The organism is Kaistella palustris DSM 21579 (assembly GCF_000422265.1).
In the GTDB taxonomy this organism is placed as follows: Bacteria; Bacteroidota; Bacteroidia; order Flavobacteriales; family Weeksellaceae; genus Kaistella; species Kaistella palustris.
Genome location: NZ_AULL01000017.1, coordinates 57,672 through 115,342 on the forward strand (window position 1 = coordinate 57,672; position 57,671 = coordinate 115,342).

General features: G+C 42.6%; 51 protein-coding genes (2 of these 51 cut by a window edge). 20 read left to right on the forward strand and 31 right to left on the reverse strand.

The genetic code is table 11. The annotated features are described in order from the left end of the window. Window positions 1-773, forward strand: the 3' portion of a protein-coding gene (locus H562_RS0107130) for a tetratricopeptide repeat protein (protein WP_027376869.1). 598 nt of this gene lie to the left of the window's left edge; the window shows 773 of its 1,371 coding nt (coding positions 599-1,371); its start codon lies beyond the left edge, outside the window; the stop codon is at window positions 771-773. A gap of 122 nt (window positions 774-895) precedes the next feature. Here the strand turns inward: H562_RS0107130 and H562_RS0107135 are convergent, their stop codons facing one another. Beyond that, window positions 896-3,415 (reverse strand): ATP-dependent Clp protease ATP-binding subunit, encoded by a 2,520-nt coding sequence (locus H562_RS0107135; RefSeq protein ID WP_027376870.1) that lies wholly within the window; start codon window positions 3,413-3,415, stop codon window positions 896-898. A 161-nt stretch (window positions 3,416-3,576) separates the two neighbouring features. Here H562_RS0107135 and H562_RS0107140 point away from each other — a divergent pair, with 161 nt between their 5' ends. From H562_RS0107140 to H562_RS0107155, 4 genes are read left to right on the forward strand one after another with little or no spacing between them, the layout of a single operon-like run. Beyond that, complete coding sequence (locus tag H562_RS0107140; protein ID WP_027376871.1) at window positions 3,577-3,804, forward strand: hypothetical protein; 228 nt, start codon at window positions 3,577-3,579, stop codon at window positions 3,802-3,804. Between the two features lie 9 nt (window positions 3,805-3,813). Beyond that, window positions 3,814-4,911 carry a glycosyltransferase family 4 protein gene (locus tag H562_RS0107145; protein ID WP_027376872.1) on the forward strand — a complete coding sequence of 366 codons (1,098 nt, stop codon included), beginning with the start codon at window positions 3,814-3,816 and terminating at the stop codon, window positions 4,909-4,911. A 38-nt stretch (window positions 4,912-4,949) separates the two neighbouring features. Beyond that, complete coding sequence (locus H562_RS0107150; RefSeq protein WP_027376873.1) at window positions 4,950-5,369, forward strand: SufE family protein; 420 nt, start codon at window positions 4,950-4,952, stop codon at window positions 5,367-5,369. Continuing rightward, window positions 5,366-6,337, forward strand: coding sequence for a glycosyltransferase family 9 protein (locus tag H562_RS0107155; protein ID WP_027376874.1), 972 nt, complete (start codon window positions 5,366-5,368; stop codon window positions 6,335-6,337). Before H562_RS0107150 ends, H562_RS0107155 begins: the two co-directional genes overlap by 4 nt. Before the next feature lie 13 nt (window positions 6,338-6,350). Here the strand turns inward: H562_RS0107155 and H562_RS0107160 are convergent, their stop codons facing one another. The 9 genes from H562_RS0107160 to H562_RS15550 form a co-directional block, all read right to left on the reverse strand. Beyond that, a complete protein-coding gene (locus H562_RS0107160; RefSeq protein WP_027376875.1) occupies window positions 6,351-7,433 on the reverse strand; it encodes a mannose-1-phosphate guanylyltransferase in 1,083 nt (360 codons plus the stop codon). 2 nt (window positions 7,434-7,435) lie between these two features. Beyond that, the gene (locus H562_RS0107165; RefSeq protein WP_027376876.1) at window positions 7,436-8,026 is read right to left on the reverse strand and encodes a SprT-like domain-containing protein; all 591 of its coding nucleotides are present in this window, start codon (window positions 8,024-8,026) and stop codon (window positions 7,436-7,438) included. Between the two features lie 56 nt (window positions 8,027-8,082). Continuing rightward, window positions 8,083-9,423, reverse strand: a complete 1,341-nt coding sequence (locus H562_RS0107170; RefSeq protein ID WP_027376877.1) for a TolC family protein — start codon at window positions 9,421-9,423, stop codon at window positions 8,083-8,085. A gap of 68 nt (window positions 9,424-9,491) precedes the next feature. Then, window positions 9,492-11,282, reverse strand: coding sequence for a MutS-related protein (locus H562_RS0107175; RefSeq protein WP_027376878.1), 1,791 nt, complete (start codon window positions 11,280-11,282; stop codon window positions 9,492-9,494). A gap of 5 nt (window positions 11,283-11,287) precedes the next feature. Then, complete coding sequence (locus tag H562_RS0107180) at window positions 11,288-11,674, reverse strand: hypothetical protein (protein WP_027376879.1); 387 nt, start codon at window positions 11,672-11,674, stop codon at window positions 11,288-11,290. A 42-nt stretch (window positions 11,675-11,716) separates the two neighbouring features. Beyond that, window positions 11,717-12,079, reverse strand: a complete 363-nt coding sequence (locus tag H562_RS0107185) for a four helix bundle protein (RefSeq protein ID WP_027376880.1) — start codon at window positions 12,077-12,079, stop codon at window positions 11,717-11,719. A 63-nt stretch (window positions 12,080-12,142) separates the two neighbouring features. Beyond that, complete coding sequence (locus H562_RS0107190; protein WP_027376881.1) at window positions 12,143-13,546, reverse strand: nucleoside recognition domain-containing protein; 1,404 nt, start codon at window positions 13,544-13,546, stop codon at window positions 12,143-12,145. Between the two features lie 95 nt (window positions 13,547-13,641). Continuing rightward, on the reverse strand, window positions 13,642-14,685 hold the full coding sequence (locus H562_RS0107195; RefSeq protein ID WP_027376882.1) for a PA0069 family radical SAM protein: 1,044 nt from the start codon (window positions 14,683-14,685) through the stop codon (window positions 13,642-13,644). A gap of 85 nt (window positions 14,686-14,770) precedes the next feature. Then, on the reverse strand, window positions 14,771-14,965 hold the full coding sequence (locus tag H562_RS15550) for a hypothetical protein (protein ID WP_084466344.1): 195 nt from the start codon (window positions 14,963-14,965) through the stop codon (window positions 14,771-14,773). A 211-nt stretch (window positions 14,966-15,176) separates the two neighbouring features. Between H562_RS15550 and H562_RS0107205 the strand changes: the two genes are divergently transcribed. From H562_RS0107205 to H562_RS0107235, 7 genes are all read left to right on the forward strand, one after another. Continuing rightward, window positions 15,177-17,291 (forward strand): prolyl oligopeptidase family serine peptidase, encoded by a 2,115-nt coding sequence (locus H562_RS0107205; protein ID WP_027376884.1) that lies wholly within the window; start codon window positions 15,177-15,179, stop codon window positions 17,289-17,291. A gap of 78 nt (window positions 17,292-17,369) precedes the next feature. Next, window positions 17,370-18,089, forward strand: coding sequence for a class I SAM-dependent methyltransferase (locus H562_RS0107210; RefSeq protein WP_027376885.1), 720 nt, complete (start codon window positions 17,370-17,372; stop codon window positions 18,087-18,089). 71 nt (window positions 18,090-18,160) lie between these two features. Next, window positions 18,161-19,921 (forward strand): DNA mismatch repair endonuclease MutL, encoded by a 1,761-nt coding sequence (mutL, locus tag H562_RS0107215; RefSeq protein ID WP_027376886.1) that lies wholly within the window; start codon window positions 18,161-18,163, stop codon window positions 19,919-19,921. 3 nt (window positions 19,922-19,924) lie between these two features. Then, entirely contained in the window at window positions 19,925-20,572 is a 648-nt protein-coding gene (locus tag H562_RS0107220; RefSeq protein ID WP_027376887.1) for a rhomboid family intramembrane serine protease, read from the forward strand. Between the two features lie 9 nt (window positions 20,573-20,581). Further along, a complete protein-coding gene (locus tag H562_RS0107225; RefSeq protein ID WP_027376888.1) occupies window positions 20,582-21,559 on the forward strand; it encodes an endonuclease/exonuclease/phosphatase family protein in 978 nt (325 codons plus the stop codon). A 2-nt stretch (window positions 21,560-21,561) separates the two neighbouring features. Then, on the forward strand, window positions 21,562-21,945 hold the full coding sequence (locus H562_RS0107230; RefSeq protein ID WP_027376889.1) for a hypothetical protein: 384 nt from the start codon (window positions 21,562-21,564) through the stop codon (window positions 21,943-21,945). 35 nt (window positions 21,946-21,980) lie between these two features. Then, window positions 21,981-22,313, forward strand: coding sequence for a hypothetical protein (locus tag H562_RS0107235; protein WP_027376890.1), 333 nt, complete (start codon window positions 21,981-21,983; stop codon window positions 22,311-22,313). A gap of 5 nt (window positions 22,314-22,318) precedes the next feature. Here H562_RS0107235 and H562_RS0107240 read toward each other — a convergent pair whose 3' ends face one another. The 16 genes from H562_RS0107240 to mraZ form a co-directional block, all read right to left on the reverse strand. Beyond that, on the reverse strand, window positions 22,319-23,833 hold the full coding sequence (locus H562_RS0107240) for a GH3 auxin-responsive promoter family protein (RefSeq protein ID WP_027376891.1): 1,515 nt from the start codon (window positions 23,831-23,833) through the stop codon (window positions 22,319-22,321). A gap of 104 nt (window positions 23,834-23,937) precedes the next feature. Then, complete coding sequence (locus H562_RS0107245) at window positions 23,938-24,348, reverse strand: BrxA/BrxB family bacilliredoxin (RefSeq protein WP_027376892.1); 411 nt, start codon at window positions 24,346-24,348, stop codon at window positions 23,938-23,940. A gap of 235 nt (window positions 24,349-24,583) precedes the next feature. Continuing rightward, the gene (locus H562_RS0107250; protein ID WP_027376893.1) at window positions 24,584-25,030 is read right to left on the reverse strand and encodes a GatB/YqeY domain-containing protein; all 447 of its coding nucleotides are present in this window, start codon (window positions 25,028-25,030) and stop codon (window positions 24,584-24,586) included. A gap of 168 nt (window positions 25,031-25,198) precedes the next feature. After that, window positions 25,199-27,040: a cell division protein FtsZ gene (gene ftsZ / locus H562_RS0107255; protein WP_027376894.1), complete on the reverse strand. Its 1,842-nt coding sequence runs from the start codon at window positions 27,038-27,040 to the stop codon at window positions 25,199-25,201. Between the two features lie 85 nt (window positions 27,041-27,125). Beyond that, complete coding sequence (gene ftsA, locus H562_RS0107260) at window positions 27,126-28,493, reverse strand: cell division protein FtsA (RefSeq protein ID WP_027376895.1); 1,368 nt, start codon at window positions 28,491-28,493, stop codon at window positions 27,126-27,128. 64 nt (window positions 28,494-28,557) lie between these two features. Next, window positions 28,558-29,553, reverse strand: coding sequence for a cell division protein FtsQ/DivIB (locus tag H562_RS0107265; RefSeq protein ID WP_027376896.1), 996 nt, complete (start codon window positions 29,551-29,553; stop codon window positions 28,558-28,560). A 40-nt stretch (window positions 29,554-29,593) separates the two neighbouring features. Continuing rightward, window positions 29,594-30,946, reverse strand: coding sequence for a UDP-N-acetylmuramate--L-alanine ligase (murC, locus tag H562_RS0107270; protein WP_027376897.1), 1,353 nt, complete (start codon window positions 30,944-30,946; stop codon window positions 29,594-29,596). Between the two features lie 57 nt (window positions 30,947-31,003). Next, complete coding sequence (murG, locus tag H562_RS0107275; RefSeq protein ID WP_027376898.1) at window positions 31,004-32,113, reverse strand: undecaprenyldiphospho-muramoylpentapeptide beta-N-acetylglucosaminyltransferase; 1,110 nt, start codon at window positions 32,111-32,113, stop codon at window positions 31,004-31,006. A 70-nt stretch (window positions 32,114-32,183) separates the two neighbouring features. Further along, on the reverse strand, window positions 32,184-33,413 hold the full coding sequence (locus tag H562_RS0107280; RefSeq protein WP_027376899.1) for an FtsW/RodA/SpoVE family cell cycle protein: 1,230 nt from the start codon (window positions 33,411-33,413) through the stop codon (window positions 32,184-32,186). Further along, window positions 33,414-34,760 carry a UDP-N-acetylmuramoyl-L-alanine--D-glutamate ligase gene (gene murD / locus H562_RS0107285; protein WP_027376900.1) on the reverse strand — a complete coding sequence of 449 codons (1,347 nt, stop codon included), beginning with the start codon at window positions 34,758-34,760 and terminating at the stop codon, window positions 33,414-33,416. Window position 34,761: 1 nt separating this feature from the next. Next, window positions 34,762-36,003, reverse strand: coding sequence for a phospho-N-acetylmuramoyl-pentapeptide-transferase (mraY, locus tag H562_RS0107290; RefSeq protein ID WP_027376901.1), 1,242 nt, complete (start codon window positions 36,001-36,003; stop codon window positions 34,762-34,764). A 14-nt stretch (window positions 36,004-36,017) separates the two neighbouring features. Next, on the reverse strand, window positions 36,018-37,478 hold the full coding sequence (locus H562_RS0107295) for a UDP-N-acetylmuramoyl-L-alanyl-D-glutamate--2,6-diaminopimelate ligase (protein ID WP_027376902.1): 1,461 nt from the start codon (window positions 37,476-37,478) through the stop codon (window positions 36,018-36,020). Window positions 37,479-37,521: 43 nt separating this feature from the next. Continuing rightward, a complete protein-coding gene (locus H562_RS0107300; RefSeq protein WP_027376903.1) occupies window positions 37,522-39,513 on the reverse strand; it encodes a penicillin-binding transpeptidase domain-containing protein in 1,992 nt (663 codons plus the stop codon). Continuing rightward, on the reverse strand, window positions 39,497-39,862 hold the full coding sequence (locus H562_RS0107305) for an FtsL-like putative cell division protein (RefSeq protein ID WP_027376904.1): 366 nt from the start codon (window positions 39,860-39,862) through the stop codon (window positions 39,497-39,499). The genes H562_RS0107300 and H562_RS0107305 overlap by 17 nt, the downstream gene beginning before the upstream one ends. A gap of 17 nt (window positions 39,863-39,879) precedes the next feature. Beyond that, window positions 39,880-40,773 carry a 16S rRNA (cytosine(1402)-N(4))-methyltransferase RsmH gene (rsmH, locus tag H562_RS0107310; protein ID WP_027376905.1) on the reverse strand — a complete coding sequence of 298 codons (894 nt, stop codon included), beginning with the start codon at window positions 40,771-40,773 and terminating at the stop codon, window positions 39,880-39,882. Between the two features lie 55 nt (window positions 40,774-40,828). Further along, window positions 40,829-41,299, reverse strand: a complete 471-nt coding sequence (mraZ, locus tag H562_RS0107315; protein WP_027376906.1) for a division/cell wall cluster transcriptional repressor MraZ — start codon at window positions 41,297-41,299, stop codon at window positions 40,829-40,831. 253 nt (window positions 41,300-41,552) lie between these two features. On the opposite strand from mraZ, the gene H562_RS0107320 reads away from it, so the two are divergent. From H562_RS0107320 to H562_RS0107340, 5 genes are all read left to right on the forward strand, one after another. After that, complete coding sequence (locus H562_RS0107320; RefSeq protein ID WP_027376907.1) at window positions 41,553-42,332, forward strand: alpha/beta fold hydrolase; 780 nt, start codon at window positions 41,553-41,555, stop codon at window positions 42,330-42,332. 33 nt (window positions 42,333-42,365) lie between these two features. Further along, window positions 42,366-42,986, forward strand: coding sequence for a ribosome biogenesis GTP-binding protein YihA/YsxC (gene yihA, locus H562_RS0107325; protein WP_027376908.1), 621 nt, complete (start codon window positions 42,366-42,368; stop codon window positions 42,984-42,986). Beyond that, window positions 42,986-43,435, forward strand: coding sequence for a GNAT family N-acetyltransferase (locus H562_RS0107330; protein WP_027376909.1), 450 nt, complete (start codon window positions 42,986-42,988; stop codon window positions 43,433-43,435). Before yihA ends, H562_RS0107330 begins: the two co-directional genes overlap by 1 nt. 174 nt (window positions 43,436-43,609) lie before the next feature. After that, complete coding sequence (locus H562_RS0107335) at window positions 43,610-44,968, forward strand: T9SS type A sorting domain-containing protein (RefSeq protein ID WP_027376910.1); 1,359 nt, start codon at window positions 43,610-43,612, stop codon at window positions 44,966-44,968. Between the two features lie 109 nt (window positions 44,969-45,077). Further along, window positions 45,078-47,216 (forward strand): S46 family peptidase, encoded by a 2,139-nt coding sequence (locus H562_RS0107340; protein WP_027376911.1) that lies wholly within the window; start codon window positions 45,078-45,080, stop codon window positions 47,214-47,216. A 170-nt stretch (window positions 47,217-47,386) separates the two neighbouring features. On the opposite strand, the gene msrA is transcribed toward H562_RS0107340, so the two are convergent. The 5 genes from msrA to H562_RS0107370 form a co-directional block, all read right to left on the reverse strand. Then, window positions 47,387-47,950, reverse strand: coding sequence for a peptide-methionine (S)-S-oxide reductase MsrA (gene msrA / locus H562_RS0107345; protein ID WP_394330170.1), 564 nt, complete (start codon window positions 47,948-47,950; stop codon window positions 47,387-47,389). Between the two features lie 164 nt (window positions 47,951-48,114). After that, window positions 48,115-49,083 (reverse strand): ROK family protein, encoded by a 969-nt coding sequence (locus H562_RS0107350; RefSeq protein WP_027376913.1) that lies wholly within the window; start codon window positions 49,081-49,083, stop codon window positions 48,115-48,117. A 146-nt stretch (window positions 49,084-49,229) separates the two neighbouring features. After that, complete coding sequence (gene secA, locus H562_RS0107355) at window positions 49,230-52,301, reverse strand: preprotein translocase subunit SecA (RefSeq protein ID WP_027376914.1); 3,072 nt, start codon at window positions 52,299-52,301, stop codon at window positions 49,230-49,232. 111 nt (window positions 52,302-52,412) lie between these two features. Further along, window positions 52,413-52,634: a DUF2795 domain-containing protein gene (locus H562_RS0107360; RefSeq protein ID WP_015807225.1), complete on the reverse strand. Its 222-nt coding sequence runs from the start codon at window positions 52,632-52,634 to the stop codon at window positions 52,413-52,415. Between the two features lie 96 nt (window positions 52,635-52,730). Next, a complete protein-coding gene (locus H562_RS0107370; RefSeq protein WP_027376915.1) occupies window positions 52,731-53,759 on the reverse strand; it encodes a GDP-mannose 4,6-dehydratase in 1,029 nt (342 codons plus the stop codon). A gap of 74 nt (window positions 53,760-53,833) precedes the next feature. Here H562_RS0107370 and H562_RS0107375 point away from each other — a divergent pair, with 74 nt between their 5' ends. From H562_RS0107375 to H562_RS0107385, 3 genes are all read left to right on the forward strand, one after another. Then, the gene (locus H562_RS0107375) at window positions 53,834-54,100 is read left to right on the forward strand and encodes a hypothetical protein (protein ID WP_219729258.1); all 267 of its coding nucleotides are present in this window, start codon (window positions 53,834-53,836) and stop codon (window positions 54,098-54,100) included. Between the two features lie 69 nt (window positions 54,101-54,169). Beyond that, complete coding sequence (locus H562_RS0107380) at window positions 54,170-54,961, forward strand: DUF2797 domain-containing protein (RefSeq protein WP_027376917.1); 792 nt, start codon at window positions 54,170-54,172, stop codon at window positions 54,959-54,961. A 63-nt stretch (window positions 54,962-55,024) separates the two neighbouring features. Beyond that, window positions 55,025-57,671, forward strand: the 5' portion of a protein-coding gene (locus H562_RS0107385) for an AsmA family protein (protein ID WP_027376918.1). Its footprint extends 23 nt past the window's final position; 2,647 of the gene's 2,670 nt are visible here — the first part of the coding sequence; it begins with the start codon at window positions 55,025-55,027; the stop codon falls past the right edge of the window.

A 57,671-nucleotide genomic window follows, 5' to 3' on the forward strand; every position in this document is an offset into this window, starting at 1 on the left:
GGTATGAGTACGGTCAGTTTTATTTCAACCGAAAAAATTATGAGGAAGCAATCAGAGGTTTTGATTATCTGATCGCTATCAATCCGCAGTCTGTGGGTGTGTACGCCAACAAAGCCGCCTGTCTGGAGGCAATGGGCGAGTGGCAGAAAGCCATTGCGGTCTATGAGGAAATGCTGGAACTGGAGTATACCAAATCGTTTACGTATTACAAAATTGGTCTCTGTTATAAAGAAAACAAGCAGTGGGTTCACGCCCTGAACGCTTTTCAAAAATCGGTGCGCGATGATCCGCAGTTTTATCTGTCGATGATGGAACAGTCCTTCGTGTACGAAGAAATGGGCGGTATGAAAGAGGCGCTGCATTTCGCGCAGGAAGCGGTTTCGCTGAATGATAATAATCTGGATTACCAGAAAAGACTTGCCTTTCTTTATATAGATTCGGGCAGGTTTGAGGAAAGTTTAATCTGTCTGAAAACTTTGATCGATTACGAACCTACGCGGTTTTATAACTGGTACGCATACTCAGAAGTGCTGATGTTGCTTGGTGAATATGAGGATGCAGTAACTGTTTTAAATAAAGCTACCAAAATGCATAACCGTGCAGAGCTTTTTTACCAGCTCAGTAACTGCTATTTCCATATGAACAACCAGAAAGCCGGGCGTGCCGCTCTGGCCTCAGCGCTGGAACTCGATCCTAATCTGCTGGAAGATATGCAGCAAAAATATCCTTTCCTGAAAGACGAAGGCGATAAGGTAAAATCCAAAAAGAAATAAGTTTTAAGTAAGAAACGCTTCCGTCGGGAGGCGTTTCTTACTAATGATTTCAGACGTATTAAGATAAAACAAACAGAAAACCCTGCCAGCATTAGACAGGGTTTTCGGTTTATCCTAGGCGCTTATTTAGCGCTCTGTTTCTTTTTCAGTTTGTCACCTTCCAGGCCGTCCTTGGCTTCATTGAGTTTTAAAACTACAGTTTCACCTTCAGCAAGTTCCCTGTTTACGAGCATCTCTGCCAACAGGTCTTCAATATACTTCTGGATTGCGCGTTTAAGCGGTCTCGCACCAAAATCCTTGTCCCAGCCTTTTTCTGCGATGAAATCTTTGGCATCATCTGTAAGCTGAACGTTGTAGTTGAGTTTCTGCAGACGGGTATAAAGTTTGCCAAGTTCCAGGTCGATAATTTTGGTGATGTCATCTTTGCTTAGGTTATTGAAGATGACAATGTCATCAATCCTGTTGAGGAACTCCGGTGCAAAAGCTTTTTTCAACGCATTCTCAATTGTACTTCTTGCTCGGGAATCGCTTCCTGTTTTTTTCGCGGTGGTTCCGAATCCAACTCCATCACCAAAATCCTTGATGTCGCGGGTTCCGATATTGGAGGTCAGAATGATGATCGTGTTTCGGAAATCAATCTTTCGACCCAGAGAATCCGTTACAAAACCTTCGTCGAGGATCTGCAGCAATATGTTGAATACATCCGGGTGCGCTTTTTCAATCTCATCCAGAAGGATTACTGCATAAGGTTTTCTCCGTACAGCTTCAGTCAGTTGACCACCTTCTTCATAACCAACATATCCCGGAGGCGCTCCGACAAGACGGGAAATGGCGAATTTCTCCATGTATTCGCTCATGTCGATCCTGATCAAAGCTTCATCGGAATCGAAAAGTTCACGCGCCATCACTTTGGCGAGCTCGGTTTTCCCGACACCGGTGGTTCCAAGGAATATAAATGTACCGATCGGACGGTTCGGATCTTTCAGTCCGGCGCGGTTTCTCTGGATGGCTTTCACCACTTTTTTCACCGCATCCTCCTGTCCGATCACCTTGCCGTTCAGCTTATCATCCATGCTGGAGAGTTTGTCGAGTTCGTTCTTGCCGACTTTGGTCACGGGAATTCCGCTCATCATGGAAACTACTTCTGCCACACTTTCCTCGGTTACCACTTCTTTCTTTTCCTTCACATCCTTATCCCAGGCTTCCTGCGCGATGTTCAGTTCAATCTGAAGGCGTTCCTCTTCATCTTTAAGTTTACGAGCTTCCAGATAATCCTGCGCTTTAACAGCCTTCTGTTTCAGGTCGGTAATTTCCTCGATTTTCTTTTCGTGCTCAATGATTTCGGAAGGTACCTTCATGTTTTTGATATAAACCCGGGAACCCGCTTCATCCATCGCGTCAATGGCTTTATCCGGAAGAAAACGGTCGGTAATATATCTTGCGGTTAAGTTTACGCAAGCCAAAACAGCCTCGTCGGTGTAGGTTACATTATGGTGATCTTCGTATTTATCCTTGATCTGATTCAGTATCAGTACAGTTTCCTCAACAGTGGTAGGTTCCACCATTACTTTTTGAAACCTTCGCTCCAGAGCACCGTCTTTTTCGATATATTGTCGGTATTCATCGAGCGTAGTTGCACCAATGCATTGAATTTCACCACGTGCCAAAGCAGGTTTAAACATATTGGAGGCATCCAGGCTTCCGGTAGAACTTCCGGCCCCGACAATTGTGTGCAGCTCATCAATGAACAGAATGACATCTCTGTTTTTTTCGAGTTCCGTCATTATTGCCTTCATTCTTTCTTCGAACTGGCCACGGTATTTTGTACCTGCAACCAGACTGGCAAGATCCAAAGTAATTACACGCTTGCCATAAAGCACGCGGGAAACCTTTTTCTGCTGAATACGCAAAGCAAGTCCTTCCGCAATTGCAGATTTACCCACGCCGGGTTCACCAATTAACAGTGGATTGTTTTTCTTTCTGCGCGAAAGGATCTGCGAAACCCGTTCGATTTCTTTTTCACGCCCGATCACAGGATCCAGTTTGCCGTCCCTTGCGAGCGAAGTAAGATCGCGCCCAAAGTTATCAAGCGTAGGCGTTTTACTTTTTCCGGTACCCAGATTTCCTGTAGGTTTGCGCATCTGCCCGAAATCCTCCCGTTCTTCATCGTCGTCGTACGCGCTCATTTTAGGATTTTGTCCTGTATTTTTGAGCATGGTGCGGTATTCTTTGGTCACACTTTCGTAATCAATATCATAAGAACTTAAAATATTGGTTGTAGGATCTTCGGGTTTATATAAGATCGCAAGCAAAAGATGTACGGTATTAATTTCGGAACTTTGATACTGTCGGCACTCCAACTCCGACCTCTTAACGGCAAGATCTGCCATTTTTGTAAAGGAGATCTTCTCTGTTTCGGCGGAGAACGGGTTTAAACTCGCTACCGACATGGTTTCGATTTTTCTTTTGATCTGTGTAAGATCGGCACCAAGCGACTGCAGAATATCTTTGGCAGAATTGTCTGCCTTGATCATTCCCAGCAGGAAATGCTCTGTATTCAGAAACTCGCTGTGCAGGCGGCGTGCTTCGTTTTTACTGTTCTTGAACACCAGGTCCAAGCCATTTGAAAATTTATGATCCATATTTTTGTCTCAATCTATTTGTAAATAAAAGTACTGATTAATCAGTCTCCAATCAAAGTTACAAATACTTTACCAAAACAAAATAAGGACTTTATGGCATGAATAAATAAGTATATCTCGACTAAAAGCGGTAATTTTGTGTCCCTTAAAAATATACCTTTATGAATCCCGAAATCGCAAATTACATAGGTTACGCAGCCTCGCTTTTTATTGTTTTAAGTTTTGTTTTAAAAGACATTAAAAAGATCCGGTTTATCAATCTTCTCGGCTGTATCTGTTTTGTAGTTTTTGGATTTTTCAGTGTTCCCGACAGCTATATCTGGCCCATTATCATTCCTAATGCCATACTCTGTTTCATTCAGATCTATCATTTGGTAAAAAATAAGTAATTTTCTGCCATGAAAGTGATCGTCAGCGTTTTCAATAATTTATTTACAGACCAGCGCGTAGAAAAAGTCTGTAAAACATTAACTGAAAAAGGCGGTTACAACATAGAACTCATCGGTAACGACTGGGGTGGCTCGCCGGAAATGGACCGGCCGTATCCCTTTTGTAGACTTCATCTTCAAAGCAGAATTCTACGTTACGCTTATGTGGAATTTCAGTGGAAACTTTACCGGAAACTCCTGCAGGCCGCAGACAAAAATTCCATTCTTCTATCTAATGACCTCGACACGCTGCTGCCGAACTATATGGTATCCAGGAAACTTGATATTCCGTTGGTTTTCGACAGTCACGAAATCTTTACGGAAATGCCGTCACTGAACGGCCGCTTTACTCAAAAGATCTGGCGGTCCCTGGAATCCTTCACGGTTCCAAAACTTAAATATATGATGGCTGCCAGCGAAAGTTACGCCGACTGGTTCCAGCGCACTTACGATATTGCAAGGCCGGTAGTCGTGCAGAATTTTCCCGAATCAAGGCCAAGTCCACAGGATCACAATAATCCAAATTCTACCAAAGTAATTATGTATCAGGGTGTAATCAATCCGTTTCGCGGGTTGGATAAAATTATTCCCGCGATGGCCAATATTGAAGCGGAACTGTGGATCGCTGGGGACGGACCTAAGAAAAAAGAATATCTCGATCTGGTACAAGCCCTGAATCTGCAGGATAAAGTGCGCTTCCTGGGCAAACTCGTGCCGGATAAGCTTCGTGAAGTTACCCGACTGGCAGATGCAGGTTTAAGTATTGAAGAAAATCAGGGACTCAGTTATTTTTATTCAATGCCCAATAAGGTGTCGGATTATATCCAGGCCCGAATTCCGGTCATCGTTTCGGATTTCCCCGAAATGCGAAAAGTGGTTGATAACTTCGGAGTGGGCGAAAAGATTGGAAATTATGATGAACTGGCAGAAAAGATAAACCTCGTGCTGGCAAACGGCAAACCTTTTTACGAAGGTCCATTAAATAAAGCCGCAGCAGAATTTTGCTGGGAAATGGAGGAACCGCGCATTCTGGAACTCTTTGAAAAAGTGACTGCCGGGAATTTCTAAAATCGGTTTTCTTATCTTTGCAGCAAGAATTTAAAGAAATGACCCTCAAAGAAAAACAGCAGGAAATAGTAGAAGAATTCGCCTTTCTAGAGGATTGGGAACAGAAATACGAATATATTATCGATCTTGGAAAAGAACTGAAAGGTTTGCCCGAGGATAAAAAAACGGAAACCAATCTTATAAAAGGGTGTCAGTCCAAAGTTTGGATCGATGCCGAATTCAAAGATGGGAAGCTCTATTTTAATGCCGATTCCGATGGGATTTTGCCGAAAGGAATCATCTCGCTTCTGGTCTCTATTTACAACGGTCATACTACGCAGGAAATCCTGGACTCTGACTTCGAATTTATTTCACAGATCGGTCTGCAGGAATTTCTATCGCCTTCACGTGCCAACGGACTTATGGCAATGACCAAACAGATCAAATTCTACGCAGTAGCTTACCAACTGAAAAAGTGACGAGGATTTTAGCATACCGTTTTTCTGCTTTAGGCGATGTCGCAATGACCGTTCCGGTTTTCCGCGAGCTTCTGGAACAGAATACCGGGCTGGAGATCGTTCTGGTCTCCCGAAGTAATTTTGCAGACCTATTTGAAGGTATTCCGAATCTTTTATTCAAAGGCGTAAACATCGACGATTACAAAGGCGTTTTAGGAATCCGGAAACTTGCAAAGGAGCTGATCAAAGAATTTGATCCCCACATAATAGCCGACCTGCACGATGTGATACGTACAAAGATCCTGGACGGGATCTTCAGGAAAAGAGGCTACAAGGTTTCGGTAATAAACAAAGGCAAGGAAAGTAAGGAACATCTTACCGACATCTGGAATATCGAAAAAGAACCGCTGAAACACAATACCGAACGTTACGCGAATGTGTTTCGGTCGGCCGGATTTCCCGTAACACTTTCCCACGAATACCGAACCATTAAAACAGAGAAAGAAGGAATCGGTTTTGCGCCGTTTGCACAGCACAAAGGGAAAATGCTGCCGCTGGAAAAATCTTTTGAAGTGGCGAAGATCCTTTCGGAAAAACACAAACTTTTCCTGTTTGGAGGTGGCGAAACTGAAGTCGGAATTTTAGAGCAGTGGTCACACCAACTCCGTAATACGGTAAATGTGGCGGGTAAGTTCACTTTAAAGGAGGAACTTCAGAAAATTGCGGAGCTTGAACTGATGATTTCAATGGATTCGGCAAATATGCATCTCGCAAGCATCGTAGGTACGCGCTGTGTATCTGTGTGGGGTTCCACTCATCCGTACGCCGGCTTTTTGGGATACGGCCAAAATCCCAACGACGTAGTGCAGGTAAAAGATCTGACCTGCAGACCATGCTCGGTTTTTGGCGATGTTCCCTGTTACCGTGGCGATTGGGCGTGCCTGGAAGAACTTAGCGTTCAGCAGATTATCGCGAAAATTTCACTTTAAGTAATTTTGGTTTTTACAAAAACTTATCGCCTTTCTTTAAGGTTTTCAGATCCTGCACGTATTCTTTTATAAGCTGGTCATTATCTCTCGGGCAGATCAGCAATGCTTTCTCGGTATCAACCACGATATAGTTTTTCAGCCCATCGATGATGGCGGCTTTATTTTTATTTTTCAGGCGGATCATATTTCCTTTGGAATTATAGGTTAGTATATGCCGCGAATTCACCGCATCTTTATCCGTATTTTTGTGCGCATTTTCATATACCGAAGTCCATGTTCCCAGATCGCTCCAACCCAGATCTGCCGGGATTACGTAGACATTTGCGGCTTTTTCCAGTATTCCGTTGTCTATTGAGATTCGGGAAACTTTCGGGTAAATGCCTTCAATACAGCTTTCTTCGCCCGCACCGTTATATTCGCAACCATCAAACTGCTGCGACATATCTTCCAGATACAGATTAAAAGCACTCAGGATGGATTTTACATTCCAGATAAATATTCCGGCATTCCACAGGAAATCACCGCTTTCCAGGAAGGTCTGCGCAATTTCCAGATCCGGTTTTTCTGTAAAGGTTTTTACTTTAAAGTATTCTGCCTTGTTCTTATCCACAAACTGAATGTAGCCAAAACCAGTATCAGGACGTGTAGGCGTAATTCCCAAGGTGATTAAATAGTCATTTTTTTCCGCGATATCCAGGGCGAGTTCTACTTTGCGGTGAAAGATGTTTTCCTTTAGGATGAGATGATCTGCGGGCAGAACTATAATTGTGGCGTCAGGATTTATGTCGGCAATTTTTTTTGCCATATACAGATTGCAGACCGCGGTGTTTTTCATCATCGGTTCGCCCACGATATTTTCCGGATTCAGCTCCGGAAGTTGCTGCTCCGTAAGCGCCACATATTCTTTATTGGTAATTACATAAATATTTCCTGCGGGAATGATCTGCGAGATCCGGTCATAGGTTTGCTGAATCATCGTTCTGCCGGTTCCTAAAATATCCTGAAACTGTTTCGGGTATTTTTGCGTGCTCAGCGGCCAGAATCTGCTCCCGACACCACCTGCCATTATGACACAGTAATTATTTGATTTAGACATGTTTAGTTTATTTTTTCTACCCGGGCCAGTGGTTTGAAAATGTATTTTTTTCCGGTCCCGAGGTTCGTACAAAGATAGTTTTTTTTACGCTTTTCATCTATGACATATGTCTGTTTACGGTAGATAAAGCGGTCCTGCAAAGTCAAATCTTCAATATAACTACTCTCATCTTCGTAATTTTCGATGTGGAAATAGCGCACTAATTCCGGACTCGACATAAAATTGGCTTTTGGTGCTTTTGAAAACCTCAGGATAATCGGTTTGAGTTCATCTTCATAAGCCGGCAGGCTTTCCAGCAGCATATCGCGGAAAGTCACTTTCCATTCTGCTCCGTGTGGTGAAATTCTGTGCCCGAAATTTTCAAAAGCGAGTAAATGCGCCAGCTCATGTGTCAGCACAAAGAAAAAAAGATAAGGTTGCAGCGTTGAATTGATGGTGATCTGATGCGATCTGTCCGGCATTTTGCGGTAGTCACCCAGTTTTGAATTGCGGCCTCTTGTGATTTTAATGTGGATGGAATGAACACCAAACCACTTCTTCAGATAAAGCAAAGTGTTTTCCGGCAAATATTTTTGAAGCAGCTGAATCGACATTAGGAAATGATAACCATTAAATATATACAATTACCGATAGTGTGAATGTATGAAATTTATAGAGTTAAGGGAATTCCGGCGTAGAAATTAAGCAGCTTTAAACTAAACAGATAGTTGTATTTCGCCTGAGCTACAGAACCCTGGGCGTTTGCGTAGTTATTCCGTGCGCTGTTCAGATCATAAACTGTGGACCTGCCGGCAGCAAAACTTTTCTCGGCAAAATCCAGGGCGAGTTCGGCACTCCTGGCACTTTCCGCCGCTGCCACATAGTTTTCGTAATTGGCTTCAGCATCAAACTGTGCCTGCTGCACATTTTGCAGAACCTGCTGCTTCTGCTGGGCCAGAGCGTTTTTGGCAATATCTTCATTGATCTTCGCCTGCTCAACCTGGATCCTGGTAATTCCTTTGTTAAAGATGGGAATGTTGGCTGCGACACCAACCTGCTGCCCGAAATTATCTTTGTACTGCTTGAAAAAACCGCTTTGTCTGATTTTATTTCCATTGATGTCTGTGCCGGCATTAAACAAAGAAAAGTACGAACTTCCGACTCCGGCATTTGCTGAAACGGTAGGCCAGAAAGCGGTTTCCGTAATTTCGGTTTGTGCTTCGGCAGATTTTATCCTTGCTTCGGCGGCTTTTATCTGTGGCTGATTTTCATAAGCTTTGTCGATGATGTTCTCGGCCGAAAAAAGCGGTGCATTCACCATATTATCAAGCGGAACTTCCTGCACATCAAAATTCTTGTAATCCGGGAGTTGCAAAAGCATGGCCAAGGCAAACCGGCTGCGGTCTGTATTGATTTCTGCAGTTTTAACATTTTGTTTTTCGCGGGCGAGCGTTGCTTCGGCTTCGGCTAAAACGGTGCGCGCAGTGGTGCCGACTTCTGTGGTGATTTTCGCCCGCTGATAAAGCTTATCTGCATTCTGCAGGGTGCTTTCGGCAATTTTCCCGATTTCTTTGTTAAGAAGGATCGATAAATATTGCTGTGCGATCTGTAGCGAAATATCGTTTTTTATCCTTTCCAGATCCTGCTGCGTAGCTTCTACGTCGAATTCAGTTTTTCTGATGTTTTTTTCCAGCCGTCCGTGGTTGAATAGCAAAATGTCGGCGCCCACGCTTGCGCTGTTGCTGAAATTATCATTCCGGTTGGTGTTTCCGAAAACATCGCGCCCCTGGCCGAAAGATGCTGTGTTGTTTATACTTCCCGAAACCGAAGGCAGGAATTCCCGTTTTGCAATTTGAAGCGTATTGTTCTGAAGCTTAGTATTATACGTGTTTTGAATAACCTGTAGATTATTTTCCAGGGCATAGCTAACACATTCCTGCAATGTCCATTTTTTTTGGGAAAAGGCAAGGGCAGAAAGCAGTGTAAGGCCTAAAACAGTAAACTTCTTCATTTTTCGGTTTAGGGAATAAGACGAAAATTCCGGCGATTTGTTACAGATTGTGGGAATTGGCACTTCAATCAGGAATCAATAATGCCAAATTTCCTCATCAGGTAGATAGCGTTCATACTTTTGGTAACACCGTGCTGAAGTTTGTAATCGGTCTGAAGTTCACCGTTTATATTTTCGAGTTCGAAACAGTAGTTTTTGATTTTTGACTGAAATTTTTTTTCAATTTTTGTGAGTTCCAAATCGTGGGTGGCGATCAGGCAGGAAAAAAGCGTTTGGCTTTTCAGTAATTTTTCCAGAAATAGTTCAGATCCTGTGAGTTTGTCTTTGGAATTGGTCCCTTTTAATATTTCGTCTAAAATGATGAACTGCGGTTTCCCATTATCCAGGTTTTCTATTAAATTCCGTAGGCGGACGATCTCGGCATTGAAATAAGATGTTCCGTCGGATAAGGAATCGCTGGTACGCATCGAGGTAAATAAATGCATCGGTATAAATACAAATTTCCCTGCAGCCACGGGACAGCCGCACATGGCGAGGACCAGATTTATGCCGACCGTTCGCAGAAACGTGGATTTGCCCGTCATATTAGCGCCGGTGATGATTGAAATCTCTGTGCTTTGTGAGATCTCAAAATCATTTGAAACTACTTCGGTTTCAAATAAAAGTGGATGAATCAGGTTTTCTGCTTGCAGCTTTTCGCCTGATTCAGAAATTACCGGGAACTGGTATTCCGGATTTTTATACCGGAAGATGCCCAGTGAAACCAAAGCTTCAAATTCCGCAAAAGCTTCAAACCAGTGGGGCAGATCCTGCTCAATGTTTTTGATCTGATTTTCTATTTTAATGGCAAAGTTCAGTTTCCAGAGGAAGAAATTATTTAAAATGAGGCCAATATTGCTGTGGCCGCTCTCATAATTCCGCAGCAGGCGCGCCAGTTTTTCGATTTCTTTTCGTGAAGATCTGCTCGTGCCTGCAACCAGTTTTTTCTGCAGAATAAGATTCAGCTCTTCCCGGAATTCCTCTTTCTCAATATGGGAAAACACCGTCAGAAACTGCTCGTACTGCCCGGAATCAAAAGCTAAAGTTTGGGATATCGACTCAATATTTTTGGCGTAAACCATTAATAATAACCTGGAGAAAGCAAAAATTCCGGCGAAAATTAAAGTAAGGTATAAGGCGGGAACAGAAAAAAACGCCAGGGAAATTAAAACTGCAACCGTTAAAAGCGGGATCACGACTACCGCAGTTTTCGCTACAAATGCATTTTCAAAAACCGCGTCCTTCGGCGTCGGATGTTTGATTTTTCCGCTGATATTCATTGACTTAGCTATGGTCAGGAAATTCAGTAGCCAGTCAGTTTTATGCGAGAGTTCAGTGATGGATGTTTGCCTGCTGAGAATCTGGGCTTTGTCAACACTCGGATGCAGCAGAAAATATTTCAGTTTATTTCTGCCTAAAACTGTTTGACTATAATTAATGTAGCTGAAAAGGGAGTTTTTACCCAGAATATCCAGGTCTTTTGCAAAAGGATGCTGATCGGTTTCCTCCTCAAAATCTAAACCTGTTTCGAATTCTGTTTTATTGATGATTTCCTGGCCGATATGAAGATAATTTTTATAAAACTCCAGATCTTGCTTTACATGTAAAAGGAAGTAGCCCAGAACGAGAAATAATGCGACGCCCACCATCCCAAAATACAGGTGAATTCTCAAGCCGCTTTCAAAAATGAAAAATTGCAGCAAGAAATAAACAAGTGCAAGAAACAAAGCCACACGGAGCCATCCCAAAACCGACAGTTTTTTCTGTAACTTCTGTATAATTTTCTTTTTTTCTGAAAGCAGTAAATGTATTTCTTCCATTCGGTCTACGCCTTTTTCAGTTCACCGATGCGACTGACTATCGGCATGGAGAAAACTCCGCTCGTCCGCAGATAATGTTCATAAAAAGTTACCGCTTTGTCAGCAAAATCGGGAGTCGGGTTTTCTTTGTTCTTAAAGTAAAACAGGTTTCCCAACAATTCGAAATAGGGAATATGGTGACTTTTGTCCTTTGCGCTGATCATCCCGATGATCTCATCTGTCGGTGTCGAGGCCAGACTTTCGAAGTCCATTTTTAAGGTATCATTCATATTGGTATCAAAAATCCGCTGTAACTCTGCCGGATCGCCGCTGTTGCCTCCAATGATCATCTTTGAAAGGAATTCCGAAAACTGCTTTACAATTCTGATGATGTAATCTTTGTCGTGTATCATGTTATTTATTTTGGTGCAAGGTTCAAGTTGCAAGGTTCAAGGTTATGAGCGCCAATTATTTTTGACGTATTCTGTATAATTATGGAGTTTCCCTCCTAAGAGTTTATATTTTTCAAGTATCTCATTAAATTCTGTAATATCAGGATATAGACGAGTAATCTCTAATAAATGATTGGTTGTTTCATCACAACTGCTATGCGAAAAAACAAGAAATCTGAGGTAATCGGCTTTATACGATCGCCTGCCATAACCTTCGACAATATTAGAATTGACGGAATCAGATGAACGTCTTAACTGACTTCCAAGTTCATATAACTCATATTTTGGCAGTCTAAAAGAGAGTCGATGGGTTTCGATAAACAACTCAAAAGAGAGGTTGTAAATGTCAAGTTTATTGTAACTCATATATAAAGTTTTAAATATAATAACACCGTTCCCTGTACCTTGCATCCTGAATCTTGCAACCGTTTAAGCAAAGAAAATATAAGCCAAAATTACAGAAGTTATCACTCCAACCAAATCAGCCAAAAGCATCGCTGTCACTGTATATCTTGTATTTTTAATGCCGACTGCCCCGAAATATACAGCGATTACATAAAAAGTGGTATCGGAACTTCCCTGTAAAACGGCTGCCAGTCTTCCCTGGAAACTGTCGGCACCAAAAGTCTGCATCGTGTCAACCATCATTCCCCGGGCTCCGGAACCTGAAAGTGGTTTGATTAAAGCCGTTGGTAATCCATCGACGAATCTTGTATCAAAACCAGCGACCTGCGCAACCCATTTCATTCCATCGATCAAAACATCGAAAACGCCTGAAGTTCTTAATAAAGAAATTGCGATCAGCATTCCCACGAGATAAGGAATGATTTTTACGCAGGTCCAGAAGCCTTCTTTCGCACCGTCAATAAACGCATCGAAAACATTTATCTTCTTGTAAACGCCGCCAAGCACGATCGCAAAGAAAATAAACAAAATAATTCCGTTGCTCAGCAGTTTACTGAAACTATCGAGCTCTCCTTTGGAAAGGCTTACCAAATAAACCACCAACAGCGCAATGATGGCAGAGATTCCACCCACATATGCAATTACAGTCGGCTGGAGCAGGTTAATTTTCTGATAAAGTGACACTACGATCATAGCGGCAAGAGTTGCCGAAAACGTAGCGATCATACACGGCAGGAAAATATCAGTTGGCGTGTGAGAGCCCATGGACGCGCGGATGGCAATAATAGACACAGGAATCAAAGTAAGTCCACCTGCATGCAGGCACAGAAACATGATCTGTGAATTGCTCGCCCTTTCTTTGTCCGGATTCAAGGTCTGCAAACTTTCCATTGCTTTTAAGCCAAAGGGTGTGGCTGCATTGTCAAGACCCAGTAAGTTGGCTGAAAAGTTCAGCAGCATATGCCCGAATGAAGGATGGTTCTTTGGGATCTCGGGAAACAGTTTGGAAAAAAATGGCTGGATCATGCGCGAAAGCAGCCCAATGCCGCCGGCTTTTTCAGCAATGCTCATAAACCCCATAAACAGTGTCATAATGCCGATCAGTCCAAGGCTGATTTTTACGGCAGTTTCTGAGGTGCCGATAACGCCATCGCTTTCCTGAACGCGGTATACAGCGATATTTGCCTGTGCAGAATCAGTTTTATAATGGATCCGGTTGGCGGCAAAATCGGGTTTACCCACAAGGCTGTCCATAATCAGCGGTGAAAGTTCGGCTGTGGATTTGGTTGCAATCTGTACTGTGTCGCCGCTTTTACCTACAACCATATCGTTGTAGATCGCCTTGTAATTATCGGAGAAAATATATTTTATACTTGCCACCAAAATCGCCACTATAATAAAGGCGCTCCAGATTCTGCTTAAAACCATTTTATAAAATTTCGATAAAAATAACTAAAAACTTTCTGTATTAGTTTGAATGAGGAGTTTTATTAAAGCCGGAAATCCTTAAAAAAAAATTTTAATCAGAAAAGCCGAAGTTGCTGTGTGCGTGTGCCGGTAAAATTTTCGGTGGAGAGTTTTGGAGCTTCGCGCCCGGCAAAATACTTTCTTTTTCCCAGTGCGAAAGTGTTATGGATCATTTCTGCGATATTTCCTTCACCTTTGTAGCGCTCGTACATGCGCTTGTCGCCAAGATTCCCGCCGCGCATGGAGCGGATGAGGTTCAGAACTTTCTGCGCCCTGTCGGGGAAGGAGGCCATGAGCCAGTTTACAAAAACCGGTTCTACAGTGTCGTTTAGCCGCACCAATGCATAACTGGCTTTTAACGCGCCGGCTTCCGAAACTGTTTTTAAAATATTCAGACTCTCATCGCTAGTTAATCCTGGAATTACCGGCGCCACCATAACGCCTGTGGGAATTTTATGTTCCGTGAAAATCTCTATGGCTTTCAGTTTATTTTTTGTGGTAGACGTTCTGGGTTCCATTTTTCGGCGAATCTCTTCGCTGATGGTCGGTATGCTGAACGAGACTGATACCAGATTCTGTGCTGCAAGTTCCTGCAGAATATCCAGATCCCGAAGCACGAGTGCGTTTTTGGTTAAAATGGAAACCGGATGGCGGTAAGCCAGGCAGAGCTGCAGAATTTGCCGCGTAATTTCAAACTGTCTTTCGGCGGGTTGGTAGCAATCGGTGTTTCCGGAAAGTGTGAGTGTTTTCGGTATGTAATTTTTTTTCTGAAAAAACTTCTCCAGCAGTTCCGGTGCATTTTTCTTCACCATGATTTTTCTTTCGAAATCGGTTCCTGCGGAAAATCCCCAGAATTCATGCGTTGGCCGCGCGAAACAATAGGAGCAGCCGTGTTCACAACCCTGATAAGGATTTAGTGAATAATCCATGGCCAGGTCCGGACTTTTTACTGAATTAACGATCGTTTTCGGGAAGACTTCAGTGAACTGTGTTTTTTGAGCCTGAAAATTATCTTCATCAGGTTCAAAAGTGTACCTGTCGAAACGGTTGATCTCATTTCGCTGTGCGCCCTGACCTTTTTTAAAATTGTCGTCCGACATGTTGCCCGTATTTAATACAGAAGATAATTTACGAAAAAATCCTGAATTCATTGAAAACAGGATGGTGGTTTTTTTGTGTGAAATGTTACTGCATGGCCAAAAATTCTACATCGTGATTGCCATCTTCTTTATATCTTTTCTCAAAGTGCCGGTGAAAATCTGCGTAGTAATCGTGGTAATCGCGTCTTTTCTTTCTAAGATATTTCTGTATACCGAAAATGCCGAGCCCGACCAGAATGCCCAAACTCCCCGCTATTATAATGCCTGTCTCCTTTTTCATATTTTAAAAATTGTTCTGAGATCGTGTGCAAAAAACATTCCTTTTGCTGTGACCGGTTTTGTAAAGTTTGTTAAAGTTAGCGAAATACTTTTCGCGGAACTCTTAAAATACAAATACTTTTCTGCGTTTGATTTTTGGGTTAAAGGCTTTTGAAATGTTTTCCACTTTTTATTTCACTTAAAAAATCCTATTTTTGAGCAAATGCTATTTTATGAACATTAAAACTATGGCAGTCGGTGCTGCGGGCTTTTTGCTGGCGTCGTGCATGACTCAGAAAATGACAAACGCGTTGAAATACCCTGAAACAAAGAAAACAGATTTCTCTGAGGAATATTTTGGGACCAAAGTTAATGATCCCTACCGTTGGCTGGAAGATGACCGTGCAGAAGATACCAAAGACTGGGTGCAGCGCGAAGTTTCATTTACCAGTGATTATCTGGCCAAAATCCCTTTCCGGGAAGAGATCCGCACACAACTGAAAGATATCTGGAATTATGAAAAAATCGGTGCTCCGTTTAAAGAAGGAGGTTACACTTACTTTTATAAAAATGATGGCCTGCAGGCACAGGCTGTTCTTTACCGGACCGATAAATCGGGGAAGACCGAAGTCTTTTTGGATCCCAATAAGTTTTCAGAAAAAGGCACCACATCTCTGGCGGGAGTGTCATTCAATAAAAAAGGAAATCTTGTAGCATACTCCATTTCGGAAGGCGGCAGCGACTGGAATAAAATTATTATCCTGAATGCTTTAACAAAGGAAAAAATCGATGAAACCATTATCGATGTGAAGTTTTCGGGTCCATCCTGGCTTGGTGATCAGGGATTTTTCTATTCCAGTTACGACAAACCGAAGGGCAGTGAACTTTCTGCAAAAACAGACACCCATAAAGTGTATTTCCATAAACTGGGAACCAAACAGGCTGAAGATAAACTGGTGATCGGCGGCGATAATTTTAAAAGAAGATATATGGGAATGGGCGTTTCCGATGATGAGCGCTATCAGATCCTCAGTGCTTCCGAAGCCACAAACGGAAATGAACTTTATATAAAAGACCTTAAAAATGCAACCGATTTTATTTCGGTTCAGAAGGGTTATGATTACAATACCAGTTTTGTAGATTCCAAAGGCGATATTATTTATGCTTTAACAGATAAAGATGCGCCGAATATGCGACTTATCAAATTTAATATTAATGAGCCGCAGGTCTGGACCGATGTAATCCCTGAAACTGAAAATGTACTGAATGTGTCTACCGGCGGCGGTTATATTTTTGCAAAATACATGCAGGATGCGGTAACCAATGTAAAACAGATGGATTACGCCGGTAAGCTTATCCGCAATATTGATCTTCCGGGAATTGGCACAGCAGGCGGCTTCAGCGGAAAAGAAAAAGAAAACGATCTTTACTATTCCTTCACCAATTATATTACGCCCGGCACAATTTATAAGTTCAATGCTGATACGGGGAAATCAGAAATTTATCAGAAACCAAAAGTAAAATTCAATCCCGAAAATTACGTGTCGGAACAGGTTTTCTACACTTCGAAAGACGGAACGCGCATCCCGATGATGATCAATTATAAGAAGGGCCTGAAACTCGACGGGAAAAATCCGACCATACTTTACTCGTATGGCGGTTTCAATATCAGCCTGCAACCTTCATTTTCTACCGTTAATGCAATCTGGATGGAAAATGGCGGAATCTATGCCGTGCCAAATATCCGCGGTGGCGGTGAATACGGCAAAAAATGGCACGACGCCGGAACCAAGATGCAAAAGAAAAATGTTTTCGAAGACTTTATCGCGGCCGGCGAATATTTGCAGAAAAACGGTTATACCTCCAGTGAATATATGGCGCTTTCGGGCAGATCCAACGGTGGACTTCTTGTAGGTGCTACCATGACCATGCGGCCCGATCTTGCCAAAGTCGCTTTCCCGGGAGTAGGTGTTTTAGATATGCTGCGGTATAATAAATTTACGGCCGGCGCAGGTTGGAGTTACGATTACGGAACTGCCGAAGACAGCAAAGAAATGTTTGACTATCTGAAATCTTATTCACCGGTGCACAATGTGAGAAATGGCGTGTGCTATCCATCGACGATGATCATTACAAGCGATCACGACGACCGGGTTGTTCCCGCGCACTCGTTTAAATTTGGTGCCGAGCTCCAGGAAAAACAGGCCTGCAGCAATCCGGTTCTGGTAAGGATTGAAACCAATGCCGGTCACGGCGCAGGCCGAAGCACAGACCAGGTTATCGGTGAGAATGCTGATATCCTCAGTTTTGCCCTTTACGAAATGGGTTTCAAAACATTGAAAAAATAAGAATTCCATCCATAGATAAAAAACTTCCTGAGTTGTTCGGGAAGTTTTTTGTGAATTTAAAAACAGTAATTTTACCTGATGAAACAAGAGGAAATTTCCGGATTTTATGACGAATTTGTGCAGCGCCAATTGAAAATCGGTGCCAATGAACGCCTAATTTCACTGTATAAAAGACTGCTGGCTTTGGGGCTGAAGGAAGAATCCAGCGTTTTGGAACTTGGCTGTGGCGTGGGAATATTCACCAGACTTTTAAGTAAAAAAATTTCAAAAGGATTCATTGAAGCCGTAGATCTTAGCGGAAAAAGCGTTGCTGTGGCAAAAAGCGAACTTCAGGCGAAAAAAAACATTCATTTTGATGTAGCTGATGTGGTGGTGTATAAGCCCAAACACCCCAGCTTTGATTTTATTACTTTGATGGATGTAATTGAGCATATTCCCCTGGAACATCATGCTGCATTATTTGCGAATTTAGCCGGGATCGCTGGTGATAAAACGCGTATTGCCATCAACATTCCCAATCCACAATATATCGCTTATGCCCGAGCCCATCACCCGGAAAGCTTGCAGGTGATCGATCAGGAAGTTGAACTTTTCCCACTGATGAAACACTGGGAAGATCACGGTCTGGAACTGGTCTTTTTCGAGAAGTACGGTATTTGGGAAGCCGAAGATTATCATTTTATGGTTCTCAGAAAAAAACAGAAATTTCAGCTCAAACATCTGGCCGATGAACGCAGCCTGGCTGAAAAAGCAGTGCATAAATTCACCGGAAAAATCGACGGACTCAAATACAGATAAGAAAAAGCATTTCCCGAAAAAATTCCTGAAAAGCCCATCGGAATACTTAATTTTGCCGAGATTATTACTTTATGTCAGACATCATCAAACTTTTACCCGATCATGTTGCTAACCAGATCGCCGCGGGCGAAGTGGTGCAAAGGCCTGCTTCGATAGTGAAAGAACTCATGGAAAACGCGATCGACGCGCATGCCACAAAAATTGAACTCATCATCCGTGAGGCCGGTAAAAACTTAATCCAGGTTGTTGATAATGGCAGCGGTATGAGCGATACCGATGCACGGCTCGCTTTTGAAAGGCATGCCACCTCCAAAATCAATTCCACCGAAGATATTTTCCGTATTGCCACCAAAGGCTTTCGGGGCGAAGCGCTGGCTTCCATCGCAGCAGTTGCGCAGGTAGAACTGAAAACCAAAACCAAAGACGCCAAAACAGGCACCAATATCTATATTGAAGGTGGCGGTTTCCAGTTTCAGGAACCCATACAAACCGCAGAAGGCAGTAATTTTCTGGTCAAAAACCTTTTTTATAATGTGCCTGCCCGCCGGAAATTTCTTAAAAATAACAATGTAGAATTCCGGCATATTATTGATGATTTTCAGCGCGTTGCCCTGGCTCATGAGAATATAGATTTTGAGCTTTTTCATAACGATGATATTATTTTCCGTTTACGGAAAGCAAGCACACTGCAACGGATCGTGGATATTTTTGGGCGCAAGCTGCAGCCGCTTTTGGTTCCCATAAAAGAAGATCTGGGCTGGGTGAAGCTCAATGGTTTCGTAGCCAAACCCGAAGGTGCGAAAAAAGTCCGGGGCGAGCAGTTCCTTTTTGTGAATGGCCGGTTCTTTCGCAGCGCTTATTTTAACAAAGCTGTTCAGGATGCTTTCGAAGGATTGCTGCTCCCTGGTTACATTGCCACATTTTTTCTTTTCCTGGAACTGGATCCCGAGAAAGTAGATGTAAACATTCATCCCCAAAAAACCGAAGTAAAGTTTGAAGATGAGAATCTGATATTTGCGCTGATACGGTCCACCATTAAAAAATCCCTTGGGATATATAATGTGGCGCCAAGTCTGGATTTTGAGCGCGATACCGCAATCGATGCCTTTGTGCATAAACCCAATTTCGGTGGTGCGTATAGAACGCCTGAAATTACTGTCGACCGCAATTACAATCCTTTTCTGGAAGAGAAGGTTTCCGCGGGCGAGAAGATTGCCATGACCGATATTTACCAGCAGAGCATCCCGGCAGAACCCTCGAAAATTAATCTTTTTGAAGATGAAGACTTCGATGAAGATATCATGCGTTTACCCAACGGTTACTGGCTCTTTAATAAAAACGGCAAAACGCTGATGCTGGATCTTGGCAGAATGCACCGGTTGGTGGTCAGTCAGCGGAATGGCGGCCGCAAACGCAGCCAGGAAAAACAAACGCTGCTTTTCTCGCTGGAATATCATATGAATGAGATCGAGAAACATAAATTCCGTTCCATTAAGAAATATTTGCCTGAGCTCGGCTTCGATATGATCATTGCGAATGATAATGTTCTGCGTATAGATGCCGTACCCGAAGGTTTAAAGGAAACGCAGGTCATGAAATTTATGGAGCAGCTTTTCGAAATCCTGGAGTATACCAATGAGGAAGATTTTCTGGCATTTTATGATCAGCAGTGGCTGAAACTGCACAGCAAATCCCGTTTCGATTTCCTTTATAAATCCGAGGCTGAGCAGGTGATCAAGGATTTTACCGAACTTGGCTTTCCCGACTTTTTGCCGAGCGGAAAAAGATGTTTTATAGAGGTCCCGCTCGACGAATTAAAAAATAAATTTTAAACTATGTTCCCCCGATTAACGCCTGTTACCAAAACCATACTCATACTCAATGTGCTGATGTACCTGGTTTCGAATTTCTATATGTTCCCGAAACTTTATGAACTGTTCTCAGTTTTTTATATCGCTTCACCTTATTTCGAACCGTGGCAGATCATCACACACATGTTTATGCACGCACCTATGCAGGGTCCGGGCATCGGGTTAACGCATATTCTCTTTAACATGCTTACACTGCTGAGTTTTGGGCCTGTGCTGGAGCAGTTTTTGGGCGACAGGAAATATCTGATCCTGTATTTTGCAAGCGGTATCGGCGCCTACTTTCTGAACTGTGGCTGGAATTATTTTGAGATCGTGCAGCTTGGTATCAGCGAAGAAACCATTAACAATATACCGATGATGGGAGCTTCCGGTGCAATATTCGGTGTGGTGGCCGCATTCTCTACGCTTTTTCCTGATGCCAAGATGATCTTCATGTTCATTCCGTTCCCCATTAAAGCCAAATATCTTTTACCCGGGATCATCGTCATATCGCTTTATCTTGGTTTCAGTGGAAGCATGGGCGGTATTGCACATTTTGCCCATATCGGTGGTGCAATTGTGGGATTTGTGCTCGCCAAATACTGGAAGGATAACCGCTACCGAATCAATTAAAACCTTGCTGTGAACATTTTCCGTGGTATTCTTACTTTAGGTCATCTTGTGATCCTGGCCTTACTGGCAGGAACTTATCTGAACGCGTATATCGCACCGCAGACTTTGGTATGGGTGAATCTGCTGTCACTGCTTTTTCCCGTTTTGGTAATTCTGCATTTCCTGCTGTGTTTCGTTTGGATTGTACTTCGCCAAAAAAAAGCAGTTTTTTTCCTGTTATGCTCCATTCTTTTTTATAATCCGATAAAAAGGTGGATCAACTTCACCGAAGAAAGCGCGGAAAAGCCCAATCTGAAAATCGTGACGATGAACATCAAAGGTGGTTCAATGGGTCGTGAAGCCATCAATGAATATCTGGCAAATACGCAGGCAGACATCATCTTTGGACAGGAATGCGGCAGTGAATTTCAAATTCCGGGCTATTCTTATAAAACTACAGATTATCCTATTGTAGCCTTAAATTCCAAAACCGAAATTATAAATCAGGGCAAGATCACCATGACCGGCAACGGCAACTCCTTTTTTGCGGATGTTAAATTTAATGGCAAGATCATTCGCGTGATCAATCTTTATTTAAATCCGTTCTCCTTTGAAAAGCAAAAAGTAAAACCTGCTGAAGATCTCGAAAAAAACCAGACAAAGATCAAATATGTGCTTCACCGTTTACTGCCTGTTTTTAAAATTCACCAGCAGGAAATTGCGGAGATCCGGCGGGCGGTAGAAAGTTCTCCGTATCCTGTGATCCTCGCCGGTGATTTTAATGCAGTGCCCAATTCTTACGAGTATTATACCTTGGGCAAAGGACTTACGGATGCTTTTATGAAAGCAGGGAAAGGCAGTGGCACGAGTTTCCATGATTATAAATTCCCGCTGAGGATCGATTATATATTTACATCCCCCGAAATAAAAGCCGTGAGTTATAAAGTAGACAGAAGCGTACATTTGTCGGATCATTTTCCGGTATTAGCAGAATTTAACATTAAATAGAAATGAAGAATATAACCATTGTTTTAAGTTTCCTTTTTTTATTTTCCTGCGGCAAGAAACCTGTGCCGGCACCGGTAATTGCTGAGCTCAGCAGTTCCTCAGCACCATATGATACCACGGCGGTAGATTCTTTTTCCGCAGGTGCAACAACTGTAAATATTGCGAGACAGATACGAATCTCATCTTTAAAATACCAGGATTCGCTACAGCAGAGCCGAAAGAAATCTGAAGCTGAAAAGCAGTTAAAAGCCGAAACTGCGGAAAAAGATAAAGCTGCAAAAAAGCCCGGCGAGGAAAAGAAAAAAGCAGAGGCCTTAAAAATTAATATTGATAAAACGAAACCAGCAGAAGAAGTTACTGCGGTAAATCCTGTCGGCAAGCCCTAAAATTTTTTATTTTTGAAAGGAAAATACATTTTATTATGAAAAAACATGTTATCGTAAGCTGTGCTGCTTTTTTCTCTTTAATGGCCTGCAGCCAGTCTGAGACAAAAACTGAAACCTCCGAAAATCCCGACGGAACTGTGACGAGAACAACTGTAGAAACCACAAAAACTACTGCACTCGATTCTGCGACCGTACAGTCAACTGTAGACAAAGCCAAAGAAAAGCTGAATGTGGCCGCCGAAAAAATTGATTCTGCTGCCGATAAAGCCGGTCATCAGTTAAAGAAAGTGGGCGAAAATGTGAAAGACGCCGCAGACAGAGGCGCTGTAAAAGTGGAAAAGAAAACCGAAGAGATCCGCAAAAAATAGGCGCTCTATTTGTTCATCTCCAGTAAGGGTTCTATATATTCCCGGTCATTGCTCAGCCGCGGCACTTTATTCTGACCACCCAATTTTCCCCGTCCCGACATCCAGCGGTAAAAGAGCTGGGGTTTGGCCATGTGAACAACCGGTTGTTTCAGCGTGATATTATTGTACCGTTTCGCCTCGTAATCGGAATTGATCGATTTCAGGTGACCATCGAATATTTCTGTGAAATGCGCCAGATTTTGCGGTGCTGTTACAAATTCAAAGATCCATTCGTGGGCCCCGCTCTCGCCGTCTTTCATAAAAACAGGTGCGCCCGTAAAATCTGAGACTGTAGAATTTGTAATCTCACAGGCTTTGGCCAGGGCAGTTTCCACATTGTCGATCATCAGTTCCTCGCCGAAAGCATTGATATAATGTTTGGTGCGGCCGGAAATCTTGATCCTGAAAGGTTTCAGAGAAGTAAACCGCACCGTATCGCCGATGAGGTAACGCCAGAGTCCGCTGTTTGTAGTGATGACCATGGCGTAATTTTTTCCGATCTCTACTTTCTCCAGCGGCACTGCACGCAGGTTTTTTGGATCAAATGAGTCCATCGGAACGAACTCGTAAAAGATTCCGTAGTCCAGCATCAAAAGCATCTCGTCGCTGCCGTGCTGATCCTGAATACCGAAAAAACCTTCGGAGGCGTTATAAATTTCGTAATAGTTAATGTCTTTGCCCAGCATTTTGCGGTACTGATCTCTGTACGGTTTAAAGCTGATTCCTCCGTGAAAGAAAACCTCCAGATTCGGCCACAATTCTGCTATCGTACCTTTGCCTGTGTCGGCCAGAACTCTTTGAAGCAAAACCATCATCCAGCTCGGCACGCCTGTCATACTTCCTACATCTTCATTTCGCACTTCGGACACGATCGCAGCGAGTTTACTTTCCCACTCAGACATGAGCGAGATTTTTTTACTGGGCGTGGTGGTGATCTCCACCCAAAAAGGCAGGTTTTCGATCATAATTGCAGAGAGGTCTCCAAACTTGGTGTTGTAATTTTCGTACAGTTCGGAACTTCCGCCAAGCCGCAGGTTTTTATTTAAAAACAGACAGTTTTCGGGATGATTGTTGGCGTAAATTGACAGCAGGTCTTTGCCGGCTTTAAAATGGCAGTCTTCCAGACTTTCTTCGGAGATCGGTATAAATTTACTTTTCGCATTGGTTGTGCCGGAGGATTTTGCGAATTTCCGGATATATCCCGGCCAGATGACGTCGGGATTTCCCTGACGGGCTTTCTCGATAAAAGGTTCGAAATCCTCGTAAGTTACAATGGGCACATTTCTCTGAAAATCCTCGTATGACGATATGGAACTGAAACCATTGATCTTGCCGTAATCTGTATTTTCGGCATGGTAAAGTTGAGAAAAAAGGACACCGTTCTGCGTTTCCGCCGGATGATTCATAAAGTTCTGAATCTGATCGATGCGCTGGCGTATAAACCAGTTGACCACCGTATTGAAAAGAGCTTTCGTTGCCATATTTACAAATATAATATTTTTTGCGCAAAAAGCTTGTGAGTTATTTTGGCACAAAAAATTCCGCCCAGATGGAGCGGAATCAATTTTTAACTAAGGTTTTAGTTTTAGCAGTACTGATCGTAAGCGGCCTGTAAATTTGCAGCGATAGCACCCGCAGGATTTCCTTCGATGTGGTGTCTTTCGAGCATGTGTACAAGCTCACCATCTTTGAACAGTGCTACGCACGGTGAAGTTGGCGGGAAAGGTGCAAGATGTTTTCTGGCTTCTGCTACTGCATCTACGTCATAACCTGCAAAAACAGTGGTAATCTGGTCAGGTTTCTTTTCGCCTGTTAGTGAAAAAATCACTCCCGGTCTGGCAGCACCAGCGGCACAACCACAAACTGAATTAATCATCAGCAGGGTAGTTCCTTCTTTCTTAAGTGCTTCATTCACTTCCTCGGGCGTGGTTAAGTCCTGGAAACCTTTATCGGTAAGTTCTGCTTTCATTGGCAGTACTAATTCTTCTGGATACATATCTATATTATTTAGGGTTTGTTTTGATTTCGAAGTGCAAATTTAAAAATTTTAAATGACTAAAATCTTTTAGATTAATGATCAATATCATTCCAAAGGTATCAAAAGGACTTTTTGGCAGAAAAAACCCGGAACAACAAAGGCTCCGGGTTTCAATCAAATCGATATGCAAAAGTTGAATATCAGGAATAATACATGAAGGATCGATTGAAGTTGCTCAATGACCGCTCATTTTTTAGGAGAGTAATTTCTTTGCCATGGCCGAAATGCTTTTGCCATCGCTTTTGCCGGCAAGTTTTTTACTGGCCGTACCCATTACTTTCCCAAGGTCTTTGGCACTTTCTGCACCAGTTTCATTTATGATCTGCTTCATTTCTTTTTCAAGCTCTTCTTCGGAAAGCTGCTGCGGCAGATATTTTTCGATTACCGCAGTCTGCGCGCTTTCTACTTCAGCAAGATCAGTTCTGTTCTGCGCGATAAACTGATCGTAAGAATCTTTCCGCTGTTTCACCATACGCTGCAGAATGGCAATTTCCTGCTCTGCAGAAATGTCTGCGCCTTTGGCCTCCGTTTTAAGCAAAAGAATCTGCGATTTTACCGCGCGTAAAGCATCCAGAGCGACTTTGTCTTTGGCGCGCATGGCATCTTTGATCGCCTCGCTGATGGTATTTTCTAAACTCATAATTTTTATTTTAATAATGAAACAATGTAACAGTGTAACAGTGTAATAATGTAGCGATACCTGTTTAAATATGGTTAGGTTTATCAGTAATGTAAAAAAAATTTAAAATTGTTACATTGATAAATTTCCACATTGCTACACTGCTATTGTCCAGATTGTTACAATGATTTAATCCACGTCCTTATTAAGAAAACGGTTTTCGCGCACCTGCATTTTACCGTCGCTTTCTGCAAGATAACTGCTGATCACCTGATCAGAAGCTTTAGTTCCGTCGATGGAAATATTCTTTCGGCGGAAGGCGGGGACCGTGTCGAAATCACTTTCCGAATCGAAAACCTGGTAGCGGGAATTAAACTCTTTCAGTTTATTTCTGCGCTCCATAATTTTATCAGTTGAAGTGGGCTTGGTGATGAATGTAAAATCATCTTCAACTTCCACTTTCGGCATTTGAATAACTTTTTCTGCTGCTTTATCTTCCACCTTTGTTTCGGGTTGCTGAACCGGTTCCGGTTTGATTATTGCCTTTGGTTGCGGTGTTTCAACTGCAGGTTCATCAATCGGTTCGTTTACGAAAAAACTGAACTCGATCGGCTTTTCCTCTTCAAAGTTTGGTGTTGAAGGTTTTGGTTTTTCAACAGCTCTGTCTTCCACCTCAAATTTCAAGGATTCTGCTTCCAGGTAATCGGAAGGATCATCCTGAAAAGAGAAGAGATCCAGCTCCTGCTCCTCATCAATGATTTTAAAAGTTTGATCCGGTTCTTCAGCTTCATCCAGATCGAAATGCGTTATTCTTGACGGCATTTCTCTTTCCTGACGCATTTTTTTCTCAGGAGATTTTACTTTGAACTCAGGTGTATTCAGATCTTCTTCATCATCTAAAATAAAAAGACTCCGGCGTGCGAAATTATCTCTGGTGAAATCTTCTTTATCTGTCTTGCTTCTGAAAGGTGAAGTTTTGGTTTCCGCAGGATCGACACTGTCTGCTAATGTGAACTTAATTTTTTCGGTCGTACCCGAATGTTTCTGATGGTCTTTTGCAAAACCTGTGGCGATCACGAGTACACTTACTGCATCACCCAGTTCCTCGTCGGTGCCCACACCAAAAATAATATCAGCGGTGTTGCCGGCTTCTTTTTGAATATGATCCATGATCACACCGATTTCGTCCATGGTAACTTCTTCAGAACCGCTTCGGATCAGGAGTAAAACGTTTTTAGCACCTGTAATTTTATTGTCATTTAAAAGTGGAGAATCCAGGGCTTTTTTCACTGCTTCTTCGGCTTTGTTTTCGCCAGACGCCACACCGTTCGACATTAATGCCGTACCGGAATTTGCAAGTACAGATTTCGCATCACGGAAGTCTATATTTACATCAAAATAACCTGTAATCACCTCTGCCATTCCTTTTGCAGCGTTGGTCAACACTTCATCCGCTTTGGAGAAACCGGATTTGAAACCTAAATTACCAAACTGCTGACGAAGCTTATCGTTATTAATGACGATCAGAGAATCTACATTATTTCTTAATTTATCAAGACCAAGGTCCGCCTGCTCAAGTCTGCGTTTGCCTTCAAAACTAAAAGGTACGGTGACGATTCCCACGGTAAGGATTCCCATATCTTTGGCAACTTTGGCAATAACAGGCGCTGCACCCGTTCCGGTTCCGCCACCCATTCCTGCGGTGATGAAGACCATTTTGGTGTTCTGTCCCATCGCAGCTTTAATTTCCTCGATGCTTTCGATGGCCGCTTTTTCGCCCACTTCAGGATCCGCCCCAGCGCCTAGACCTTCAGTCATCGACATGCCCAACTGAACTTTGTTGGAAACAGGATTGTTGTCCAGCGTTTGCGCATCTGTATTGCAGATCACGAAATCTACACCGTGAATGCCACGTTCGTACATGTGTTTCAAGGCATTGTTACCACCGCCTCCTACACCGATCACTTTTATAATTGAGGAATTTCCCTTTGGCAAGTCAAATGAGAATCCCTGTGTGTTCATATTTTCCATAATTTTTATGTTTAATAATTGATATTGAAATTTTTAGTCTGATAGTTGATAAAGCCATTTATCAAGCATCACTCATCATTTATATTTATTCTACTTCTTCGAAGAATTTTTTTACACTTTCCATGATTTTCTGTCCGATGGTCAGTTTGTGACGGCGTCTTTCGGCAGTGTGCAGAACTTCCTGCTCCTCTGTACGGAATTCGGGATGTTCCGGCGCTTCGACAGTTTGCTTTTCTACGGGTTCAGCTTTTTCGCTGACTTCTTCTACAGGTTCGATGCCGTTTTTCTTGTCGCGGATTTTTAAACTTTCCATTAAAAGTCCAATCGAAGTGGCATATTCGGGACCTTTTAACTGTTGGCTTTTGTCGTTTGCGACATATTCATTGGCAAAACCGATGCGGCTGTCGAAACCTGTAGTATAATTGGCCAGTTGACGCAGATGACGGAGGTTTGAGCCACCACCGGTTAAAACGATTCCTGCGATGAGCTTCTTTTTCTGTTCGAAGGCGCCGTATGCTTTAAGCTCGGTATTTACCATTTCCAGAATTTCTTCCACCCGCGCATTCACGACCTGCGCTAAGGTTTTTAAGGAAATTTCTTTATCAGGACGGCCGTGAAGCCCCGGAATCGTGACGAAAGTGCTGTCTTTTTCAAGCTCAGGAACTGCAGAACCGAATTTTACCTTCAGCTGTTCCGCATGTTTTTCAATGATCGAGCAACCTTCCTTAATATCATCGGTGATGATTCCGCCACCATAAGGAATGACGCAGGTATGGCGAATGATGTTGTCTTTAAAAATAGCAATATCGGTAGTTCCGCCGCCGATATCAACGATTGCAACACCGGCTTCTTTTTCTTCTTTGGTTAATACAGATTCGGACGAGGCCAGGGGTTCCAGAGTCAAGGCTTCCATTTCCAGTCCGGCTTCGCGCACGCAACGTGCAATATTTCGTATGCTGCCCATTTGTCCGACCACAACATGGAAATTTGCTTCCAGGCGTTTGCCGTGCATGCCGATCGGCTCCTGGATTTCGCCTTCGGAATCCACTTTATAATCCTGAGGTAAAACGTGAATGATTTCTTCGCCGGGGAGCATCACCAGTTTTTTTACCTGCTCTTTTAGTTTTTCGATATCATCTTCGGTGATATATTTATCCGGGTTTTCGCGCATGATATAGTCTGAATGCTGCAGCGAACGGATATGTTTGCCTGCGATGCCAACCGTAACTTTGTTAATGGCAACGCCGGAACTGGACTGGGCTTCTGCTACTGCGGCCTTGATGGACTGAATGGTCTGGGAAATATTGTTCACAATACCCTTGTGAACGCCCAGACTTTTTGCTTTTCCAACGCCGAGGATTTCAATTTTACCGTGTTCGTTTCTTCTACCGACAATCGTCACAATCTTTGTGGTTCCGATGTCGAGGCCTACTGAATACTCGTGATTTTCCATTTGTATGTCGATTTGATTTTATATTTTTAAACGGGTTTCAACCCGTGTCTTACTTACTGTTTCTTTATTCTATGCGCACCTTTCCCTTAGGTTTTTCTGCAGTCTTCTTCGGTGTAGCGGCAGTTTTCGGCAGTTCTTTTGTCGCCTGCTTCTTTACTGCAGTTTTAGGTTCCGCAGGTTTTTGTTTTGTAACTGTTTTAGGTTTTTCGGGAGTTTTCTTAACTGAAGGCACTGCATCTGATTTTATTTTTTTAGCAGCTTCGGCTTTTCGCTCAGCAAGAACCGGAAGTTTTGCAAGTTCTTTACGGCCTACATTTAAAATGCTGTCGTTCTCTGCAAAGTTTGGATTCAGCGTAGTCACGATTTGATTATCATATTTCACCGAAATCTTGCTGTATTTTTCAGGCTGTTGATAGATCAGATATTTTTCCACAAAAGTTTTAAAGCCTTTCACTTTAAGGTGAATGCGGTCCAGATCGCCAATCTCAACTTTATAGTTTCCTTCGCTGGTCAGCAGGGTATAGCCGCCTTTTTCTTTAGAAATGCCAATAAAATATTTTTTGCTGAATTCATCGTGGTCGATCTTACTGATGAGTTCGGCAAGTTTGCGGTAATCTTCCTGTGGAACATCGCCGGTTACAAGCATACACGCATAAGAGTAATGCGGTGAAGTGGGGAATTCAGTACCTTTTTCGTCTACATAAAAATCTTTACCATCTTTATTAAGTCTGAAAACAGGGACACGCTGTTTAATATCGAGATTCAGATTGCCGTTTAAATTCAAATACACGTTTGCACTGTCTACAGCTGCAAGGTTATTAAGTTTTTTCTCAAGTTCCGGAATGTTGAGGTCGCCGATCCTGCGCGTTGGATTCATTTTGTCTACAATGGCGGTGACTTCTTTTTCGTCAATAAAATAAACGGCATTTTTAGTTTGGGCGAGATTCACGGAAACTTTTTCCAAAGATTTATTGTTGAACCTTTTCAATGAAAAACTCAGCAGAAACCCAAAGAGGATCACTGTAATTAATATTTTTAATATTCTGAATTTGTTTTTCATTTTTTTTCCTGATGATTTTTTCTAAAAGTTTACTGTCTCTTTAATTTAACCACTCCACGAGCCCGTCGTACAGTGTGTCGATGTTTCCCGCGCCCACGGTAAGCAGAACATCAAAATCTTTTTCTTTTATTTTATTAAAGGCTTCTTCCAACGTTGAAACCTCCTTTTTTTGAAGTGTGATTTTTTCTGCCAGCCAGTCGGAAGTAATGCCTTCGAAGTTTTCCTGTAATTCGCGCGCAGGATAAATGTCGAGAAGCAGCAGTTCATCAGCTTCGTCTAAACTTTGCGCAAAATTATCCGCAAAATCGTGGGTCCGGCTGTAGAGGTGCGGCTGAAAAACAACCAGCAGTTTTTTGTCGGGGTAGAAGGTTTTGATGGAACCAATAACCGCATTGAGTTCCGTGGGATGATGCGCGTAATCATCAATATAAATTTTTCCGTTTCCGAAGGTATTTTTGGTGTATCTTCTCTTAATACCTTTGAAACTCGCTATCCCACGTTTAAGCATTTGAAAATCAACGCCTAAATTCGAAACTACAGCGAGCGCTGCCGTGGCATTCTCTACATTGTGAATGCCGGGAATTTCCCAGGTGAAATCTGAGATTGTTTCCGTCGGTGTATGAAAATTGAAGGAAGTTTTGTCGCCTATTTCCTGTATGTTGTCGGAATAATAATCTGCCGTCTCATTGACCGCGTACGATTGGGAGCCGCGACCGATGTCGATGCCTTTTTTTACAAACAGCTGCCCGTCATCTGGAACCAGCGCGGCAAATTCCCGAAAACCTTGTTCAATGGTTTCCTTATCACCATAAATATCCAGGTGATCGGCATCAATAGAAGTAACTACTGCCCAGTCCGGAGAAAGTTGCAGAAAACTGCGGTCATACTCATCGGCTTCAACTACTGAAATTTCATCTCCATTAAAAAGGAAATTCGACTTGAAGTTTTCAGCAATTCCTCCCAGTAAACAGGAGAAAGGTAAATCTGCTTCCTTACAGAGATGTGCAACGAGGGAAGAGGTTGTGGTTTTGCCATGCGTGCCTGCCACGGCAATACAGTTTGTATTTTGCGTAACCATGCCCAGCACTTCGGCTCTCTTTAGAATCCGGAAGCCTTCCTCTTTAAAATAATTTAAAATGTCCAGTTTTTTTATGGCAGGCGTATAGATGACGAGTGTATTTTCTTTGCGTAGAGATTTGAGGGTATCGGTGATCTCATCTTCAAAAGTCAAATCAATTCCTTCTGAAACCAGCGCCGAAGTTAGTTTGGTCACGGTTTTATCGTAACCCAGAACTTTGTTTCCCGAGGCGTGGAAATAGCGCGCCAAGGCACTCATTCCGATGCCGCCGGCGCCGATGAAATAAAAGTTTTGATATGTGGTGATGGGTTGCATTGTTTTTTATCTTTTCAAAGCCCTATACTTTATTGCTGCTGTTGCTTTCAGGAGTTTCTATAAATTTAAAGTTTTAATGATTTCATTTACAATATCTTCGGTGGCATGGGGTTTTGCAAAATATTCCAGGTTTTCAGACATTTCTTTTCGCAGGTTCTGATCATCACAAATCCCGAGCAAAGTGGGCAGAAATTTTTCTTTCATTTCGGTGTCTTTTACCATTTTTGCTGCGTTTTTTTCTACTAATGTCAGTGCGTTGCTTGTTTGGTGATCTTCGGCAGCAAAAGGGAAAGGAACCAGCAGCACAGGTTTTTTAGCAATTGCCAGTTCTGAGATCGCGATCGCACCCGCGCGGGACAAAATCACATCTGCCGCGGAGTAAGCGAGAGCCATATCTGAAATAAACTCTTTTAGGAAGATCTGAGATTTAAGATCCGAGATGTGAGACTCTTCACTTAGTGTCTTATATTCTGTTTTTCCGGTCTGCCAGATCAGCTGGAAACCTTTTTCCGCAATGGTCTTGATATTTTCCTTCCAGGCATCATTTAGCGTTTTTGAACCCTGAGAGCCACCTACAGAAAGAATAGTGAGTTTCTCCGGCGAAATACCGAGTTTTTCCTTTGCCGTTGCGGAGCCGATCAGATCTGTGATAATGTTTTTCCGCACCGGATTTCCCAGGAAAAAAGTTTGGGTGCCTTTAAAGAACCGCTCCATATTCGGATAAGCGGTAAATACTGCTTTTGCTTTTTTCGAGAGGAAAATATTTGTTTTCCCCGGCAGTGAATTCTGTTCCTGTACAAAAACAGGTACGCCGAGTGTTGTGGCGGTGAACAAAGCCGGCGCGCTGGCAAAACCTCCTGTGCCGACGGCAAAATCAGGTTTAAAGTTTTTAATAATTCTCCGTGCCTTTGCCAAACTTGCCACCACTTTGAACGGAAGGCCAACATTTTTCAGCAGATTGCCACGGTCGAAGCCTGCGATGTTCAATCCAACAATTTTATAACCGGCTTGCGGAACTTTCTCCATCTCCATCTTACCGTCTGCACCGATGAACAAAAATTCTGCCTCCGGAAATCTTTTCTGGATTTCATCGGCAATGGCGATAGCGGGGAAGATGTGTCCACCTGTTCCGCCGCCGCTCATGAGAATTTTTAGTGTTTTGTTCATTTTATATTATTGTTGATAATCGGTTGATAGTGATTTTAGTACAAGTTCGTCATCAGTAATCATTTACATTTCAGGCGATATCATTTATTTCTTCAATATTTTGTTTTTTGCCCATTCCTTCTTCGTCGTACACCTGGATTCTGGAGCTTACATTTAAAATAATTCCGAGCTGAATATAAGTCACCAGCATGGAGGTTCCACCATAACTGATCAGTGGTAAAGGCTGGCCTGTAACCGGAATCAGGTTTACTGCCACGGCAATATTCACCGCGAGCTGTACAAAAATCATGATCCCGAGACTCAGCACGAGCAAGCTGCCAAAGAACGCAGGCATTTTACTGGCTATCATGATGATCCTGATGATCATAATGAGATACAGGGTGATGAGAAATACGGCGCCAAAAAAACCATACTCCTCCACGATAATAGCAAAAATGAAATCGGAAGCGGATTGAGGCAGCATCTGTTTCAGCGCACTTTTGCCCGGACCCATTCCCGTAATTCCACCGTGAACAATGGCTGCTTTTGCCTGCATCACCTGGTAGTTTTTTGCTTTTAATGTTTCGTCATCTACGTCGGTTGTTTTTTTGGTATTGGTAAAGGTTTCGATCCGGCTCAGCCAGGTGTGAACGCGGTTACTGCCGATGAGGTCGGTCTTTAACGCAAGCAGCATAAACAAACCGATCGCCACACTTGAAAGGCCTACAAAGCCAAAAATGTATTTCTTATTCAGCTGACCGATCACCATTACCGCAAGTGAAACCATTAAAATCATTAAAGCCGTAGAGCCGTTATCTTTTGCTACCAGACCAAAAACGATAAGTACCGGCCCAAAAATGTACAGTATATTTTCGATCGGTAAGCGGTCTCTCTTTATTTTTTTTGTGAGATATCTGCACAGATAGATAACCAGCAGCAAATAGGCGAACGACGAGGGTTGAAAAGAGATCGGTGTGCCGGGGATTTTCAGCCACCGTGAGGCCGAAGCACCATCGATCTGCGTGCCTGTAAACATGGTGAGACACAGCAGCAGAACCATAAATCCGAGAAGTATACTGCTGAGTTTGCCGATATGTTCGTATTTGAAAAAACCAACGCCGCGCATGATGGCCAAGCCCAATACCACAAAAAACATGTGTTTGATGAGGTGCGTGGTGGTGGTTCCGTTATTTACAATATACTCCAAATTGGAACTGGCCGAGTAAACAGGAAAGACCGACGAGAACGAGATCAGTAAGATCACGCTCCAGAGGACTTTGTCGCCTTTTAACAGTTCTAATTTTTGGTCTGAATCCTGCATTTATTTTCCGTCGTTTTCTGTTTTATTTAGTACTTCTTTTTTAAACTGCCGGCCGCGGTCCTCATAATTCTGGAAAAGATCAAAACTTGAACAGCACGGTGAAAGCAGAATGGTATCACCTTTTTGGGCAACCGATTTTGAAACACGTACCGCTTCTTCCATACTGGTGGTGCTGTAGATCAGTTCTTTAGTTCCCTGAAAAAAATCGATGATCTTGGCATTATCTAAACCCAGACACACAATTGCCTTTACTTTTTTCTTTACGAGGTCTTCAATTTCTGTGTAATCATTTCCTTTATCAATGCCGCCTACGATCCAGACTGTGGGCTGTTTCATACTTTCCAGCGCGTAATATGCAGCATTTACGTTGGTCGCTTTACTGTCGTTGATGAATTTTACGCCACCGATCTCGGCGACTTCTTCCAGGCGGTGTTCAACTGCCTGAAAAGTCATCAGCGCGCTGCGGATGCGCTCATTGTTGATCTGCAGAATTTTACCCGCAATCGAAGCGGCAAGGCTGTTGGCGATATTGTGATTACCAACCAGTGAAAGTTCATCAACCTTCATCGAGAACTCATCCTGAAGTTTTACAATGAGTTTATTTTCCTGAATGAAACCGCCTTCCTTCAATTTCTCCTGCGTGGAGAAAGGGATCATTTTTGCTTTGATCTCCAGTTTTTCAAGAAGACTGAGGCTCATCACATCATCCTTATTATAAATGAAGAAATTATCGTTTTCCTGGTTTTCGGCGATCCGGAACTTGGCCAGCGCATATTCTTCGTAATTGTAATTATACTGATCCAGGTGATCCTGACTTAAGTTCAGCAATAAAGAAATATACGGTCTGAAGTTCTGAATATCATCTAACTGAAATGAGCTGACCTCCAGCACATAATAGTCGAAATTCTCATCTGCGACCTGTTTTGCGAAACTCTTACCGATGTTTCCGCCCAAACCTACCTTTAAACCGTCGTTCTTTAAAATATGATAGATCAAAGACGTGGTTGTTGTTTTACCGTTGCTGCCGGTGATCGCAATGATCTTGGCATCTGTAAATTCAGAGGCGAATTCAATTTCAGAAGAAAGTCGGATTCCTTTTTGATTTATTTTAAAAATAATATCAGCCTTTTTCGGAATGCCCGGCGATTTGATGATCCAGTCTGCAGCCAGAATTTTTTCTTCGGAATGCTGACCTTCTTCAAAGTCGATATCGGCATCAGTCAGAAGCTTTTTATAAGACTCAGAAATGGAGCCTTTATCCGACAGAAAAACTTCCATCCCTTTTTTCTTCGCTAAATAAGCTGCGCCGAAGCCGCTTTCTCCTCCTCCCAGGACTGCTACTTTCATATTATCTTACTTTCAGCGTGATTAAACAAATAATGGCAAATAAAACACCCATGATGATCATGCGGTTTACGATCTTACTTTCATGATATCCTTCTTTCTGGTAATGATGGTGAAGTGGTGACATCTTGAAGAGTCTGTTATTCTGCGCATATTCCAGCCCAAATTTTCTTTTTCTGTATTTAAAGACGCCTACCTGAAGCATCACCGAAATATTTTCAATTAAGAAAATTCCGCAGAGTACGGGAATCAACAGTTCTTTTCTTAAGATAATTGCCAGAACCGCAATAACGCCGCCCAGCATCAAACTTCCCGTATCGCCCATGAAAACCTGCGCCGGATACGTATTATACCAGAAGAATCCGATCACCGCACCGACCAGTGCGAGTGCAAAAATCGTGGTCTCACCCATATTGGGCAGGAACATAATGTTGAGATAATCTGCAAAAATGATGTTTCCCGAAACGTAGGCAAAAAAGGATAGGGTGAGCAGGATGACGACACTTGTTCCCGCCGCCAGACCATCGATCCCGTCGGCAATGTTGGCGCCATTGGATACGGCTGTAACAATAAATATCACGATAGGAATGAAAACGATCCATGCCCATTCGTGGGCTTTTTCTGGCGTCATCCAAAATAAAATTCCGCTGTAGTCGAATTCATTATTTTTAATGAAAGGCACGGTGGAAACGGTGGCTTTTTCGGTTGGCATAAAGTTTCGCTCCACATTATTCCGGTTAACTTCTTTAGCATCGGCATACTTTCTTTTTACCGTAATATCCGGATGAAAATACATAGTCACTCCGATGATCAGGCCCAGACCGACTTGTCCGATAATTTTGAATTTGCCGCTGAGGCCGTCTTTGTTTTTTTTGATCTTCTTCAGATAATCATCAATAAAACCGATAGCGCCCATCCAGACTACTGATATAATGAGCAGAACGATGTAAATGTTCAGAACCCTGGTAAAAAGCAGAACGGGAATCAGCGTGGCGATGATGATGATCAGCCCGCCCATGGTCGGCGTACCTTCCTTCTGTTTTTGCCCTTCAAGACCAAGATCGCGGACCATTTCGCCCATCTGCCGCCGACGCAGATAGTTGATGATCTTTTTCCCGAACAGCAATGCAATCACGAGTGACAGCAAGACAGCCATACCTGCACGGAACGATATAAACCGGAACATGCCGAGGCCCGGAATGTGAATTCCGTGACTGTTAAAATATTCGTACAGATAGTATAACATGATCGTTTATTTTGTTATTTCGACATTAATTTTGCCAGTTCTACAATGGTTTCCTTGTCATCGAAATGGTGTTTCACGCCGTTGATTTCCTGGTAATTCTCGTGGCCTTTGCCGGCAACGAGAATAATATCTTTCGGTTCCGCAAATTTGATCGCCATTTTAATCGCTTCTTTCCGGTCAGGGATCGAAGTGTATTTGCTGAAATTTTGCGGTTCTACACCTGCTTCGATTTCTTTTATAATGCTGGTTGGATCTTCGCTGCGGGGATTGTCGGAAGTGATTATCGCCAGTGTTGATTTTCGCGTCGCGATCTTTCCCATTTCCGGTCGTTTTGCATGGTCGCGGTCACCGCCACACCCGAAAACTGTGATCAGCCTTTCATTCTTGGTGCGTATCTGATTGATGGAATCAAGAATATTTTCCAACGCATCCGGCGTGTGCGCATAATCGACGACGAAGAAAATGCCACCGTCTGAGCGTAAAGTTTCAAAACGGCCTTTCACTCTTTTCAGTTTTGACATGGCCTGCAGCACATCGTTTTCATCGAAACCGCATTCTGCAGTTACTGCAAATGCCAGAAGTAAATTGTATACATTGAAATTCCCGGTGAGTGTGGTCCAGAATTCCTTTCCGTTAAAGTTCAGCAACATCCCATTGAAATCACCTTCCACGATTTTACCGTGGTAGTCTGCCATCTTTTTCAAGGCGTAGGATTTCTTCCGGGCTTTTGTGTTCTGAAGCATTACAGGCCCGTTCTTATCATCAGTATTTGTAATGGCCACGGCATCTGCTGAAAGTTCATCAAAAAATCTTTTCTTAACCTTTAAATATTCGGCAAAGGTTTTATGATAATCCAGATGATCATGCGTAATATTCGTGAATCCGGCAATTTTGAATTTAAGTCCTTCCGTCCTGTTTTGATGTATGCCATGTGAGGAAACCTCCATCACCGCGTATTCGCAGCCGGTTTCTACAGCTTGTGCCAACATCTGATTTAGACGTACAATATCAGGAGTAGTATGTGTTGACGGTATTATTTCGCCCGCAATTTTATATTCCACGGTAGAAATAAGAGCAGCTTTAAAACCTAAATTTTTGAAAATATCGTAAAGAAGAGTTGCCGTAGAAGTTTTGCCGTTAGTCCCGGTAATGCCGATCAATGTTAATTTTTCCGAAGGATTTCCATAAAAATTCGAAGCGAGCTGACCGAGGGTTTTCGAACTGTCTGCAACTTTTAAGTATACAATTCCGTCTTGTAATTCATCGGGAAAATGTTCGCATACAACTGCTTTAGCACCGTTGCCGATTGCAGAGCCAACAAAAGCATGACCGTCTGAAACCGTTCCTTTCACAGCGACATAAAGTGAACCTTCCACAGCTTTGCGGCTGTCGAAAACAATTCCCGAAACTTCAGCGTCTTTGCTGCCTTTTGTTTCCAGGACGGTAATTCGGTTCAGTAATTCTGCTAACTTCATTTTTTAATTCACACCTGCTTTTCAGCAAGGCTGACTTTTAATATTAATTCTGCAACTGCAGATAGATTCGCTGGTTTTTTTTAATGAGCGTTCCTTCCAGCGGAAACTGCTCCTTTATACGTCCGACACCTTTGTAATCCACGCGGTAGCCTTGATTCTCGAGCTGGGGAATAATGTTTTTTCCGATCAGACCTACCACTTTCGGCATCTGATTGCCATTTACAGCAATTTTTACCGCAGGGTCAATCATTTTGCTGAGGTCTACTTTCCGGTCGACCAATAATTCCGGTTCTATATTTTGTGGCGTTTTCAGGAAAGTCTTACCGGCGATTTCCTTAAAAACCGGCGCCGAAACGGTGGCACCGTAAAATCCTTTGGAATTGTCGGGCTGGTTGATCATCACAATGCAGGTGTACTTCGGATTGTCTGCCGGGTAAAATCCTGCAAAGCTCGCCTGATACTTTGCGGGACCGTGTTTCCAGTATTCAAAACGTGCAGTCCCTGTTTTCCCGGCCATTTTGAGGTTGGGTGTAAAAATGCTTTTTCCTGTACCTTTTTCAACGGCTTTTGTCAGCGCGCTGGTCATCATTTCCAAAGCCTTGTCCGAAGCCATTTTTTTGACCATGATCTGAGGTTTCGCTTCATATAAAATCTGGCCGTCTTTCATGATCTTATCGATGAAAAGGGGCTTCAGCATTTTTCCTTTGTTCGCTAAACCATTATAAAAAGTAGTGAGCTGCAGCAGGTTAAATCTGGAGGAATAGCCATACGCCAGAGATGCGAGCGTTGCTGCATTCCATCGTTTATCCTGAGGAGTTACGATGAAGGGTTTGGTTACGCCGGGAAGTTCAATATCCATTTTATCGAACATTTTCCAGCGACGAAGATGATCCAGAAAAACCTGGGGTTTATCTGCATAAAATTTGGTGATGAGTTTGGCAGAACCTACGTTGCTGGATTTTGCAAGGACATCTGAGATCTCATAAGTGCCGCCGCCATGTCCGTCGGAAATTCGCTGTTTTGCATAAGTCCACACGCCGTTTCCCACATTTACAGTGGTATTTTCATCAATAAAACCATCATCCATCGCTGCTAAAAGCGAGACCGTTTTGAAGGTAGAACCGGGTTCTGTAGCATCTTTGAGTGCGTAGTTATAGGCGTCTACGTAAACTCCAGGTTCCGTGCGGCGCAGGTTGACCATGGCTTTCACTTTTCCTGTAGCCACTTCCATGAGCAAAACGCAGCCGTGTTCAGCATCAAATTTTATAAGCTGTTTTTCCAGAGCCGAATGCGCAATATCCTGAATTCGCAGGTCGATCGTGGTGTACACATCTTCGCCGTCAACCGGTTCATTCACCTTCCAGTAATCAATCGGTTTCCACTGGCTGGAGTTTACGCGCTGCTCCAAACGTGTGCCGTCTGTTCCGGTGAGATATTTTGAAAAAGCACCTTCAAGACCGGATTTTGCAATGCCGTTATCCATACCGATCGTTCCTGCGCCGATCTGCGTGGTCGCCAGCTCCCGTTTGAAATTCCTGTCCACGATGAAGCCACCGCGGTTTTTGCCTTTTTTAAATATGGGGAAGTTTCGGATGCGGTCGTAATCATCGAAATCGAGACCTTTGACCAGCGAATAGTATTGGTTCTTTGCTTTTTTCTGCTGATCCAGCCGGTCGCGGAAATAACTTCGTGGCTTACCGAACATGGCAGATAATGAATCGGAAAGCGCGGCGATATTGTTGGCGTACACGCTGTCCTTCACAGTTTTGAAATCCAGATACACATCATAGCGCATCACCGTGGTGGCGAGAATGGATCCATCTGAAGCATAAAGATTTCCGCGTGCGGCTTTTAAAGTGGCCTCCCGATAGTTTTTGTTGATGTAATCGTCTTTAATCTCCTGAACATTAGTGTTTTGTAATATGAGAATACGTGCCAGAAAAACTATAAACAAGATAAAGGCAAACCCCGCAAAGAAGTAGCCCCATCTCAAAGTTTTTGAGCGCTTATTTTCAAATTCATTTCGCACCGCCATCTGTACTGTCTAGTTTTACCAATAATTTATGTGGATGATTTTCTAAGGATAACAGTGAATCCTGCACCATTTCTTTGCCGAGTTCCGATTCCAGCTTTACTTTTATCAAGCGGCTTTGTGCATATGCATTCCGTGATTTAAATTCTTCGGTCTGCTCTTTCAGTTCGTTGACCATTTCAATCTTTTGGCTCACCAGGTGGTTACTGTAGATCATTACCATTAATAATACAAAAACGAGCAAAAAATATTTGTAATGAATCTTCACCTCATCACGGTTCAGGAAATTACCTTTTACCAGATCGATAAAAGTGAGTTTCTTCTGAGTGCGGTATGTAGGTTTCTTAGCCATTCTGTAGTTATAAAAATCTAAATCTTAATTCCCACGCGCATTTTGGCGCTCCGTGCACGCGAGTTTTCTTTAACTTCGGCCTCATCGGGGACAAAAGCTTTGGTCTGCAGCAGGTCAAATGCTTTGGAGTAATTACCGTAAATATCTCTTTCGGGTTCGCCTTCGAACATGCCGTTTTTCAAAAATCTTTTCACCAGTCTGTCTTCCAGTGAGTGATAGGATATCACTACAAGTCTTCCTTTGGGTTTCAGCATTTTATAGGACTGGAGCAACAGTTCCTTTAAAACATCGAGTTCCTGGTTTACTTCGATCCGCACGGCCTGAAAAACCTGTGCGAAGAATTTATTCTGTTTGAATTGCGGAATGTAGCTGAATACTTTCTTCAGATCTTCTGTCGTTTCAATTGTTTTAATTTTCCGGTGATGTACAATTTCGCGCGCCAGTTTTCTCGCTTCGCGCAGTTCGCCATAATAATAGAAAATATCTGCAAGTTGCTCTTCTTCATATTCATTAATGACTTTTTTTGCATCCAGGCTCTGCATTACGTTCATGCGCATATCAAGTGGCGCGTTATTTCTTGTGGAAAAACCACGTTCGGCTTCATCAAACTGATGGCTGGAAACGCCAAGATCGGCCAGAATTCCATCAACGCGCGGTTCGCCATAGACCATCAGTGAATTTTCTAAAAATCTGAAATTCTGATTGATAAGTGTAAAACGATCATCCTCAATCGTATTTTTTAGAGCATCCAGATCCTGGTCAAAAGCGTACAGTTTCCCTTTAGGAGAAAGTTTCTCCAAAATTGCCCGCGAATGTCCGCCGCCGCCGAAGGTAACGTCCACATAAATACCGCTGGGATTTGTAACCAGATCATTTACACTCTTGTGCAGCAAAACGGGATTGTGATACATTCTGTCTTATATATTAAGGAGTACAGGAATTTTTGTTCCGGCAATTCCGGGGTTTTTAATTTTCTTCGTCGCCGAAGCTGAGGTCGCCCATCACTTCTTCGGCCAGTTTTGCAAAATCATCTTTGGAAGCAGCAATGATGTCTTCGTAAGCATCTTTGTCCCAGATCTCAAACAGTTCGCCTGCACTTGTAATCACGATTTCCTTTTGCAGGTTTGCAAATGAAGTCAGGTCTTTCGAAATTTGCAGGCGGCCGGCGTTATCGGGTTCTACGGTTTTCAGTCCTGCGGTGAACTGTCGGATGAAGTCTGCATTTTTCTTTTGAAAACGGTTCAGCTTATTGATTTTCACCATCAGTCTGTCCCAGCCCTTCATTGGGTAAACCTCCAGACAGGTCTGGAACACAGAGCGTTTCACTACGAAGGGCTCATCGCCGAAATCTTCCATCTGTCTCATCAGAGAAGAGGGAAGTTTTATGCGACCTTTGTCGTCGATCTTACATTCGTATGTGCCGATGAAATTCTTCATTTGGGACAAATTTATATAAAAATTTCTAAAACCTCCCACTTTTTCCCACTTTTTGACTTAATGTGTATAAGTTTATATTTCGGTAATTAAAATATTGATATAAAAGTCTTTACGCCGTTGAAAGTTATATGCAGCACTTATGGTCAACACCCTCGGTAACTGTTGTCTGCATAATATTTTTTTATGATTTTTTCACGCTTAAATTATAGTTGGGCTTAAATTTGTATTTTTGCAAGGCTTATAAGGCATTTTTATGAGATTTATTACCAAAACAGAAAAGAAATTCTCTTTCATCGAAGCCGGGGAGGGTTCACCGTTAATTCTACTTCATGGATTGATGGGTGGTTTGAGCAATTTCGACAAAACCGTAAATTTTTTTTCTGAAAGAGGTTATAAGGTCTTCGTACCGGTGCTTCCGGTTTATGACCTGCCGGTCTTAAATACAAACCTGACTACAATTGCAAAATATGTGGCCAAGTTTATTGAGAAAAAATGCACAGAGCCGGCCACTGTGGTAGGGAATTCCATGGGTGGGCACATAGGTTTAATTCTTACATTGGCCCGTCCTGAACTGGTTAAAAATCTTGTTTTAACAGGCAGTTCCGGTCTTTATGAAAGAACATTTGGCGACAGTTTTCCCCGTAAATCGGACAAGGAATACATCCGAAAGAAAACCGAAGAAGTGTTTTATGATCCGGGTGTCGCGACAGATGAACTTGTAGATGAGGTTTTTTCGGTAGTGAATGACAGAATGAAAGGCATTAAAACCGTAATGCTTGCAAGAAGCGCCATCAAACATAACATGCTCAACGATCTGCCCAAAATTACCACCCCCGTGTGTTTGATTTGGGGCAAAGAAGATAATGTAACGCCGCCAGGCGTAGCAATTGATATGGATAAGTTTCTGCCCAATTCGGATCTCTATTGGATTGAAGAATGCGGACACGCGGCGATGATGGAGAAACCTGATGAATTCAATGATATCCTGTACAGCTGGTTGCAAAAGACCGAAAATAAAACATTGGGAGTTTAGGCTTCCATTTTTTTTTCATTAAAAATAAATACCATGGTAATAAAAACAGCAGAATTTGTAAAAAGCAGTGCAAGATGGCAGGACTGTCCCGAACCTGTGATGGCGGAATATGCATTTATCGGCCGGTCCAATGTAGGTAAATCGTCGCTCATCAATGCTATTCTGAATTTTAAAGATCTGGCAAAAACCTCGCAGACCCCGGGAAAAACACAGCTCATCAATCATTTTATCATTAATGAAAATTGGTATCTTACCGATCTGCCGGGCTATGGTTACGCGCGCGTTTCGAAAAGTATGCGGCGCGATTTCGAAAAAATCATTACCAACTATATTCTGAACCGAACAAATCTTGTCAATTTATTTGTTTTGGTCGACAGCAGACATACGCCGCAGAAAATAGATGTGGAATTTATTGAATGGTGTGGCGAAAATGATGTGCCTTTCTCGATCGTTTTTACGAAGTCTGATAAAATGAAGCCCGCGGCACTTGCCGAAAACGTAGAAAACTATAAGGCCGAACTGCTGAAAACCTGGGAAGAACTGCCCGATCTCTACATCACATCGGCAGAAAAAAAAACGGGAACTTCAGATATTCTCAAGTTTATTTCAAAGACCAATGAGCTGCTGGCCAAAAACAAAGTAAAATTTGAATAATGGGCAACGTGATATGGAATATCAAGTCCTTTCACGGTTTATCAGTCGCCGAAATCTACGCTATACTGAAGATCCGGCAGGAAGTATTTGTGGTAGAACAGACGTGTCATTACCTGGACGCCGACGGATCCGATGAAAAAGCACTGCACATCTGGGCGGAAATGGAGGGCGATATTGTAGCATACTGCCGCATTTTTGATGGCAACATAAAGTACAGGGAACCATCAATAGGCCGCGTGCTGACGAAACCGTCGGCAAGAAAACTGGGGCTCGGGCGAGAATTAATGAGGCTCGCTCTGGAAACTATCGAAAACCGGTTTGGTTCTTCAGAAGTCCGTATTTCTGCGCAGGACTATCTTCAAAAATTTTACAGTGAATTTGGTTTTTGCAATACCGGAAAAAGTTATCTGGAAGATGACATTCCGCACACAGAAATGCTTCGAAGCTGATTCGGGTGGCTTTTGCTGTTTTTAATTTTATTAAAAATTTCGCCGGAAAACCACAATATTCCAAAATTTCAAATCTTCACCACTATTCTTGCATTCTCAAAAAAATCATAATAAAGTTTGCTTGTTTTAGCGGAATACTTTAATTTTACCCAAAATCATTAAATTAAAAAGATTATGAAAAAAGTTTTACTTACTGGCTTCGCGCTGGTTTCAATGGCAACCCAGGCACAGGGTTGGGTAGATCAGGCAACAAATTTCCCTGCAAATTTCGGTATCGATGAGATCGCGGTAGTAGATGCTAACACCGTTTGGGCTTTTGCTTATGATGGATCAGGGGCAGGTACCTATCCTAAAATCGTTTCGCGTACAACGGATGGGGGTGCAACATGGACCGCTAAAACAGTGACTGGCCCTAGTACAAACGCATTGATTTCTGATATTGCGGCAGTTGATGCAAACACGGCCTGGATCGTAACAGCCCCATATGCAAGCGGTTCGCAGGCAAACAATGTATATAAGACAACAAATGGTGGTACAACCTGGACTGTACAGGCCTCAGGTTATACTGCAAGTTCATTTGGAAACCAGATTTATTTCTGGAACGCCAATGAAGGCTGGACCAATGGTGACCCGGTAGGTGGTAAATTCGAAATGTACAAAACCATGAACGGTGGTGCTACCTGGACTTTAGTACCGGGAAGACCGGACCAGGAAGGTGACTTCGGTTATGTAGCAATGAAAGAAGTAGTTGGTGACAATATCTGGTTCGGAACAGATGTGGGCAGGATTTTGCACTCAACTGACAGAGGAAATACCTGGACTTCAAGTTACAGCCCTGTATTGGATTTTGGTGGTGTTACTACTTCAGGATCATCCGGCAGCTTTGCATTTAAAGATGGCAACAACGGACTCTTAATTGCTGTGGATGGCGCCGGAACTGTAGCAACTACAGTGGCAAACCTTTACAGTACTAATGATGCAGGCGAAAACTGGGAGCCGATGACGCCAACAGGCCCTTGGTATTTTGGTGATATCGCATATGTTCCGGGAACAGCAAATACTTATGTATCTACAGGTATTAATCCAGGTACAACTGCGCAACCTAAACCGGAATGGTTAGGATCTTCTTACTCAAAAGACGGTGGATTAACCTGGACTGCAATTGATTCAGGAGAACAAAGAGGTAAACTTGCTTTCTTAAATTCAACTACAGGTTGGGCTGGACAGTTTAGCGACGGTCCTGGTGGAACAAAAGGTATCCTTAAATTTGTAGGTGATTTAGCTTTGGCCGTGTCAAATACCGCGGTGAAGTCTGGACTCCAGATTTATCCAAATCCAGCAACCGATGTTGTAAACGTAAAAGCTAAAAATGAAATTCAGGCAGTTTCCGTTATTGATCTTTCAGGTAAGAGAGTTCAGGCCTTTACACAAGGTAGTCAGCTTAACGTATCTAAATTAGCTAAAGGAACTTACATCCTTCAGGTGATTTATGTAAACGGTTCGGTTGAACAAACCAAACTGATCAAAAAATAATTTTTTAAAATTATCAGTATAGAATGGATGAGGTTTTCTCATCCATTTTTTTGTTTAAAAGACCTATATCAAATGATTTTCCTAAATTAGCCTGATTAAAAAATTAACAATGAAAAGAATACTTTTACTGCTCACTTTCATGCTGAGCTTTGTACAATTAAGAGCCGACGAAGGTATGTGGCTTTTGACCATGATCAAAAGACTCAATGGAGTAGATATGCAGAAGGAAGGTCTTAAGCTTACTGCAGAAGAAATCTATTCTGTAAACCATTCCAGCCTGAAGGATGCGATCGTTCAGTTTGCCGGAGGTTGTACCGCCGAAATGGTGTCTAAAGAAGGTTTGCTTTTTACCAACCACCACTGTGGATATGGTGCTATCGCAGCGCTTTCCACTCCCGCTAATGACCACTTGACCAATGGTTTCTGGGCCATGAAAAAAAGTGAAGAACTTCCCGCAGCAGGAGTTAATGTACGGTTTATGGTGAGAATGGATGATGTTTCAAAACGCATCAATGCCAAACTTAATAACAATATGTCAGCCGATGAAAGGAAAGCCATCATCGATGCAGAATATAAAGCCATTCAGGCAGAAAATTCCGAAAACGGAAAATACACGGTAGTAGTTCGCGATTTCTTTAACGGGAATGAATTTTACTATTTTGTGTATCAGGATTTTAAAGATGTAAGATTGGTAGGAACGCCTCCTAACTCACTTGGTAAATTTGGTGGCGATACCGATAACTGGGAATGGCCAAGACATACAGTTGATTTCTCAGTTTTCCGGGTATATGCCGATGCAAACGGTAATCCTGCGGAATATTCGCCAAGCAACGTACCGATGACGCCCAAACATTCACTGCCTATTTCTCTTAAAGGTTACAAACCCGGAGATTTTGCAATGATCGTAGGTTTCCCCGGAAGAACAAACAGATATCTGACTTCTTACGGTATCAGCCAAATGGTGAACAAAGATTATCCGGCATGGGTAGAATCATCTAAACTTGCGATGGATGTGATGAAAAAATATATGGACAAAGATCAGGCTACCAAACTTGACTATGCGTCCCAATATGCATCCGTGGCAAACTACTGGAAAAACCGACAGGGCACAATCGATGCCGTTGAAAAAAACAATACCATTGCTGAAAAGAAAGCTTTGGAAGATAAATTTATGACCTGGGCTTTACTGCCTGAAAACGTAGAAACTTACGGTGGCGTTCTGGAAGACCTTAAAGCCAATTATGCGCAGATTAGCAACAGAAATGTGGAGCGCAACTATTCTTCTCAACTCCAGAGAAATGCCAAATATATTACCATCAGTTACCAGCTTGGCTCGTTACTGAAAACTTATGCAGATCAGGACGAAGCCGGCAAAGCCGCAATGAAACCAAAAGTGATCGCGGCAATTGATAAAGTGTACGATGGCATCAATACAAAATTGGAAGGTGAAATGCTTAACTCCATGGTTAATCTTTACCAACAGAGAGTTGCGAAAGATGTAGCCTCACCTACGTTGATGGCAGCGGATGCAAAAAATCTTTCCACGCTTGCTTTCTCTTCGGTTTTTGCTACCAAAGAATCTGCGATGAATTTTGTTAATAATCCCGACAGATTAAAGATTGATGCAGATCCAATGTTAAAACTTGCCGACGGTTATGTAAATGATCAAAAGCTTGGTGCAGAGAAATTTGCGAAAGTTGATGAAGCATTTGCAAAAAACAACAGAATGTTTTTGGACGGACTTCGGAAATCACAGCCACAAACCGATTTCTATCCCGATGCTAACTCTACGATGAGATTAACTTACGGTCATGTCGCAACCTTACCGGAAAGAAGCGACCGAAAATATTTCGGCATCAGCGAAAAAGATAACTATTATACCGACGTAACCGGAATGGTGGCGAAGTATAAAAAAGGCGATGAAGAATTCGATCTTCCGCAAAGATTCCTGGATCTGGTGAAGAAAAAAGATTTCGGCCGTTATAAAGACAAAAAAGGATTCATGCCTGTCAACTTCCTTTCAGACAATGACATTACTGGAGGAAACTCCGGATCACCGGTGATGGATGGCAACGGAAACCTTATTGGTCTGGCCTTCGACGGAAACAGTGAAGCTTTAAGCGGCGATATCATCTTCGACAAAAAATGGCAGAAAACCATTAATGTAGATATCCGTATGGTTCTCTGGACCATCGAAAAATACGGTAATGCCGGTCACCTGATCAGTGAACTGACTCTGGTTAAATAAGACTTTTAATTTATATTTAAAGGCCGCTGAAATTTTCAGCGGCCTTTTTGTTTTAATGAGTTCAGCTTTTCAGAAGAGATTTAGCTGACTGGAGAATTTTTTATTTTCTTATTAATGGAAATCATTTTCTCGGAAAAAATAAAAGCGAAGAAAAATTCTCCGCTTTATATTTAGTTTTCGCTTTCTGCTTTCAGCATGTTGAGCGCTCCGAAATGCTTTTTAAATTTCGCGATCTTCGGTCCTACAACAGCGCTGCAGTAAGGTTGTGTAGGGTTCGCTTCATAATATCCCTGGTGATACTGTTCCGCCGGCCAGAATTTATCGAGTTTGGTAATTTCCGTTACGTACTTTCCACTGTATTTCCCCGAAGCTTCAGATTTTTTCATCGCAGCTTCCGCGTTGTGCTTTTCGGTTTCGTCATTATAAAAAATCACCGAGCGGTATTGTGTCCCAATATCGTTACCCTGCCTGTTGAGTGTAGTAGGATCGTGCAGAAAGAAAAATACGTCCATCAGCTGATCATAAGATATAATTTTGGGATCGTAGGTTAACTGTACAACCTCGGCATGTCCTGTTTCACCTGTGCATACTTCTTCATAAGTAGGGTTTTTGGTATGGCCGCCGGCATATCCTGAAGTTGTGGATTCTACACCTTTCAGAAGATCAAGTACGCTGTCAACGCACCAAAAACAACCGCCGCCGAAGGTGATCGTTTCTAAATTTTGTTTGTCCATTTTTTGAATTTTTGTAGCCGCTTTTTTTGTTTCCTGCCCGTTGCAGGCGAATAAAAACGCGCTAAGTATAATTGTTAAGATATTTTTCATCTGACTAAAACTAAAAATTATTTAAAATCATATACGACAAAACAGGCTTTTTAGTTTTACTTGAATGCTTTACTTTAATGTTCCCAGACCAGCGCGCTGGCGCCCAGAATTGCCGCATCTGCTTCATCGAGTTCACTGAAAACAAGTTTCACCTTGTTGCGGAAGATAGGCAGCAGATTCCGTTCCATATGAAGTTTGGTAGGCTTTAAAATAAAATCCCCGGCTTTGATCACTCCGCCAAAAAGCAGAATAGCCTGTGGTGACGAGAACATTACGAAATTTGCAAAAGCCTCACCAAGTTTCTGACCGGTGTACCGGAAAACTTCTATCGAGATAGGATCGCCCTTCTTTGCGCATTCGTAAACAACTTTTGAATTTACCGCTTCTTCGGGGTAGTCGTTCAGCATGGAATCCGGAAACTCCACGCGCATTTTCTTGGCGGTAATGGCAATTCCTGTTGCTGATGCGTACGCTTCCAGAGAGCCTTCTGAGCCTGTGCTCCAGTGTTTTCTGCCACCGGGTTTCACAATTGTATGTCCCAGTTCGCCCGCAAAACCATCATGGCCGTAGATCAGCTGTCCATTGGCAATAATTCCGCTACCGACACCTGTTCCCAGCGTGATCATGATGAAATCCTTCATACCGCGCGCTGCGCCAAACATCATTTCGCCCAGAGCGGCTGCATTTGCATCGTTGGTCATTTTGCAGGGAACTTCAAACTTTTTGGTCATCATTTCAGCAAAAGGAACTACACCTTTCCAATGGAGATTAGGCGCCTGCTCTATGGTGCCGCGGTAATAATTAGCATTGGGAGCGCCAATCCCGATGCCGTCGAAATGTCTGTGGCCGCAATGCTTGAGGATCAGAGGCATGACTTTGTTGTAAAGCGCCTCGATAAAATCTTCCACTTTTGGATATTCATCTGTTTTAAGGTTTCCTTTTTCCAGAATTTCGCCGCGGTGATTTACCAGGCCATACTTGGTGTTTGTTCCGCCAATATCCACACCCAGCGCAACCTGTTTAGACAAATCTATTAATGACATTAAATTTTGAATTTAGTCTTTAAAAATACAAAAATTAGGGATGCATAAAGAAAAAAACTTCCTCATACATGATGAAGAAGTTCTGTACAAAACGTCGTCAAAGCAAAGGTTTTACGCCTTAAAACTTTGACGGGCTGAGTTTTATCTTATGCAGGAATCTCTCCTTTATATAAGAATGAGACTATATCTTTATTGATCTTTTCTACAAGTTCGCTGAACAGGTAAAAAGATTCCTGTTTGTAGATTACAAGCGGATCTTTCTGCTCGTAAACAGCGCCCTGGGACGAACGTCGGAGATCATCCATCTCTCTTAAGTGCAGTTTCCAGTTCTCATCGATGATGGCCAGTGAAATATTCTTTTCGAAATCGGTAACAAGAGAGTCACATTTTGTTTCGTAAGCTTCTTTAAGGTCGGTCACAATGGTCATCGTCTTCGTACCGTCGGTAAAAGGAACCTGAATCATTTTAAACATCGTGCCCTGCGTGTTGTACACATTCTCGATGATGGGGAATGATTTTTCTTTCAGCAGATTCAGTTTCATCTGGTAATCTTCAGACGCGGCGTTGTAAAGGATTTTGGCAAGCTCGGGAACAGGTTTTGTCTTGAAATCGTTTTCAGAAACCGGAGCTTCCATTGTGAAAAACTTGATGATCTCGTATTCAAATTCTTTGTAATCGCCTTCGAGTTTACCTTTGGTAACGATAGACTGCGCTACATCAAAGATCATGTTTGAAATATCATACTTCAGGTGATCGCCGAAGAGGGCGTTCTTTCTTCTTTTGTAGATCACGTCGCGCTGCTTGTTCATAACATCATCATATTCCAGAAGTCGCTTACGGATACCGAAGTTGTTTTCCTCTACTTTTTTCTGAGCTCTTTCAATGGATTTGGAGATCATGCCGTGCTGAATCACTTCACCTTCTTTGTGACCCATTTTATCCATCATTTTCGCAATTCTTTCAGAACCGAAAAGACGCATTAAATTATCTTCGAGCGAAACGTAGAACTGGGAACTTCCCGGGTCGCCCTGTCTTCCGGCACGGCCCCTAAGCTGTCTGTCTACACGTCTTGAATCGTGTCTTTCTGTACCAATGATCGCCAAACCGCCATTTTTCTTCACTTCGCCCTGCAGCTTGATGTCGGTACCTCTACCAGCCATGTTGGTCGCGATTGTTACCACGCCGGGTCCGCCCGCCATAGCCACGATTTCGGCCTCACGTGCGTGAAGTTTTGCATTAAGGACGTTATGCTGGATCTTTCGCAGCTGAAGCGCTCTGGAAAGTAACTGTGAAATCTCCACCGAAGTGGTGCCCACCAATACAGGTCTTCCTGCGGCGGTAAGTTTTTCGATCTCTTCGATTACAGCGTTATACTTTTCGCGGTTGGTTTTATATACCAGGTCCTGCTTGTCATCTCTGATGATTGGTCGGTTTGTGGGAATAACCACAACATCGAGTTTGTAAATTTCCCAAAGTTCACCGGCTTCCGTTTCCGCTGTACCTGTCATACCCGCAAGTTTGTTGTACATACGAAAGTAGTTCTGCAGGGTGATGGTTGCAAAGGTTTGTGTTGCTGCCTCGATCTTTACATTTTCTTTGGCTTCAATGGCCTGGTGAAGTCCGTCGGAATAGCGTCGGCCTTCCATAATACGGCCGGTTTGTTCGTCAACGATCTTTACTTCGCCGTCGATCACTACGTATTCGTCATCTTTTTCAAAAAGGGTGTAAGCCTTTAACAATTGACTTAACGTGTGAATTCTTTCGGATTTTACGGCAAAGTCGCTGAAAAGTTTTTCTTTCGCTTCGAATTCTTCTTCTTTGCTTAAGTTTTGGGCTTCCAGCTCCGCGATCTCGGTACCGATGTCATTAAGGACGAAGAAATCTTTGTCCTCGTTTCCGGCAGACATATATTCTACACCTTTATCCGTAAGATCGATCTGGTTGTTTTTTTCATCGATAACAAAATAAAGATCCTTATCTACAATAGGCATATCTTTATTGTTATCAGCCATGTACTGACCTTCCGTTTTCTGAAGCAGCGCTTTATTTCCGCTTTCGGAAAGGAATTTAATCAAAGGTCTTGATTTCGGTAAGCCTCGGTACGCCTGGAGCAGTTTGAAACCACCTTCTTTGGTGTTGCCGTTGGCAATCAGTTTTTTAGCTTCGTTGAAAAGAGCGGTAACGGTTTTTTTCTGAATTTCTACAATGCGGTCGATAGACGGCTTCAGCACATCAAATTCCTGTCTGTCACCCTGCGGAACGGGACCTGAAATAATCAGCGGTGTTCTGGCATCATCTACCAAAACAGAATCCACCTCATCTACAATGGCAAAATTGAGTTCACCCTGAACAAGTTCTGAAGGTGAAGTCACCATATTATCGCGCAGATAATCGAAACCGAATTCATTATTGGTTCCGTAAGTAATGCTGGATTGGTACGCTTTTCTACGTGCATCTGAATTTGGCTGATGCAGATCGATACAGTCAATAGTTAAACCGTGAAATTCATAAATCGGACCCATCCAGGCGGAGTCACGTTTTGCAAGATAATCATTTACGGTAACCACGTGAACGCCTCTGCCGGGAAGTGCGTTCAGATAAATCGGCAAGGTTCCCACCAGGGTTTTACCTTCACCGGTCGCCATCTCGGCGATTTTTCCGCTGTGCAGCACCACACCGCCGATGAACTGTACGTCGTAATGTACCATATCCCATTTTACGGGAGTTCCGGCCGCATCCCACTCATTTTTATAAATAGCGGTGTCGCCCTGAATCTCAACGAAATCTTTAGTTGCTGCCAGTTCGCGGTCCAGGTCTGTAGCCGTAACGGTGATCTGACCGTTTTGTGCAAGTCTGCGGGAGGTTTCTTTAATAAGAGAAAAAGCTTCAGGAAGAATTTCATTGAGCACTTTTTCTTCGATCTGATAAGAATCTTTTTTAAGCTGTTCTATTTTTGCAAAAAGCGCTTCCTTCTCGTCGATGTTTGCGGCAGATTTTACCTGCTCCTGCGTCTGCTCGATCTGCGCGCTGATTTCTGCGGTGGCAGCTTTTATTTTCTCTTTAAATTCTGCGGTTTTATTTCGTAAGCCATCATCAGTAAGTTCCTGAATCTGGGGCTCAACGGCTTTAATTTTGGTGACTACTTTTTTTACTTCCTTTAGGTCGCTTAAATTTTTATCACCCAGGAAACCTTTAAGAACTTTATCTATAAAACCCATATTATTTGCTTTCGGCCTTTTACGCAACGCGTACAGCCATTTTAAAAATTTTTAATTTTTAGAATTTTTCTAAAATATAAAAACCGTTCTTCTCAGAAGAAGCGGCTGTTTTTAGTATTCGTCTTCATTCCACAGAAAATCATCATCTGTAGGATAATCGCTCCAGACTTCTTCAATGGATTCGTAAATCTCGCCCTCATCTTCAATTGCCTGAAGATTTTCTACAACCTCCATGGGAGCGCCTGTACGAATGGCGTAATCGATAAGTTCTGCCTTTGTCATCGGCCACGGTGCATCACTAAGGTACGAGGCCAATTCTAATGTCCAATACATATAATTAAATTTTTGCAAAAGTATAAAAATACGCGACATAAAAAAGGTTTTTGTCGCTGATTTTCAATAAACTTTGATTTTTTGTGAGTAAATTTTTCAGGAACCTTTTTTCAAAAACCATTCCACAAACTTTTTTATGCCAGTTTTGAAATGGGTGGCCGGTAAATAGCCTAAAAGCGTGCGTGCCTTGGTAATATCGGCAGCGGTTTTCTGCACATCGCCGGGCTGCATTGGCAGCATTTTCTTATGTGCTTTCTTTTCCAGCGTTTCCTCTATTACTGCCACCATTTCCTCCAGTGTCACCACTTCATCACCGCCGAGGTTGATGATCTCATATATATTTTCATGGGTCTCGACCAGATGGAGCGCTTTTACAATACCTTCAATGATATCATCGATGAAAGTGTAGTCGCGTGCAGTGGAACCGTCGCCGTAGAAAGGCAGCGGTGTATTTTCGGTAATGTTCTGTGTGAATTTGTGGATCGCCAGGTCAGGTCGCTGCCGCGGACCGAAAACGGTAAAAAACCGCAGATGCACCATACTGATTTTGTAAAGGTGGTGGTACACGTGACCAAGTATTTCTGTACATTTCTTGGTGGCTGCGTAAGGTGAGATCGGCTGGTCGACACTGTCATCCTCAGAAAAGGATATTTTGTCGCTGTTGCCGTAAACGCTTGAACTGGAGGCATTAAGGAACTTCAATATTCCGTGTTCCCTGGCAAGCTCCCAAAGATTCATTGTACCTTTAATGTTTACTGCTTCATAATCGAGTGGTCTTTCAATAGAAGGCCGCACGCCGGCCAGGGCAGCCAAGTGAATAATGACATCAATCCTGTGTTTAGCGAAGATCTTTTCAAGGCCATTTTTGTCCCTTATATCCTGATAATAAAGCTGATAATCTTTCGAAGAAGTTTCAAAAATAAGTTTTTGGATGTCATGTTCCTTTTCCCGGAACGAGAATTCGGTCGGTAATTTTACCGATTCCAGTGTATTGCGTACTTTGATTTTATAATCATAAAAATCATCGAAATTGTCAATATTTATGACAGAATGTCCGCTGCTGAGCAGGCGTTCGACCAAATGGGATCCTATAAATCCGCTTCCGCCGGTAATGAGGTAATTCATTTTATCAGGTAAAAAATAATTGCGCTGTAATTATTTTGTAAATTGCAGATACAAAGCAGAAAGTTATGAAAAAAATGTGGATAAATCCGGTAGTGCTGGCCTCGGTATTTTTATGCCTCGTCAGTTGCACAAAAAAAGAAAATGAAAAGGTGGAACCTGTTTCTACAGTGGCGAACGTCTCCCCGCACGACTCACTGTTAGCAACGGATTCTATGAGACTCAGCGATGATTCCGCAACAGTGAAAACTGCAGTTGGTGTGCAGGATGAAGAACAGAACGCCTTGCAAAACGAAAAAACTGCCGCCGAGAAACTGAAGGAAGATGAACGGAAAGTACAATAACTTCTCTAAAATCTGACAACATCCTGGCAAAGGGATGTTTTTTTATATTTGACTCTAAATAAAACTCCAATGAAATTTTGTGGACAACTGTTAAAAATGACCACGCAGAATGCGAAACCTATTCAGTATTACCTAAACCTGTCGCATGACCTTATTAATATGAATCAGCTTTTCGGTAAAAAACTGAAGTGGAAACATGTTGGTTTTGACTGTGTTGCCTGTGGCGGCGATGAAAGGATCTTCCGCATGGGATTTTGTAAAAGATGTTTTTACGAGAGTCCCTATGCCAGCGATACCATTATCCGCCCGGAACTTTCTACCGCGCATCTGGACATTGGTGACCGCGATCTGGAAGTTGAAAAAGCAATGCAGCTCCACCCACATATCGTGTACCTGGCTTATACCGGAGACGTGAAAGTGGGGGTTACTCGCCGGTCGCAGATCCCTACACGCTGGATTGATCAGGGTGCCACCTTTGCCCTGCCCATTGCAGAAACCGATAATCGCTACGAGGCCGGCATGATCGAGGTTGCTATGAAAGAGCACCTAGCCGACAAAACCAACTGGCGCAAAATGCTGGAGGATGATTATGAAGATGATCTGGATCTGGCAGATTTCCGCGAAAAAGTGAAGGAATATTTTCCGGATAATTTTAAAAATTTCTATTCGCACGCCCATGAAATGATGCGCCTTGACTTTCCGTATGAAGCGCCGGAGAAAATTACGTCGGTTTCACTGGATAAGAATCCTGAGTTTGAAGGGGTATTGCGCGGAATCAAAGGTCAGTATCTTTCTTTTGACGGCGGCACTTTTCTCAACGTGCGGGCGCACGAGGGTTATGTGGTAGAACTGGAAATCTGAGATTTTTAGTTTGCGGGAAAAGCCTGCTGACAATATGGTGCATAAATTGTAACTCCCCATTCCATGAAAAAAAAATACCTGCGCACTTTCACGGTTATTCTGGGAGTGACTGTCCTGGTGATCTTCGCGGCAAATGTCGGGTTGAATTTCTGGCTGAAACATAATCTGCCCAGGTATATAAAGAATAATTCCGACTACTTCATTACGTACAAAACACTCGATGTGGATTTGGGCACCGGCAATGTAAATGCCACCGGAGTTACAGTAAACACACAAAATCCCGACCGTACAGATAAATTGAATCTTCAGGGTACGGTGGATACTTTAATCGTTTCCCGACTGGGAATTTATGACCTCATTTTTCATAAAAAAATTTCGACACAGGATCTGACTTTGAAAAATCCCACTTTGAATATCGTACTGGCAAAACCTGCGACGGAAACTGGGAAGCCGAAAAAGCCGGTAGTTCTGAAGAATATAAATATCAGCAGCGGCGATATACAGATCTTTCGTGCTGCGGGTCAGAAACTTTTATCTGTTAAAGATTTGGATCTGACCTTAGAAAAACTTCAGATGACTGAAAAAGCGGAAGGTGAAAAACTGCCGTTCACCTTTGAAAAATACAGCCTGAAAGGGAACAATTTCTTCTTCCGGCCGGATAATGTGTATGCTTTTACGGCAAAGTCTGTGACTACAGAAAACGGCCAGATGAAAGTTGAAAAATTCGCCATCAATCCGCTGCTGTCTTACCGGAATTTTCTTAAGTATTACCCAAAGAAAAGAAATCTGTTTGATGTGAGCGCCGCTGAAATGCGTTTTAAGGATATCATCATTAAAAATAATCAGCTTTCCCTCAGCGATCTACAGCTTCAGGATCCGGATATTACCTTTTATACTAATGATGTAAAATCAAACGAAAAAAAGAAATCCTTTACTTACAATATAGATCTCGAAAATGTTCTGCTCAGCAATGCCAAGATCAGTATTTTAAAAAGCGCCGGGAACCCACTGTTTACGGCAGGAAACTTAACGCTGCAGATCAACCGTTTGGTAATGAATGATGAAACGGCAAAGGGAAATATTCCTTTTAAATATGAGAATTTCAACATTGAAGGAAAGAATTTAACCTACCTGTCAGCGACCCAAAATGTAAAAGTGGCTGCAGTAGCGCTTCAGCCAAAATCTGCAAAACTCGAAAAGATTACGGTTCAACCCCACGGAGCAAGCGCAGACAAAACCAGCCTGGATCTGAGCGTCAACCGGCTTGATCTTAAAATTAATGACTGGCAGTTCAACAATAATAAACTGAAACTCAATTTGCAGAATGTGCTCCTCACCGGTTTAAAAGGAACTGTAAGGCCGGCTGAAAATTCTGCAAAACAAAAACCTATATTCGCCGGAATACAGTTTCCACTTCTAATCAAAAATGTGGCAGTAAAAAACTCGGACCTTATTATAGAAAGTAAGAACCAACCATTAATTTTAAAAAATTTAAACGCAAATTTCCAGGATATTGAAATGAATGCGCAGACCATAAAAAGCCGGCTGCCCTTCAAAACGGGAAATTACACACTGACCACGCGGAATTTTACTTATAAAACAAAATTCTACAATTTTGCCGCGTCCCTTTTAAAACTGAATAAAAACGCAGCGCAGGTTTCGGGATTTTCTATGAAACCGACTGTTTCCCGCGCCCAGTTCATCCGCATGATTCCTGCTGAAAAAGATCTGTATGATATTAAGGTTTCAGAAATCGCAATGAAAGGTAAGTGGGATCTGATTTCGGAATCAAAATTTTTGGATGTTTCGCAGGTTACGTTAAATGGTGTAAATGCCAATATATTCCGCAGTAAGATTCCGAAAGATGATTTAAGCGAAAAACCACTTTACTCCAAACTTTTGAGAAGCGTAAAATTCCCAATGTTCATCGGTAATCTGGATATAAATAATTCGTTGCTGGTGTATGAAGAAGATACCAAAAAAAGCGATGGTCCGGGAAAACTCGTTTTTGATCAGTTTACTTTAAATGCCAAAAACATCAATTCCGGGAAGATGAAGGGAAAACCTACAGAAATTCCCATTTCCATTGCATGCAGGTTTATGAATGCCTCGCCGATGAAAGTGAGCTGGAGAATGAATACTGCCAGGCCCGATGATGCTTTTACCATTTCGGGAAATGTGTCTGATCTGCCGGCCTCGCGGGTCAATCCTTTTATAGAACCTTACCTGAAAATCCGTGCGACTGGTTTGATTTCCGACCTTATTTTTAATTTTAATGGAAATAATGCCGGAATTCAGGGGAGTTTAAATATGAAACATAAGGAACTCCAGATTGCAGTGCTGAAGGACGACGGTGAGAAAAACCAGCTACTCTCCGCGGTTGCCAATATTTTTGTGCGAACAGATTCCGGCAGTTATCCCGAATCGGTAAGTGTGGAAAATGTAGAACGCGATAAAACCAAATCATTTTTTAATCTCTTTTGGCGCGGTATAGAACAGGGTTTGAAAAAAACACTGATCGGAAAAAATGCGCCTAAAACTGAAGAGAAAGTCCGGGCGACCGTGGATAATACCAAAGCCGCACTTCAGGAAAACAAAAAAGACCTGCAGGAAACAAAAGGTCAGGTGCAGGAAAAGGTAGAAACCATTAAAGAAAAAGCGCAGGACAAAAAAGAAAACATAAAAAAGAAAGGCATTTTCAGAAAAATAT

Coding starts and splice junctions, on each gene's coding strand:
- H562_RS0107135 (WP_027376870.1), bottom strand. CDS start 3,415: ATGGATCATAAATTTTCAAATGGCTTGGACCTGGTGTTCAAGAACAGT.
- H562_RS0107140 (WP_027376871.1), top strand. CDS start 3,577: ATGAATCCCGAAATCGCAAATTACATAGGTTACGCAGCCTCGCTTTTT.
- H562_RS0107145 (WP_027376872.1), top strand. CDS start 3,814: ATGAAAGTGATCGTCAGCGTTTTCAATAATTTATTTACAGACCAGCGC.
- H562_RS0107150 (WP_027376873.1), top strand. CDS start 4,950: ATGACCCTCAAAGAAAAACAGCAGGAAATAGTAGAAGAATTCGCCTTT.
- H562_RS0107160 (WP_027376875.1), bottom strand. CDS start 7,433: ATGTCTAAATCAAATAATTACTGTGTCATAATGGCAGGTGGTGTCGGG.
- H562_RS0107165 (WP_027376876.1), bottom strand. CDS start 8,026: ATGTCGATTCAGCTGCTTCAAAAATATTTGCCGGAAAACACTTTGCTT.
- H562_RS0107170 (WP_027376877.1), bottom strand. CDS start 9,423: ATGAAGAAGTTTACTGTTTTAGGCCTTACACTGCTTTCTGCCCTTGCC.
- H562_RS0107175 (WP_027376878.1), bottom strand. CDS start 11,282: ATGGAAGAAATACATTTACTGCTTTCAGAAAAAAAGAAAATTATACAG.
- H562_RS0107180 (WP_027376879.1), bottom strand. CDS start 11,674: ATGATACACGACAAAGATTACATCATCAGAATTGTAAAGCAGTTTTCG.
- H562_RS0107185 (WP_027376880.1), bottom strand. CDS start 12,079: ATGAGTTACAATAAACTTGACATTTACAACCTCTCTTTTGAGTTGTTT.
- H562_RS0107190 (WP_027376881.1), bottom strand. CDS start 13,546: ATGGTTTTAAGCAGAATCTGGAGCGCCTTTATTATAGTGGCGATTTTG.
- H562_RS0107195 (WP_027376882.1), bottom strand. CDS start 14,685: ATGTCGGACGACAATTTTAAAAAAGGTCAGGGCGCACAGCGAAATGAG.
- H562_RS15550 (WP_084466344.1), bottom strand. CDS start 14,965: ATGAAAAAGGAGACAGGCATTATAATAGCGGGGAGTTTGGGCATTCTG.
- H562_RS0107205 (WP_027376884.1), top strand. CDS start 15,177: ATGAACATTAAAACTATGGCAGTCGGTGCTGCGGGCTTTTTGCTGGCG.
- H562_RS0107210 (WP_027376885.1), top strand. CDS start 17,370: ATGAAACAAGAGGAAATTTCCGGATTTTATGACGAATTTGTGCAGCGC.
- mutL (WP_027376886.1), top strand. CDS start 18,161: ATGTCAGACATCATCAAACTTTTACCCGATCATGTTGCTAACCAGATC.
- H562_RS0107220 (WP_027376887.1), top strand. CDS start 19,925: ATGTTCCCCCGATTAACGCCTGTTACCAAAACCATACTCATACTCAAT.
- H562_RS0107230 (WP_027376889.1), top strand. CDS start 21,562: ATGAAGAATATAACCATTGTTTTAAGTTTCCTTTTTTTATTTTCCTGC.
- H562_RS0107235 (WP_027376890.1), top strand. CDS start 21,981: ATGAAAAAACATGTTATCGTAAGCTGTGCTGCTTTTTTCTCTTTAATG.
- H562_RS0107240 (WP_027376891.1), bottom strand. CDS start 23,833: ATGGCAACGAAAGCTCTTTTCAATACGGTGGTCAACTGGTTTATACGC.
- H562_RS0107245 (WP_027376892.1), bottom strand. CDS start 24,348: ATGTATCCAGAAGAATTAGTACTGCCAATGAAAGCAGAACTTACCGAT.
- H562_RS0107250 (WP_027376893.1), bottom strand. CDS start 25,030: ATGAGTTTAGAAAATACCATCAGCGAGGCGATCAAAGATGCCATGCGC.
- ftsZ (WP_027376894.1), bottom strand. CDS start 27,040: ATGGAAAATATGAACACACAGGGATTCTCATTTGACTTGCCAAAGGGA.
- ftsA (WP_027376895.1), bottom strand. CDS start 28,493: ATGGAAAATCACGAGTATTCAGTAGGCCTCGACATCGGAACCACAAAG.
- H562_RS0107265 (WP_027376896.1), bottom strand. CDS start 29,553: ATGAAAAACAAATTCAGAATATTAAAAATATTAATTACAGTGATCCTC.
- murC (WP_027376897.1), bottom strand. CDS start 30,946: ATGCAACCCATCACCACATATCAAAACTTTTATTTCATCGGCGCCGGC.
- murG (WP_027376898.1), bottom strand. CDS start 32,113: ATGAACAAAACACTAAAAATTCTCATGAGCGGCGGCGGAACAGGTGGA.
- H562_RS0107280 (WP_027376899.1), bottom strand. CDS start 33,413: ATGCAGGATTCAGACCAAAAATTAGAACTGTTAAAAGGCGACAAAGTC.
- murD (WP_027376900.1), bottom strand. CDS start 34,760: ATGAAAGTAGCAGTCCTGGGAGGAGGAGAAAGCGGCTTCGGCGCAGCT.
- mraY (WP_027376901.1), bottom strand. CDS start 36,003: ATGTTATACTATCTGTACGAATATTTTAACAGTCACGGAATTCACATT.
- H562_RS0107295 (WP_027376902.1), bottom strand. CDS start 37,478: ATGAAGTTAGCAGAATTACTGAACCGAATTACCGTCCTGGAAACAAAA.
- H562_RS0107300 (WP_027376903.1), bottom strand. CDS start 39,513: ATGGCGGTGCGAAATGAATTTGAAAATAAGCGCTCAAAAACTTTGAGA.
- H562_RS0107305 (WP_027376904.1), bottom strand. CDS start 39,862: ATGGCTAAGAAACCTACATACCGCACTCAGAAGAAACTCACTTTTATC.
- rsmH (WP_027376905.1), bottom strand. CDS start 40,773: ATGTATCACAATCCCGTTTTGCTGCACAAGAGTGTAAATGATCTGGTT.
- mraZ (WP_027376906.1), bottom strand. CDS start 41,299: ATGAAGAATTTCATCGGCACATACGAATGTAAGATCGACGACAAAGGT.
- H562_RS0107320 (WP_027376907.1), top strand. CDS start 41,553: ATGAGATTTATTACCAAAACAGAAAAGAAATTCTCTTTCATCGAAGCC.
- yihA (WP_027376908.1), top strand. CDS start 42,366: ATGGTAATAAAAACAGCAGAATTTGTAAAAAGCAGTGCAAGATGGCAG.
- H562_RS0107330 (WP_027376909.1), top strand. CDS start 42,986: ATGGGCAACGTGATATGGAATATCAAGTCCTTTCACGGTTTATCAGTC.
- H562_RS0107335 (WP_027376910.1), top strand. CDS start 43,610: ATGAAAAAAGTTTTACTTACTGGCTTCGCGCTGGTTTCAATGGCAACC.
- H562_RS0107340 (WP_027376911.1), top strand. CDS start 45,078: ATGAAAAGAATACTTTTACTGCTCACTTTCATGCTGAGCTTTGTACAA.
- msrA (WP_394330170.1), bottom strand. CDS start 47,950: ATGGACAAACAAAATTTAGAAACGATCACCTTCGGCGGCGGTTGTTTT.
- H562_RS0107350 (WP_027376913.1), bottom strand. CDS start 49,083: ATGTCATTAATAGATTTGTCTAAACAGGTTGCGCTGGGTGTGGATATT.
- secA (WP_027376914.1), bottom strand. CDS start 52,301: ATGGGTTTTATAGATAAAGTTCTTAAAGGTTTCCTGGGTGATAAAAAT.
- H562_RS0107360 (WP_015807225.1), bottom strand. CDS start 52,634: ATGTATTGGACATTAGAATTGGCCTCGTACCTTAGTGATGCACCGTGG.
- H562_RS0107370 (WP_027376915.1), bottom strand. CDS start 53,759: ATGAATTACCTCATTACCGGCGGAAGCGGATTTATAGGATCCCATTTG.
- H562_RS0107375 (WP_219729258.1), top strand. CDS start 53,834: ATGTGGATAAATCCGGTAGTGCTGGCCTCGGTATTTTTATGCCTCGTC.
- H562_RS0107380 (WP_027376917.1), top strand. CDS start 54,170: ATGAAATTTTGTGGACAACTGTTAAAAATGACCACGCAGAATGCGAAA.